General features: G+C 37.1%; 52 protein-coding genes and 1 riboswitch (1 of these 53 running past the window's edge). Of the genes, 29 read left to right on the top strand and 23 right to left on the bottom strand.

Annotation, left to right across the window (positions count from 1 at the left end; all coding sequences use genetic code 11):
• Window positions 1-84: 84 nt before the first annotated feature.
• Window positions 85-768 (bottom strand): ribosome biogenesis GTP-binding protein YihA/YsxC, encoded by a 684-nt coding sequence (yihA, locus tag KO502_RS02155; RefSeq protein ID WP_216020920.1) that lies wholly within the window; start codon window positions 766-768, stop codon window positions 85-87.
• Window positions 769-1012: 244 nt separating this feature from the next.
• On the opposite strand from yihA, the gene KO502_RS02160 reads away from it, so the two are divergent.
• The 6 genes from KO502_RS02160 (at window position 1013) to KO502_RS02185 (ending at window position 9320) form a co-directional block, all read left to right on the top strand.
• Window positions 1013-1966: a c-type cytochrome gene (locus KO502_RS02160; protein ID WP_216020921.1), complete on the top strand. Its 954-nt coding sequence runs from the start codon at window positions 1013-1015 to the stop codon at window positions 1964-1966.
• A 138-nt stretch (window positions 1967-2104) separates the two neighbouring features.
• Complete coding sequence (locus tag KO502_RS02165; RefSeq protein WP_216020922.1) at window positions 2105-2755, top strand: paraquat-inducible protein A; 651 nt, start codon at window positions 2105-2107, stop codon at window positions 2753-2755.
• Window positions 2739-3368 (top strand): paraquat-inducible protein A, encoded by a 630-nt coding sequence (locus KO502_RS02170; RefSeq protein WP_216020923.1) that lies wholly within the window; start codon window positions 2739-2741, stop codon window positions 3366-3368. The genes KO502_RS02165 and KO502_RS02170 overlap by 17 nt, the downstream gene beginning before the upstream one ends.
• A gap of 70 nt (window positions 3369-3438) precedes the next feature.
• On the top strand, window positions 3439-6591 hold the full coding sequence (locus tag KO502_RS02175; protein ID WP_216020924.1) for an MlaD family protein: 3153 nt from the start codon (window positions 3439-3441) through the stop codon (window positions 6589-6591).
• A gap of 186 nt (window positions 6592-6777) precedes the next feature.
• The gene (locus KO502_RS02180) at window positions 6778-7755 is read left to right on the top strand and encodes a hypothetical protein (protein ID WP_216020925.1); all 978 of its coding nucleotides are present in this window, start codon (window positions 6778-6780) and stop codon (window positions 7753-7755) included.
• A 479-nt stretch (window positions 7756-8234) separates the two neighbouring features.
• Window positions 8235-9320, top strand: a complete 1086-nt coding sequence (locus tag KO502_RS02185) for a GGDEF domain-containing protein (RefSeq protein ID WP_216020926.1) — start codon at window positions 8235-8237, stop codon at window positions 9318-9320.
• Window positions 9321-9383: 63 nt separating this feature from the next.
• Here KO502_RS02185 and KO502_RS02190 read toward each other — a convergent pair whose 3' ends face one another.
• Window positions 9384-10310, bottom strand: a complete 927-nt coding sequence (locus KO502_RS02190; RefSeq protein ID WP_216020927.1) for a LysR family transcriptional regulator — start codon at window positions 10308-10310, stop codon at window positions 9384-9386.
• A 155-nt stretch (window positions 10311-10465) separates the two neighbouring features.
• Here KO502_RS02190 and ppc point away from each other — a divergent pair, with 155 nt between their 5' ends.
• Both ppc and KO502_RS02200 read left to right on the top strand, forming a co-directional pair.
• The gene (gene ppc, locus KO502_RS02195) at window positions 10466-13027 is read left to right on the top strand and encodes a phosphoenolpyruvate carboxylase (protein WP_252730452.1); all 2562 of its coding nucleotides are present in this window, start codon (window positions 10466-10468) and stop codon (window positions 13025-13027) included.
• Window positions 13028-13236: 209 nt separating this feature from the next.
• On the top strand, window positions 13237-13917 hold the full coding sequence (locus KO502_RS02200; RefSeq protein WP_216020929.1) for a phosphoglycolate phosphatase: 681 nt from the start codon (window positions 13237-13239) through the stop codon (window positions 13915-13917).
• 28 nt (window positions 13918-13945) lie between these two features.
• Here KO502_RS02200 and KO502_RS02205 read toward each other — a convergent pair whose 3' ends face one another.
• The 3 genes from KO502_RS02205 to KO502_RS02215 all read right to left on the bottom strand — a co-directional run bounded on the left by KO502_RS02205 (window position 13946) and on the right by KO502_RS02215 (window position 16911).
• On the bottom strand, window positions 13946-15445 hold the full coding sequence (locus KO502_RS02205) for an FAD-dependent oxidoreductase (RefSeq protein WP_216020930.1): 1500 nt from the start codon (window positions 15443-15445) through the stop codon (window positions 13946-13948).
• A 147-nt stretch (window positions 15446-15592) separates the two neighbouring features.
• The gene (locus KO502_RS02210; protein WP_216020931.1) at window positions 15593-15799 is read right to left on the bottom strand and encodes a cysteine-rich CWC family protein; all 207 of its coding nucleotides are present in this window, start codon (window positions 15797-15799) and stop codon (window positions 15593-15595) included.
• A gap of 392 nt (window positions 15800-16191) precedes the next feature.
• Window positions 16192-16911: a PEP-CTERM sorting domain-containing protein gene (locus KO502_RS02215; RefSeq protein WP_216020932.1), complete on the bottom strand. Its 720-nt coding sequence runs from the start codon at window positions 16909-16911 to the stop codon at window positions 16192-16194.
• A gap of 400 nt (window positions 16912-17311) precedes the next feature.
• On the opposite strand from KO502_RS02215, the gene prsT reads away from it, so the two are divergent.
• The 4 genes from prsT to KO502_RS02235 all read left to right on the top strand — a co-directional run bounded on the left by prsT (window position 17312) and on the right by KO502_RS02235 (window position 24567).
• Window positions 17312-20125 (top strand): XrtA/PEP-CTERM system TPR-repeat protein PrsT, encoded by a 2814-nt coding sequence (gene prsT / locus KO502_RS02220; RefSeq protein WP_216020933.1) that lies wholly within the window; start codon window positions 17312-17314, stop codon window positions 20123-20125.
• Window positions 20126-20247: 122 nt separating this feature from the next.
• On the top strand, window positions 20248-20868 hold the full coding sequence (locus KO502_RS02225) for a peroxiredoxin family protein (protein ID WP_252730453.1): 621 nt from the start codon (window positions 20248-20250) through the stop codon (window positions 20866-20868).
• Window positions 20869-21313: 445 nt separating this feature from the next.
• Window positions 21314-23896 (top strand): ExeM/NucH family extracellular endonuclease, encoded by a 2583-nt coding sequence (locus KO502_RS02230; RefSeq protein WP_216020934.1) that lies wholly within the window; start codon window positions 21314-21316, stop codon window positions 23894-23896.
• 95 nt (window positions 23897-23991) lie between these two features.
• Window positions 23992-24567, top strand: a complete 576-nt coding sequence (locus tag KO502_RS02235; RefSeq protein ID WP_216020935.1) for a cohesin domain-containing protein — start codon at window positions 23992-23994, stop codon at window positions 24565-24567.
• Between the two features lie 92 nt (window positions 24568-24659).
• Here the strand turns inward: KO502_RS02235 and KO502_RS02240 are convergent, their stop codons facing one another.
• The 11 genes from KO502_RS02240 to KO502_RS02290 all read right to left on the bottom strand — a co-directional run bounded on the left by KO502_RS02240 (window position 24660) and on the right by KO502_RS02290 (window position 36180).
• On the bottom strand, window positions 24660-25121 hold the full coding sequence (locus KO502_RS02240) for an isoprenylcysteine carboxylmethyltransferase family protein (RefSeq protein WP_216020936.1): 462 nt from the start codon (window positions 25119-25121) through the stop codon (window positions 24660-24662).
• Between the two features lie 335 nt (window positions 25122-25456).
• Window positions 25457-26116 (bottom strand): PEP-CTERM sorting domain-containing protein, encoded by a 660-nt coding sequence (locus KO502_RS02245; protein ID WP_216020937.1) that lies wholly within the window; start codon window positions 26114-26116, stop codon window positions 25457-25459.
• A 360-nt stretch (window positions 26117-26476) separates the two neighbouring features.
• Window positions 26477-28096, bottom strand: coding sequence for a thiamine phosphate synthase (thiE, locus tag KO502_RS02250; protein ID WP_216020938.1), 1620 nt, complete (start codon window positions 28094-28096; stop codon window positions 26477-26479).
• A gap of 172 nt (window positions 28097-28268) precedes the next feature.
• Complete coding sequence (locus KO502_RS02255; RefSeq protein ID WP_216020939.1) at window positions 28269-29063, bottom strand: thiazole synthase; 795 nt, start codon at window positions 29061-29063, stop codon at window positions 28269-28271.
• A gap of 5 nt (window positions 29064-29068) precedes the next feature.
• Window positions 29069-29281, bottom strand: coding sequence for a sulfur carrier protein ThiS (gene thiS, locus KO502_RS02260; RefSeq protein ID WP_216020940.1), 213 nt, complete (start codon window positions 29279-29281; stop codon window positions 29069-29071).
• The gene (locus tag KO502_RS02265; protein WP_216020941.1) at window positions 29265-30575 is read right to left on the bottom strand and encodes an FAD-dependent oxidoreductase; all 1311 of its coding nucleotides are present in this window, start codon (window positions 30573-30575) and stop codon (window positions 29265-29267) included. The genes thiS and KO502_RS02265 overlap by 17 nt, the downstream gene beginning before the upstream one ends.
• Window positions 30576-30936: 361 nt before the next feature.
• Window positions 30937-32946, bottom strand: coding sequence for a phosphomethylpyrimidine synthase ThiC (gene thiC, locus KO502_RS02270; protein ID WP_252730454.1), 2010 nt, complete (start codon window positions 32944-32946; stop codon window positions 30937-30939).
• 155 nt (window positions 32947-33101) lie between these two features.
• Window positions 33102-33199, bottom strand: a riboswitch (TPP riboswitch).
• 207 nt (window positions 33200-33406) lie between these two features.
• Window positions 33407-34015, bottom strand: coding sequence for a DUF2780 domain-containing protein (locus tag KO502_RS02275; protein WP_216020942.1), 609 nt, complete (start codon window positions 34013-34015; stop codon window positions 33407-33409).
• 108 nt (window positions 34016-34123) lie between these two features.
• A complete protein-coding gene (locus KO502_RS02280; protein ID WP_252730455.1) occupies window positions 34124-34636 on the bottom strand; it encodes a histidine phosphatase family protein in 513 nt (170 codons plus the stop codon).
• Between the two features lie 39 nt (window positions 34637-34675).
• Window positions 34676-35065, bottom strand: a complete 390-nt coding sequence (locus KO502_RS02285) for an MAPEG family protein (RefSeq protein WP_216020944.1) — start codon at window positions 35063-35065, stop codon at window positions 34676-34678.
• 221 nt (window positions 35066-35286) lie between these two features.
• Window positions 35287-36180, bottom strand: a complete 894-nt coding sequence (locus KO502_RS02290) for an AraC family transcriptional regulator (protein WP_216020945.1) — start codon at window positions 36178-36180, stop codon at window positions 35287-35289.
• 184 nt (window positions 36181-36364) lie between these two features.
• On the opposite strand from KO502_RS02290, the gene KO502_RS02295 reads away from it, so the two are divergent.
• From KO502_RS02295 to KO502_RS02355, 13 genes are all read left to right on the top strand, one after another.
• The gene (locus tag KO502_RS02295; RefSeq protein ID WP_216020946.1) at window positions 36365-37315 is read left to right on the top strand and encodes an SDR family oxidoreductase; all 951 of its coding nucleotides are present in this window, start codon (window positions 36365-36367) and stop codon (window positions 37313-37315) included.
• 32 nt (window positions 37316-37347) lie between these two features.
• The gene (locus KO502_RS02300; RefSeq protein ID WP_289846765.1) at window positions 37348-38055 is read left to right on the top strand and encodes a fibrobacter succinogenes major paralogous domain-containing protein; all 708 of its coding nucleotides are present in this window, start codon (window positions 37348-37350) and stop codon (window positions 38053-38055) included.
• 92 nt (window positions 38056-38147) lie between these two features.
• Window positions 38148-38837: an alpha/beta fold hydrolase gene (locus KO502_RS02305; protein WP_252730462.1), complete on the top strand. Its 690-nt coding sequence runs from the start codon at window positions 38148-38150 to the stop codon at window positions 38835-38837.
• A gap of 399 nt (window positions 38838-39236) precedes the next feature.
• Window positions 39237-39875: a transcriptional repressor LexA gene (lexA, locus tag KO502_RS02310; protein WP_216020949.1), complete on the top strand. Its 639-nt coding sequence runs from the start codon at window positions 39237-39239 to the stop codon at window positions 39873-39875.
• A gap of 475 nt (window positions 39876-40350) precedes the next feature.
• Window positions 40351-41922, top strand: coding sequence for a cytochrome c oxidase subunit II (coxB, locus tag KO502_RS02315; protein ID WP_354668293.1), 1572 nt, complete (start codon window positions 40351-40353; stop codon window positions 41920-41922).
• A gap of 11 nt (window positions 41923-41933) precedes the next feature.
• Window positions 41934-43568 carry a cytochrome c oxidase subunit I gene (ctaD, locus tag KO502_RS02320; RefSeq protein WP_216020951.1) on the top strand — a complete coding sequence of 545 codons (1635 nt, stop codon included), beginning with the start codon at window positions 41934-41936 and terminating at the stop codon, window positions 43566-43568.
• Between the two features lie 37 nt (window positions 43569-43605).
• Window positions 43606-44178 carry a cytochrome c oxidase assembly protein gene (locus tag KO502_RS02325; RefSeq protein ID WP_216020952.1) on the top strand — a complete coding sequence of 191 codons (573 nt, stop codon included), beginning with the start codon at window positions 43606-43608 and terminating at the stop codon, window positions 44176-44178.
• Window positions 44179-44213: 35 nt separating this feature from the next.
• The gene (locus KO502_RS02330) at window positions 44214-45098 is read left to right on the top strand and encodes a cytochrome c oxidase subunit 3 (RefSeq protein ID WP_216020953.1); all 885 of its coding nucleotides are present in this window, start codon (window positions 44214-44216) and stop codon (window positions 45096-45098) included.
• Between the two features lie 14 nt (window positions 45099-45112).
• Window positions 45113-45889, top strand: coding sequence for an SURF1 family protein (locus KO502_RS02335; protein ID WP_216020954.1), 777 nt, complete (start codon window positions 45113-45115; stop codon window positions 45887-45889).
• A 50-nt stretch (window positions 45890-45939) separates the two neighbouring features.
• Window positions 45940-46521, top strand: coding sequence for a hypothetical protein (locus KO502_RS02340; RefSeq protein ID WP_216020955.1), 582 nt, complete (start codon window positions 45940-45942; stop codon window positions 46519-46521).
• A gap of 3 nt (window positions 46522-46524) precedes the next feature.
• Window positions 46525-47685, top strand: coding sequence for a COX15/CtaA family protein (locus tag KO502_RS02345; protein ID WP_216020956.1), 1161 nt, complete (start codon window positions 46525-46527; stop codon window positions 47683-47685).
• Window positions 47686-47713: 28 nt separating this feature from the next.
• Entirely contained in the window at window positions 47714-48655 is a 942-nt protein-coding gene (gene cyoE / locus KO502_RS02350) for a heme o synthase (RefSeq protein ID WP_216021011.1), read from the top strand.
• Between the two features lie 33 nt (window positions 48656-48688).
• Window positions 48689-49375, top strand: coding sequence for an SCO family protein (locus KO502_RS02355; protein WP_216020957.1), 687 nt, complete (start codon window positions 48689-48691; stop codon window positions 49373-49375).
• Between the two features lie 29 nt (window positions 49376-49404).
• On the opposite strand, the gene KO502_RS02360 is transcribed toward KO502_RS02355, so the two are convergent.
• The 5 genes from KO502_RS02360 to KO502_RS02380 form a co-directional block, all read right to left on the bottom strand.
• Window positions 49405-50478 (bottom strand): polysaccharide deacetylase family protein, encoded by a 1074-nt coding sequence (locus tag KO502_RS02360; protein ID WP_216020958.1) that lies wholly within the window; start codon window positions 50476-50478, stop codon window positions 49405-49407.
• 156 nt (window positions 50479-50634) lie between these two features.
• Window positions 50635-50994, bottom strand: a complete 360-nt coding sequence (locus KO502_RS02365) for a VanZ family protein (RefSeq protein ID WP_216020959.1) — start codon at window positions 50992-50994, stop codon at window positions 50635-50637.
• Between the two features lie 6 nt (window positions 50995-51000).
• Window positions 51001-51273, bottom strand: coding sequence for a hypothetical protein (locus tag KO502_RS02370; protein WP_216020960.1), 273 nt, complete (start codon window positions 51271-51273; stop codon window positions 51001-51003).
• Window positions 51274-51298: 25 nt separating this feature from the next.
• A complete protein-coding gene (nfuA, locus tag KO502_RS02375) occupies window positions 51299-51877 on the bottom strand; it encodes a Fe-S biogenesis protein NfuA (protein WP_216020961.1) in 579 nt (192 codons plus the stop codon).
• A 151-nt stretch (window positions 51878-52028) separates the two neighbouring features.
• Window positions 52029-52886, bottom strand: coding sequence for a ComF family protein (locus KO502_RS02380; RefSeq protein ID WP_216020962.1), 858 nt, complete (start codon window positions 52884-52886; stop codon window positions 52029-52031).
• A gap of 75 nt (window positions 52887-52961) precedes the next feature.
• On the opposite strand from KO502_RS02380, the gene bioH reads away from it, so the two are divergent.
• From bioH to KO502_RS02395, 3 genes are all read left to right on the top strand, one after another.
• Window positions 52962-53780, top strand: coding sequence for a pimeloyl-ACP methyl ester esterase BioH (gene bioH / locus KO502_RS02385; RefSeq protein ID WP_216020963.1), 819 nt, complete (start codon window positions 52962-52964; stop codon window positions 53778-53780).
• A gap of 134 nt (window positions 53781-53914) precedes the next feature.
• On the top strand, window positions 53915-54235 hold the full coding sequence (locus KO502_RS02390; protein WP_216020964.1) for a hypothetical protein: 321 nt from the start codon (window positions 53915-53917) through the stop codon (window positions 54233-54235).
• A gap of 126 nt (window positions 54236-54361) precedes the next feature.
• The gene (locus tag KO502_RS02395; protein ID WP_216020965.1) at window positions 54362-55396 is read left to right on the top strand and encodes a putative metalloprotease CJM1_0395 family protein; all 1035 of its coding nucleotides are present in this window, start codon (window positions 54362-54364) and stop codon (window positions 55394-55396) included.
• 58 nt (window positions 55397-55454) lie between these two features.
• Here KO502_RS02395 and KO502_RS02400 read toward each other — a convergent pair whose 3' ends face one another.
• Window positions 55455-56108, bottom strand: coding sequence for a TetR/AcrR family transcriptional regulator (locus KO502_RS02400; protein WP_216020966.1), 654 nt, complete (start codon window positions 56106-56108; stop codon window positions 55455-55457).
• A 292-nt stretch (window positions 56109-56400) separates the two neighbouring features.
• On the opposite strand from KO502_RS02400, the gene coaD reads away from it, so the two are divergent.
• Complete coding sequence (gene coaD / locus KO502_RS02405) at window positions 56401-56871, top strand: pantetheine-phosphate adenylyltransferase (protein WP_216020967.1); 471 nt, start codon at window positions 56401-56403, stop codon at window positions 56869-56871.
• 59 nt (window positions 56872-56930) lie between these two features.
• Here coaD and mutM read toward each other — a convergent pair whose 3' ends face one another.
• Window positions 56931-57671, bottom strand: partial view of a bifunctional DNA-formamidopyrimidine glycosylase/DNA-(apurinic or apyrimidinic site) lyase gene (mutM, locus tag KO502_RS02410; protein ID WP_216020968.1) — the 3' portion only. The gene runs 75 nt beyond the window's last position; only the last 741 of its 816 coding nucleotides appear in the window; its start codon lies off the right edge, out of view; the stop codon is at window positions 56931-56933.

Consider the following 57671-nt stretch of genomic DNA (forward strand, 5'->3'; position numbering starts at 1 on the left):
TTATTGCACATCGAGCATAGCTCTGAGTTGGGAAGAAATTTAATCAAATTGGTATAATAGGAATTCTACTGGGAGTCTTGAATATTACTCTTCAATAAAACCTTCTGATTCGTCAAAGTCTTCAAATTCAGATTCTTCTGGTAAATCGTATTCTTCTTGTGCTTCTTGCTCTAACCATTCGCAAATAATCGCGTCGGCTTGCTCTGAGCCAGTATATTTAAGTGAAGAAAAAGCTTGAACTCGAATATCTGCATTTAATGCAGATAACTTCTTTTTAACTGCTAATACTTCAGCACTACGTTTACCTTGTGAAAGCTTGTCACACTTAGTTAATAACGCCAATACTGGTAAGTCGCTATCTGCCGCCCATTGAATTAAGTCCATGTCTAAATCTTTTAATGGATGACGTATATCCATTAATACCACTAAACCTTTCAAACTTTGGCGTTTTTCTAAATATTCACCTAACGCTTTTTGCCACTTTTTCTTCATTTCAAGTGGTACTTTTGCAAAACCATAGCCAGGTAAATCAACAAGACGACGATTCTCTGCAACTTCAAAAACGTTAATTAATTGAGTACGACCAGGAGTTTTACTAATACGTGCTAAACCACGTTGGTTAGTTAGGGTATTTAAAGCACTTGATTTACCGGCATTAGAACGACCCGCAAACGCAACTTCAATACCAGCATCAGCAGGTAAACGACGAATATCAGGGGCGCTAATTGTAAAGGCGGCTTTACTTAAATGTATCTTTGTAGCAGACAAGGGCTTCACTCGTTAAAAATTTTCGACATTATAACGTTTTTTTAATCGATTTATTATCAAAAAAACATATAAAACAGTGAAATCACCTGTTTTTTTGATCTATTTTTTCTTCTCAACTCTTACAAGGTGCCCATATTCGTGTAAAATGCCGACATATCAATAATACTTTTTATCATTTTTTAATTAGATAGCGACTATAATATCCTAAAAGCTAGCCAATTAATGACAAGCAGAGAGCAACTCAATGAAAAAAATTATCTTTTCGCTATTTGTAGCTTTAAGTTCAGTAACCACTGTACAAGCCGCAGATGCTAATGCAGGTAAAGAAAAATCGGCCGTGTGTAGTGCCTGTCACGGCCCAACTGGTGTTAGTGCAAGTCCTATGTACCCTAACCTTGCCGGTCAAAATGATGCTTATATTATTAAGCAATTAAAAGACTTTAAGTCAGGTGCACGTACCGACGCTATGATGGCTCCTATGGCCGCTAATTTATCTGATGCAGATATGGCCGATTTAGCCGCGCACTTCTCTGGCTTACCTAGCGCAAACGAACAAGCTGCAGCATCTGCAGGTAACGGTGAAAGTACTGATTCAGCAGTAGCAACAGCTCCTGCAGGAAATGTTGAAATTGTTTCTTCAACACCAGCAGCAGCTATTTACAAAGGTGATGTAGCCGCAGGTAAAGATAAGTCAGCAGCCTGTGTTGCTTGTCATGGTGCTGACGGAAATAGCTTAGCACCTATATACCCAGTTTTAGCTGGTCAAAGTGCTAATTATCTTGCTAAGCAACTTGCAGATTTCAAATCTGGTGAGCGTGCCGATCCTGTTATGGCGGGTATGGTTGCAAACTTAAGTCCTGAAGATATGGATGACTTAGCAGCTTATTTTGCCGTACAAACGGCTAAAACAGGTACTGGCGAAATAAATGAAGCTGGACATAAATTATATATTGGCGGTGATGCTTCTAGCAATGTAGCAGCATGTATTGCTTGTCATGGTGTTTCTGGTAAAGGTGTTAAACAAGCAGGTTTCCCTGGCCTTACTGGACAAAGTCAAGAGTACTTAACCAAACAATTAGTGAGCTTCCGTGATGGTACTCGTGGTAATGATAATAATGGCATCATGCGTAACATTGCGATTAAATTATCAGATGCTCAGATTAAAGATATAACGCAATATATTACTTCATTAAAATAACAATGATCTTATTGTTGGATTAATACGTATTAAAAAGCAGCGATAATCGCTGCTTTTTTTTTATCTTTTTTAGCTGTTTGAATTTTGATACTTTAAACCTACTACATACATTAGTGATAGGGAAAAAATACCCTCTAAATGAATAATAACCTAAATACGAAATCGCTTGTTGCTTGCAAACAATGTGATGCGCTTTATGACAAACCACACTTAAAGCAAGGACAGATAGCCAAATGTAACCGTTGTGGCAGCATATTAATTGAGCGTAAAATCGATTCAATTAACCGCAGCTTTTATTGGTCTCTTGCTGGGTTAATCTTTATGTTGCCAGCTATTTTACTGCCTATAATGGGAGTCACCTTAGCGGGTCAGTTTCATCAAGCATCGTTATTTGATTGTATTATCGTATTAATTGAACGAGGCTTTTTTATGATTGCTTCTTTAATGTTTCTTTTCGCTATAGCTGTCCCTATTGTTAGGCTTTCTGGGGCTTTATACTTAGCTTATTCGTTTAAATTTAATCGCTTAAAACCTTCATTATTAAATTTTTTTCGTGCTTATCATCACCTTGATCATTGGGCAATGCTTAATGTTTTTATGCTTGGTATAGTTGTCTCTATGTATAAATTAACCGATGATACTGAACTATCTGTCAACCTTGGTTTATTAGCTTTTATTTTTTGGTTAATTTGCTCCACTATGTCGGCAGTAGCTTTAGATCAAGATTATATTTGGGACAAACTAGAAGAAGCCTTTGCAAACGAAGAGAAAAATGATGCGAACCGCTAAAGATAACAAGCTTGTTTTATGCCCTAAATGCCATAAGCTCAATGAGTTTAAGTCTGAGCCACAACAATGTACTCGTTGTCATGGACATTTTTATTCACGTCAACATAACAGTTTACAATACACACTAGCATGGAATATTGCCGCATTAATTGCCTTTATTCCTGCAAACCTTTACCCCATAATGATTGTGTACCGCTTAGGGATTGGTACAGAGGCAACTATTTTGTCGGGTATCGGTGAGTTTATTGACCACAGCTTATACCCCATTGCGGTTATTATTTTTACCGCTAGTATCATAGTGCCTTTATTTAAAATTATAGGCTTATTTATATTGGTGTATAAAGCCCACACAGGTATCCGTTTAAAACCTAGCAAAAATAGTAAATTTTACCGTGTTCTTGAGTTTCTAGGGCCTTGGTCAATGCTTGATGTATTTGTGGTTGCTTTAATGGTCGCTGTTGTTGAGCTTGGTTTTATAACCTCTGTGGCGGCAGGGCCAGCTATAAACTACTTTACGCTAACGGTTATTTTTACCATGTTAGCTGCAAATAGTTTTGATCCTAGGTTACTCTGGGATAAACATATAGAAGATAAACAAGTACATATAAAATAGTTATACGGCATAATATATTAAGAAATTATCAACTTATTTAGTTAAAAGTAACTTAACAAAAGAGATATGAATGAACACTAAAAAGGATAGCACCACAGGTGAACACAATAACAAAGCGAACAACGCCGCTGATATTGTGCCTCGTCAAGGGATTTCGATCATTTGGTTTGTACCTTTTATTGCCCTAATTTTTGGTTTATGGCTCACCGTAAAAGCAGTTTCAGAACAAGGTACTATTATCACCATAGAGTTTGATAACGGCTCTGGCATAGTACCGAATAAAACCGAGGTACGTTATAAAGGTTTAGTGACAGGTTTAGTTAAAAAAGTTGTTCCTTCTGATGATTTACAGCACGTTATTGCTGAAGTTGAAATATCTAAAGATTTTACTGATTACCTTACCACTAACACGCGGTTTTGGTTAGTAAGTGCTGACATATCACTACAGGGAATTTCAGGTTTAGATACTCTTATCTCTGGTAGTTACATTACCATTTTACCTGACACCGACAAATCTGCAGACAGTAAATTTCACTTTGTAGCATTAACAGAAGCACCAACATTAGATATGTCTACTCCGGGTTTACATTTAACCTTACAGACTGATGTTTTGGGCTCAATCAGTGAAAATTCACCTATAAATTTCAAACAAATTCCAATTGGCTACGTTACCGGTTATCACTACATTGAAAGTAGTAAAAAAATTGGGGTTAATATTTTTATCGAGCCTGAATTTGCGCATTTAGTCAAAGAAAATTCATTGTTTTATAACACCAGTGGTATGCAAGTTACTGCATCGCTTTCTTCAGGCTTGAAAGTAAATACCGAATCATTCTCATCTATCCTAGCGGGGGGGATATCGGTTGATACGTTAAGCTACCAAGCTGATTTACCGCCAGCTAAAAATGGCCGAATATTCCAATTACATCCTGACTTTCAATCCGCCGAAATGGGACATACTATAGAGTTAACCTTAGATTGGAATGCAGACATAGATCACAATGCCGCCATTTCATATCAAGGTTTAACTATTGGTGCTATTGAATCCTTCAGTAAAATCGACCCTGTTACTCGAAAGATTACGGCTATTGCTAAAGTTAACCCACGCGTTGTGCCTTATTTAACAGATCAATCACAATTTTATATTGTCTCGCCACAAATTAATTTAGCTGGCTTAGCAAATGCTAAAACCATATTAACTGGAAATTATATCAGTATTCGCCCTTCACTAGCCGGTAGTGCTAGTAGCAAATTTAAAGTTTTTAATACTATACCACCTTATAGATACAGCGAGCCGGGGTTACATTTAATGTTAACCAGTAATGATCGTAGTTCATTACAAGTAGGTAGTAATATTTATTACAAACAACAAGTGGTAGGTAATATACAGGCCATTGAAACCAGTGCTCCTGAACGCCATTTAATTCATATCCATATACAGCCGGAGTTCAGCCATTATGTAAATAGCGACAGCCGTTTTTACAATAATTCTGGTGTTAAAGTGTCTGCCAGTTTAATGGGTGTTGATATTCAAGCTCAATCATTGCAAAGCATATTAACTGGCGGTATCTCATTTATTAATCAAGATGATTTACAAGAGTCAAAAGAAAAATCTGTTGCTAATGGCGATAGTTTTTCATTGTATGCCAATCAAAATCTTGCTCAGCAAAAGGTTAGTTTTACATTAAACGTTACCGCCAATGAGTCGGTAGGTGATAACACCAGAGTTTTATATCGTGGTGTTGAAATAGGCGCTATTCATAACATTAAACTGCAAGGTGATAGCCAACAATTACTGGTTGGCTTGCTGCCAGAATACCAACATATTTTAAAAGAGAATACTCAGTTTTATCTAGTTAAACCAAGTATCAGCTTGTCTGGTGCAAGCGATACCGAAGCCTTGCTAGGTGGTGCGTATATTACTTTTAACTTAGGCGAAGGTGAAGCTAAATCGCAATTTCCACTACATACTAAAGCCCCTATTAAACATGCTAGCTCACCAGGTTTACAATTAACCTTGATTGCCGACCACGCTAGTGTAGCGACACCGGGGAGTCCGGTAAGTTATCGCGGGATCACCATTGGTCAGGTTGATAATGTAAGCTTAAATAGAGACGATGATAATATTCATATCAACATAACTATTGATGATAAGCACAGAAGCTTAGTACAGAATACAACACGCTTTTACAATGCTAGTGGCGTCAAAATATCAGGTGGGTTAAGTGACTTTGTCGTAAAAACAGAATCACTCGATGCGATTTTACGTGGTGGTATTAGCTTTTATAATCCAGAAAAATCACCATCAACAAAAACACCTGAAGAAATTAAAGAGCTCGCGCAATTCACCTTATTTCAACATGAAGAGCGCGCTAAAAATGCAGGCCAAAACATTAGCATTCATTTTAATGATGTAAGCGGCTTAAAAGTTAATACCAAAGTAATTTATCAAGAACAAACTTTAGGTACAGTTCAGCGCTTGATCTTTAACAACGGTAAAGTGGGTGTAACTGCTTTAGTGTTATTAAACGATCTAGGTAGTCAGTATGCACGCCAAGGTACTAAGTTTTGGAAGGTGGAGCCTGAAATTGGTTTAGTTGGCTCTAAAAATGTAGCCTCAATACTTGATGGTGCTTTTATTGGACTTGTACCATCATTCGATGCTTTATCGGGTCAAGAGGTAATTGCAGTTAACGAATTTACCGCCCTTGAAATAGCACCCACGGTTGAACAACTCGCTTACGGTTTAAATATTAAATTAACAACCTCTCGTTTAGGCTCAGTACGCGTAGGTAACCCTGTGCTATACCGACAAATTAAAGTAGGTAAAGTTATCGGTATCGATTTAGCACCAAGTGCAGATCAAGTGAATGTTTTTATTAATATTGCTAAACGTTACGCACCACTTGTTAATGGTCAAAGTAAATTTTGGAATACCAGTGGTATCAAAATTGATGCAAGTCTTTTTTCAGGTGTTCAAATTGATTCTGAATCAATAGAAACACTTATCGCTGGCGGTATCGCTTTTGCCACACCAATAATTGATGAAGACGACAAGCTTGAATTAGCGCCATTACCAGCAAGTTTTACGTTACATCAAGAAGTTGATGAAGACTGGTTAGACTGGCAACCTAAAATAGACATAGCTGAACAACCTACAATGGATACCAGTGATGAGGTCGATGATGAAATGAATGAAGTAAATAACAGTGCTGCAGAATAAATAGCATTAAATAACAATACAGGCATGAGTTAACAGTAGGTTCACGAAAGCGCTAATAACATAATAACGGACGTTTTTAAGCAAGATAACTAAAAATTACCGTTATGCCACAGACAACAGTTGACAAATTAAGCTATTTGCATGAACATATAGCCATCTAAACGTCCACGAAAAAGAAGAAATATTTTGACGATAACATCAGAGCTACAAGCCCGATACAACGATATTAATCGAGGTGTTTACTTTATTGGTACTACACCACCAAAAAGCGATACACCATTAGATACCGTATCTGACATTGCCGAAAAATTACTTGATCGTGTTAGCGACATCGATTTTGATGGATTGATTGTTTATGACATTCAAGACGAAGATTCACGTATTAGTAAACCGCGACCTTTCCCGTTTAAATCAACACTCGATGCCAGACTTTACTCTTCTTTATTGAATAAAAAATCTAATCGTCCAGTGATCACATACAAAAGTGTAGTGCAATCTAACGGTGACGACTTTAATCAATGGGCGAATGAAGCGTGGGAAAAATACGGCGTTAAAGACGTAGTGCTCGTAGGCAGTCCATCAAAGAAAAACGAAATATCATTACCTCTAGCTGATGCCTACAAAGCCTTAGTCAAAAACCAACATGAATTCTTTATTGGTGGTGTTACCATTGCAGAGCGCCATGCCAGTAAAGGTGATGAACACGAGCGTTTAATTAGCAAACACAAGCAAGGTTGTAGTTTCTTTATCTCACAAGCAATTTATGATCCGCAAGCGACTATCGATTTACTGACCCGTTATGCCCTTGAATGTAAAAAACAAGGCTTAAAACCACAACGCTTGATCTTAACGTTCTCACCGTGTGGTAGTAAGAAAACCTTAGAGTTTATTGATTGGCTAGGTGTCAATGTTCCTGAAGCAACAAGCTTACGCATTCTAAATGCAGATAACCCATTATATGAGTCAATTCGCATTTGTGTTAACAGCTTACAACAAATTTTAGATGCAATATCGCCATACGATTTACCGTTAGGTTTAAACATTGAAAGTTTAACTAATCGTAAAGAAGAAATTGACGGTTCTATTTTGTTATATAAATTATTACGCTCGAAAATGGATAATTTTTTAGCTAAAAAAGAATTAGCCGCGTTAGGTAAAAAGTAAGCTCTTTAAAAAATAATAGATGAACGTTTATTAGTCGAAATATAAGTTAACTTATATACCCGTTCCAGTTGAATCCTGCACCTTCAAGTGGAACGGGTATATAACAAAAAAGCAGTGTTTTTAACACTGCTTTTTTGTTAGTAAAAACTCAATTCCCTAAGCAACCATAGCAACCAGTATTGTTATAATAGAAGCACATGAAGTTCTTTATAATTATACCAATCTCACAACATTTATACGGGCTAAAACCACTAACTACAGCGTTATTTATTTAATAATTAACGCTGCATGAATGTAGCTTATTAGACAATACAGGAGCAATTTTCCTGAACAACTAGTTAGGTAAATAAATTCCTTGTTTTTAATGATTTTATCTCCGTCTAAAGTAGAGCACTTAATTAATGAAACTGGTATTAGTAAAGAAATAAATAATCTACTACACTATTCTTATGTCGTATTAACAATAAATAAGACACCCTTTGAAATACTTACCTTCTACATTTTATTTATCAGGTTTCACGGAAAAAGAGTTTCAACTTCAGTTAAATAAAAACTCGCATCGCCTAGCCAATACAGTTCTTTATTTGTGCATATTCTTTTTATTTTCTTTTACTGTGACCTCTTTGCTCAGTGAAGGCTTCATTGATAATTTTGTTATAAATACGCTCAGAATCATAATGATTCTCCTATCTGCCATATTTATTTTTTTGAATAATAAAAATAATACTGAAAAATTACATAAACACTTTTTTTGTTATGCCGTTTTATTTTGTTTTTTGATCAGCTATTTATTTTGGTCGTTCTCTTTAACTTATAATGAATTAAAGGAAGGCGGTCCAATGTTGGTTATCGCAGTGATCACATCAATTCCTATGTTGCATTTAGGGCATAAAGCTGTGCTTTGGTTTATTATTTGTATTAATTTAATTGGTATTCAGATATTTACGCCTATTTCAATTTCGTGGACTCTTTATTTCTTATTTACCATGATTATTGTTATGGGCAACATTCAATACCAACTTGATATACTTCTGCGGACACAATACAGAGCAGAACTAATGGAAACAGAGAAAGCGAACACTGATAAACTAACAGGTGTATATAATAGGCGCAGTTTTGAGACTAAATGTAATGACTTAATGACACACCTCAAACCCTTACAGTTTATTGCTCTTGCGATGATCGATATCGACTACTTTAAAAAATACAACGATAGCTATGGTCACTTAGAAGGAGATCGAGTGCTTGTTAAAGTGGCTGAGATATTAAGTGATTGTGGGGCAGATATAGTTGTTAGATTTGGCGGAGAAGAATTCATATTAGTAAAGATATTAGATACGGATCAGCTAAACTGGCTTCACGACTTGCCGAATAGATTTTCTAATAATGCCATCCCACATCAAAGTTCGTCATTTGGGAGAATCACTGTTTCCACAGGTATAGCATTAGCTAATGAATACAACAAACAAAATATATCCATAAAAAGTTTATTAACAAGTGCCGACGAAGCAATGTACAAAGCAAAAAAAACCGGAAGAAATAAGGTTGTCAGCCAAAAAATATAAATCGAATTTAATTAGTAATTTACGCTAAATAAACACCTCCTTTTCACAATCTTCAAATCGCTTTTATTCACGATTTTCAATAAATTTACGTAATACTAACTTACCTTCATTTTGCATAAAATCATAAAATAACTTGGCTAAAATAGACTGCTTACGAACTTTATTCTGTGCCAAATACCAAGTACTTTGAATCGGAAAATCTTCTACGTTAAGGGTAACTAACCCTGACTTTAAAATATAATCAAGGGTATGTTGGCTGAGTATAGCCAGACCTAAATCTGCAACAACAGCGTGTTTAATTGCTTCGTTACTTTCTATAATCATTCTTTCTTTTAAGCTTACTTTGTGGCTTTGACAAAACTTATCAACAGACATTCGTGTGCCTGAGCCTATTTCTCGCATAATAAAAGGGTAATGGCTTAAACGTGTTAAACTGATTGATGGTTGCCGAGTAAGTTCGTGATTCTCCGGCGCAACAACAACTAAAGGGTTATCTAGAAAAGGGTCGGCACTTATATTTTTATCTTCAGGACAATCATTTAACACATAAAAATCATCTTTATCTTCTTTAAGGTTAGCAAGTACTTGCGCTCTATTACCTATATTCAACTCGATATCAATCAAGGGGTATTTTTTACAAAAAGAGCCTAACAACAAAGGTAGAAAATACTTAGCGGTAGACACCACATTAATTTTTAACTTACCTGACTTAACCCCTTTAATATCGTCTAACTTCGTTGATAAATGATTTAGCGTAGTAAATATTTCATCCGATGCATTTAATACTGCAAAGCCTGCTTCAGTTAATTTAACGGTTTTACCAATAACATGATAAAGGGCGATATCAAATAGCTCGCTTAGCTTTTTAAGTTGGATGGAAACTGAGGGTTGCGAAATAAAAAGTTTTTCTGCTACCAGTGAAATATTTTTATATTCAGCAAGTGCCTGTAGTATTTGTAATTGTCGTAATGTCGGCGTTCTATTATTCACGATATAGCCTTTTATCTATACTTGTAATTAAAATTATATATTTTTAATTATTAAATGTCTTGTCTATGATGTTTAAAGACTAAATTCAAGTAAGCTAGTTTCTCGAGGCTTATACATTCTTAGCAACAACTAAAACAATGAAGGACTCTATATCTATGTTAGAACCTATTCAACAAAATGTGCGCGACTTAGGCACGCTATTAGGTAAAACGATTGCCGCAGATCAAGGCGGAAAATGGTTAGAAGAAATTGAAAATGTTCGTTTAGAAGGTAGAGAAATAGCCGCCGGTGATGTTAAAGCAATTGCCGCACTTCAAGAAAAATTTGCTAATTGCGATGAAAAAGAGTTACTGATTTATTCACGCGCATTTAGCCAGTTCTTAAACCTAGTGAACGTTGCCGAGCAACAATATACAACCAGTGAAGAAGGTTTAGATGAATTAGATCTTGCTCATCCACTCGAAGATCTTGAAGGTCATATTACCGATATCGACCCTGAAGTTATTACCGCTGCACTGAAGAAATTAAAAATTGAATTAGTATTAACGGCACATCCTACCGAAGTAAACCGTCGTGCTTTTATTCATAAATACAGCAGCATAGGACAAGCTTTAGACACGCCAAACAATGCTTTATCACCACGCGTTGAAGAACTTGTAGAGCAAGCTTGGCATACCGACGAAATTCGTCATAAACGTCCTACCCCACTAGATGAATCTCGCTGGGGTTTAAACAGCATCTCAGATAACTTCTGGTTTGCTATTCCTAAATTTATGCGAGAGCTTGACGATTTCTCAGTGAAAGTAACTGGTAAAAATTTACCCGAAGATTACACGCCAATTACTATGGCGAGCTGGATGGCTGGTGATCGCGATGGTAACCCATTTGTTACTGCTAAACTAAGCCGCGAAGCATTAATTAAAGCGCGCTTAATGGCCGCTCATTTATATTTAAAAGACTTTGAACTGCTTTATTTAGAGCTTTCAATGTCTAAAGCCACACCAGAGTTAACGCAAGCAGACAAAAATTTACGTGGCCCTTATCGTCAACATTTAGCGCCGGTAGTGCTGTTATTAAAAGCAACTATTGAGCAATTAAAAGAAGGTAACACTGACGGCGTTCTTGCTAGCTCAGAGCAGTTACTACAACCATTAAAAACTTGTCGTGATAGCTTATTAGCCGTTGGGTTAACTAACGTTGCTAATTCACTAATTCTTGATTTAATGCGTAAAGTTAACAGCTTTGGTATCTCGTTAGCTAAATTAGATATTCGTCAACATAGCGAACGTCACGATAGCGCAATAGCCGAAGTGACTGAACTTTTAAATTTAGGTACATATACCGATTGGAGCGAAGAGCAAAGACAAGAGTTTTTGTTAGCCGAGCTGAAAAACCCTCGTCCATTATTACCAAAAAATAACTGGTCAGCAGATACTCAAGAAGTACTTGATACTTATGCGTTAATTGCTGAACAACCTGCTGAACTTTTTGGCCTTTATATTATTTCAATGGCGAGTAAAGTCAGCGATGTATTAGCAGTTAAATTATTGCTTAAAGCGTCTGGCGTGCAATGGAATATGCCTATCGCACCATTATTTGAAACACTTGACGATTTAAATAATGCACCTAAAGTCATGGCTGAGCTATTAAGCATTGAAAGTTATCGCAACACTTGTGATGCACAACACAATGTTATGATTGGTTATAGTGATTCATCGAAAGATGCGGGTGTACTTGCCGCGACTTGGGGCCAATATAAGAGTCAGGAAGAGTTAGTTAAAGTATTTGTTGAGCAAAATATTGAACTGAAATTGTTCCATGGCCGAGGCGGTACAATTGGTCGAGGCGGCGGCCCTGCACATGCGGCAATTGCTTCACAACCTCCTGGCACATTAGACGGCGGTTTACGAGTAACAGAGCAAGGCGAAACTATTCGTCATAAATTTGGTACGCCAAACTTAGCTAATCGCAGTTTACATTTGTATGCTTCTGCTATTTTAGAGTGTTTGATTAATCCACCACCAGTACCAACACAAGCATGGCGTGACATTATGGAAACTATGTCTGCTGAAAGCTGTAATACTTATCGTCAGTATGTTGAAGGCAATGATGATTTTGTTAAATATTTCCGCCAAGCGACGCCTGAGCCAGAGCTTTCGTCACTGCCTTTGGGTTCACGCCCAAGTAAACGTAAAGTAGATGGTGGTATTGAGTCATTACGTGCAATACCATGGATCTTTGCATGGGCGCAAAATCGCTTAGTTGTACCTGCTTGGCTTGGTTTAGGCAGTGCAATAAACACCGCTTACCAAGATAACGAAGCGCTGATACAGGAAATGGTAAAACAATGGCCATATTTCCGCTCACGTATATCATTAACTGAAATGGTATACTTAAAAGCCGATAAAGATATGTCAGCACTTTATGACGAATCTTTAGTTGAAGATTCACTAAAAGTAATGGGTGAAGAACTACGTGCTCAATTAGTACAAGACAAAGCAACTATCTTAGGTATTTTGGGACAAAAAGAAGCGTTAGAGAATGATCCATGGAACTTTAACTCTTTTGAACTACGTCGTCCTTACTTAGCGCCGTTGCACTTATTGCAAATTGAAGCGCTTAAGCGTTTAAGAGCTCAACCTGAGCATCCTGAAAACGAGCAAGTACTTATGGTAACTATGTCTGGTATTGCAACCGGTATGCGTAATACTGGTTAATGGTGCGGATTAGTATTTACCTATAGAAAATAACAAGTTTCAACTATATCTAAACTTGTTAATAAATGCCTCTTTATGCTTAGTACGTTATTGTTCTTAAGCAAAAGAGGTATTTTTTTGTCTTATTATTTTGTAGCAAGATCAACAAAATGACATACCTTCAATGTATAATGACAGACAATGAACATAACTTTTCCAAAGAGCTCTTTATGACCATACCAAACAAACAAGTATTACTTTTTGATTTAGACGGAACCTTAGTAGACAGTGCTCCAGACCTTGCTGCCGCCTTAAATAAAACCTTATCTGACCTAGGTAAGCCTGAGTTTGCACAGGACACTATTCGTAGCTGGGTAGGTAATGGCGCACAAACATTGGTAGCGCGTGGTTTATCTGGCTCAGCAACTATTGATAGCCAATTAGATAGTGAGTTAGCGCAACGAGCAGTAACGCTTTTTTTAGATCATTACCGTGAACAAATGTGTGTAGAAACTGTGTTATATCCTGATGTAAAAGAAGGCTTAGTTGCTTTAAAATCTGCAGGTTTTCGCCTTGGCATTATTACCAATAAACCGGTAGAGTTTATTCAACCAATATTATCAGGTTTAGGTATTGATAGACTGTTTGAAATAATTATTGGCGCCGACACACTTGCCGAGAAAAAGCCACATCCTGCGCAATTATTTTACGCCGTAGAACAACTTAATGTAGTAACAGAAAATTGTTTAATGATAGGTGATTCTAAAAATGACATATTAGCCGCACAAGCTGCGAGTATGGACAGTGTGGGATTAACTTATGGGTATAATTATGGTGAGGACATCGCTAATTATAATCCACAATGGTGTTTTGATACGTTTGCTGAGTTTACCGCTGCGCTTCAAAACTAGTTAATAGACAAAATAGAAATAGGTAAAGCTATAAGTTTTTAGCTAACGCCACAGGGTAATCACGCTGCTTAGCTAACAATACTGCCCGCTCGGTTATTTCACTATCTGAACATTGCTGACTTACCGGAAAGTAATGTTCAGTTAGGTAATCTTTTAAGACTATCTCTGCCCCTTCACTAGTTAAAACATCATCAATAAGTCCACACTCAACTAAGTTCGCTAAAATTGCATCGGATGCGGCAAGTGCCGATGAAGCTTTGACAATTTCTGCACGTGCATAATGTTTACCATGAAAAGAAACATCTGCAGCGCGTAAATCAGGATCTTCTCCAGGTATTTGCTGTGCGCCAAACAAAGGTTTTGCCGCAACAGTGGCGGAACTAAACTCAGGAACAAACTGCGCCATATGCTCAATTGAACCCAATGTTCTGTTTTGAATTAATTGCTCCGGCCACTTTTTATCAATTTTTTCAATAAATTGCGGCGCTAATTTCGGTTGCGCACTTTGCAGTGAACTAGCTACTAAGCCTTGATCAAAAAGAGTAATATCTTGGGTCATGCCATGTAGCTGAAAATAACCATCAGGATAAGGCGTTAATTGCGCCATGCCTTGCGGTGTGCCACGTTCTCCGTAAAAAACAATCTCTGGCCATAAACCTTTACATTGCGACCAATGTGCTACGTAAGCGGCTTTAAATTCCACCATACGTTGGCGCTTGGCGCTAACCATGTCATCAATTTCACCACTTTTAAAACCACAAGCATTGATCACATAATCAAACTGTTGCTGCTGAATAACTTCACTACCGCTTTGTTTAATAGATACCTGCCACCCCAAGTTATCTTCATTAGCTTTAACCGCGATAACTTGGCTGTTGGTTTGTAAGTGACAACTCGGTAAACGTTCTATCGCTAAGCTAGCAATAGCCGCAAAACGAAAGGCTGATAAACCATACTCTTGTACTAATAAAACAGGAAATTTAAGTTTGTCTAAATCGGTGCAATTAGCAAATGAAATTAACCAGTCACTAGCTCGCGTGGCCTTACTAGGAATAGGTTTACCTACTAACGCATCAATTTCTGTGCGCGAATAAAACCTAAAATAACCTGCCGGCTCACCTAATACTTTATTACGATGATCTTGCTCAACTAACTCACTATATCGATCCCGTAATTTTTCTAAACGCGGTAATAAGTCCATCGGTTGGCCGTGATCTGTTTTCGGTAAAGCAATAACGGTTGGTCTGATATTAACACTTTGTGGATACACTTTTACGGTATCAATAGATTGCTTGAGTAACGTTAAACATTGTTCATCTGATATTTCACGATATAAATTACCGCCCGCATGTAAATGACAAATAGGTGGACCATTAACCAAGCTCGGTCCTTTTTCAATCAAGGTTGTATCTAAGCCTAACTCAGCAAAACGTAATGCAATAGTTGACCCTGCAACACCACCACCAAGGATAGCAATTTTAGTGCGAGTATTTAATAAGGCTTGCTCTGTGATTGAACTTTTATTCATAGAATGCGAGAGTTTTTCGAAAGTAAATACTTTAATAAAGCTATTTTACGTTGATACGTATGATTTGCGTAGAGGGATCATTAAAAAAAATGATTTAAGTTGTTAATAAACATGTTTGTTTCCTTTTTTAAAGAAAGCTACATAGCTTTAGGTTTCACGCTTATTTTTTTGATAATACGCTTCTATACAATTATTACAAATACAACTAACACCTTGTAACGCAGATGGAATTTTATCTAATAACGTTTGCGGTACATTACTATTCATACACCAACAACCTTTACTAGCATTGACATCGCAACGATTACTTTTGTTACATAAAGGACAGATACTGTCATCAACCTTATCAATCATCGTTTTGACGCTACCTTAATTTATTGTGCTTATACCCAAAGAATGAATGTTAACGTAAATAGAGAAAAAAAGAATAGTTATACCCGTTTCATTAATTAAGTGATCTATTTTAGACGGAGATAAAATCATTAAATACAAGGCATTTATTTAATCACTAGTTGTTCAGGACAATTGCTCCTGCAATGTCTAATAAGCTGCATCCATGCAGCGTTAATTATTAAATAACGCTGTAGTTAATGGTTTTAGCCCATATAAATGATCATTTAGTTTGTGAGATTGGTATTATTACTGGTTAGCTTTTTCATCAGCTATAAAAAAACGACCTTACGGTCGTTTTTAGGTAATAACTAGCCAGCTAAGATGACTGAATGTTCAAGAAATAGTCACTGGCACTATGCCGAAAAATAGCTACTTTTCTTGTTACGACGACTCACCATAAAACCTAACGCCAATAACATAAGTAATGCAGTCGCTGGCTCTGGTACTTTAATAGGATTAGTAACATTGGCTATGCCACTTACTATGTCGTTTGCACAAGACATACCCCAACTAAATGCTAATTGAGATGCATTTTGAAAAGCATCAATGCCGTTAACATTAAAGCTAAAGCTAATTTTATCTGTCAGTCCAGTATATCGTCCATAATTAGTAGTAGACCAATCACCTTCTGTACCATTTCCTACAGCAGTTCCAGCCATCACCTCGCCTGATGATGTATAACTATCTGCACCATGATAATCTTTTGATGTAATGGTAGAGCTAATCTCAGTTAATGTACCTTGTTTATTTTTCTCTTTAGTATTCCATTTACTGTTATTACTATAATTACTTTCTCTACCGTCAGATAAAACAAAAGCATAATCAAATGGACTATTTGCCCCTTGAGTACTGATCAACAAATCACCAAAAACAATTCTTCCGTCGTTAGCATCATATCTATTATTAGAATTTACAAAGTTAGTATAAATATCAACTGTAATTAAATCTCCAACTGAACTTATATTCATACTATCAATACCATATATTGACTCAGAACCATTAACTTTATCACCAGAATCATCTATTGTAGTATTGACTAGAAAATCTGCGGCTACTGCATTAGCAGACGACAAAAAAGCCGTCACAACTAAAATTTTAAATACACTTTTAATTAAAGTCATAAAGAATCACTTTTAATAGGGAAATATAGAATAAATACTTGTTAATACTTATTGCCAATTAATATAGTTAAAACAAAGCAATTTTCATTCCAACAAATTAATGTCGCCATTTAACAACACTTTAGTAATTATACGCCAATACAATAGCAGGATAAAGTTGCTTTGTGTAAAAAATACTGACATATAATCTCATAGATAACTAACTAGCGATTACACTATAAGCTTTTATAATCAATGATGTTTTTTAGATAACCTGTGTTTTGGTTGCTATCAATATCCTTTAGTTTTAGCTATTATCTCACTATAAATACAACTGTCGCCATATTAAAACAGTTTTTAAAAACGGTGTAACATGAACACAACAAAAAAATCACAAAATTTTATACTCTCGTTATTTTTTATTAGTGCGTCTGTTTTTGCGAATGACAATATTAATGCTAGTTACGAAAAAGCCTTAATTGCCTTTCAAAATGAAGCTTACCCAAGTGCCATTATCCATCTAAAAAATATTATTCAAGAAGATCCCACACACATGCCATCTCGTGTGCTAATGGCACAAGTGCTGATTAATCAAGGTAACGGAGCAGCAGCAGAAGTTGAGCTTGATCGTGCAAGAGAAGGTAAAGTAGATAATGATCGCTTAATTACTCTTTACGGTAAAGCATATATTCTTCAAAAAAAGTATGATGAAGCTATTCAAATAGCCACTCTGGGGCAACGTAACTCTCAAATAGAAAGTGAGTTATTACTTATACGTGGGCAAGCCTATATTGGCAAAAAACAATATCAATTAGCAGATAAAGCTTTTATTAATTTATTAGCTATACAGCCTAATAATCAATTTGCTTTACTTGGAAGAGCGCAAATAGCATTACAACAAGCACAAGTTGATATTGCACTTAACTATATAGATAAATCACTCGACAATGCCAAGCCTTTTATAAATGGTTGGATAGTAAAATCTAAAATATTACACCGCCTAGGAGATCGCAAAGGTGCTTTAACCGCTATAGATCAAGCACTACTGATCAATGAAAAACATTTATCAGCACGATTAACTAAAGCAATGCTGCTTTTAGAATTAAAACAATATGAACAAGCGCAACCCCATGTAGATTATATCTTAGAGGAAATCCCTAACGAGCCAAGGGCAGGTTATTTAAAGGCGATTATTAATGCCAGTTTACCTAGCGATACTGAAACAACTTCCGGTACTGATGATAAAAACAAATTAACTGAAGTTATTGCCACTTTAGCTGCAGTTCCCCCTGAGGTCATGCGAACGACTCCTGATTACTATTTTTTAGCTGGCTTAACAAACTTTCAATTCGGCAACTTAAATGATGCCCATAGATACTTAACAAGCTACTTGAGTTATGTAGAGTTTGATATTGATACTGTTCGTATGATCGCCAGTATTGAAATTGAGCAAGGCCAGCTAAACTCTGCTCGCCATCTACTACAAAAAACGAACATTGCTCGCCCTAATAATCCTGATATTTTAACTTTACTAGGTATTACATATTTACAATTAGGACAGAGTGACAAAGCGCAATTTTATTTTGAAAAAGTTGTTAATACCTATCCTGACTCAACCCTTGGTATAAGTTATTTAGCGCGCAGTAAAATGCAATCTGGAGATTATACTGCTGCCATTGACGCTTTATTGGCAGTTAAAGACAATGACGTAAATGGTACACAAATAAAACTACTTCTCATGGACGCATATCAAGATACTAAAAATTATTCGTCTGCGATTAAAATTGCCAAGGACTTGATATCCGACTTTCCTAATGACAGTTTTTTACAACAACGTATTGGCTCTTTATATGGATTAAATAATCAACTAGTCGAAGCCAAATCGGCTTTTGATAAGTCACTAACATTAGACCCAAATAATATTACTTCTATGGTACATATAGCGCGCATGGATAATATTGCAGGTAATAGTGATAAAGCGTTAACTTTTTTACAAAGTAAACTCGCTACATTTGATAAAAACACGCTATTAATGACCGAAATATCTGACACTTATTTATTTAAAAATGATATTGAAAACGCACTGCTTTGGACTCAAAAAGCTTACTCACAAGATCCTAATAACTTTTCTGTAGTCAGTAAATTAAGCCGTATTTTAGTTAACCAAGGTAAGCTTGCTGAAGCCGTTGATTTACTTGATGTTTACATCGGCTTAAACCCTAAAGACCCTGAAGGTTTGTTAACCCTTGCAAAACTATATCAACAACAAAATAAACACCAACAAGCAATATTAGTATTTCGAGATTACGTAGAAAAGTCTCTTAATAAAGCCCAGGCGCTAATTGTATTAGCTAAAGCGCAGTTAGCCGCTCAAGATATCACTGGTGCTGAAAAATCTTATAAACAAGCTATTATCGCAGATGATACCTACTTACCTGCTTACATAGGGCTAGTCAATTTAACCATTAAAAATAAAAATGAAAGTTTTTCGCTGAGCCTTATATCATCAATTGCCGATCTAACTAAAAGCGACAGTTTATCTTATGTTTTCAAAGGTGACTTATACTTATCGTTAGATGATACTAAAAAATCGATTACTTTTTACAAAAAAGCCTTACAAGCATCCGATCAAAAACAAGCGATTTTGGGTTTATATCGTAGCTATAAACAAAGTAATTCAGTACGAAAAGCTATCGCGCCATTAAAAAAGTGGTTAGCAAAATATCCTGATGACATGTTAGCGGGCATAGCCTTAGCAGATAGTTATAAAGGCAGTAATTTATTAAAAAAATCAAGCGATTTATATGGTCAGCTTATAGAGAATTATGGCCCTTTACCTATTTTATTAAATAATGCTGCCAGTGTAGAATTTGCCGTTGGTAATACCGAAAAAGCAAAAGCTTATGCCGAACAAGCCTATAGTTATCTACCTGAAAATGTTGCGATTATCGACACTCTTGCTTGGCTTAAAAGTCGCATGGGTGAACACAATCAAGCAGTAGCGTTATTTAGAATAGCACTCACTAAAGACTATGATAATGCTGAAATAAAATATCATATTGCAGCAACTCTTTTCGCTTTAGACCGCAAGGTTGAAGCCAAAAAATACCTAATTGAATCCGTTAATAGCCCGCAAGACTACCCTGAAAAGCACGAAGCAATAACATTATTAGCGAGTTGGCAATAAGCTTGCTTTAAAGCTGAGTAAACAAAAATTAAGTTCAACTATAGGTAATTTATATCGTTTGCTGAAATTTTTCTTTCAATAAGCGGTCTAATAACAAAGATACTTCAAGAGGCTAAATCAATATGAAATCACGTTCATTTTTCAACAAACCAACAGGCAATAAATTATTTACTGTTACACTCACGAAAAGCTTAGCTAAAAAAATGGCAATGCTTGCTATATTGTGCTTATTTTCGCATAACGCTTTTGCTAAAGCAGATATGAATATAGGTCCTAAAGTTGGTGTAATGGCACCTGAAATTTCGGTGCTTAACTTAGAAAATCAAAGCACTGATATTAAAAAACTAAGTGCGGACAAAGGGTTAATCATTTTATTTTTTCGTTCTGCTGATTGGTGTCCGTATTGTAAAAAACATTTAATAGAATTAAATCAACAAGCAAAACAGTTTACTGATTTAGGTTATGGATTAGCGGCAATTTCTTATGATAATGCCGATATTTTACAAACATTTACTAAAGAACAAACTATAAGCTACCCACTTTTATCAGATCAAAAAGCACAAACAATGCAAGCTTATAATATTCTTAATAAAGATTATGCGATGGGCGATGACAACTATGGTATTCCATACCCTGGTGTAGTCGTTATTAATAACGAAGGTAAAATTGTACACAAGTACTTCTTTGAAGGTTATAAAGATCGCGTTAAATTTTCTGACTTGTATATGCAACTCAATAAATAAAATTAGTGTTTATCGGATAATGAGCTTTCGCAATGAAAGCTCATTTACTATTACCAACCCTCACCTTGTTCTTCCTAAAAGTAATTTTCTTATTTTTTCAAATTATTCCACAACGATACTTTAAAAACGCACTGTAAAATTCTTTGCCTAGTATTTTTTCTGTCTAAATTCGTTAACAAAAATTACACATTATCGTCACTAATAATTAATGATGTTTTTTTATTCTTCTACGGCTGGTTAATCTTTTATCTATTAATGAATGATACCAATTCCGATAAGTTTCTGGTCTAGCTGTGCGCAAGAAAAATATTTAAATACAAGGCGCTTGATTGAGCAATAACTGGTTATTGCGATTGAGAGCAACGCAGGATTTACTTATTTTAACCAGTACAGGTGATCAGCAATTTGACGGACTTGGTATTAATTAAATCCATGGAGCAAGGTAATGAAAAAACTATCACTTATCGCGTTAAGCGTGTGTATGTCGTTTTCTGCAAGTGCAGAGCTGTTTATTTCAGAATATGTTGAAGGTGGCAGTTACAATAAAGCCATTGAACTTTATAACCCAAGCAACAGCAATGTTGACTTATCAAATTACCAATTAAAGCTTTATCAAAATGGTAATAGCACAGCAAATTATGTTATCAATCTTTCAGGTAATATTAGCCAATACAGCACCTTTGTTATTGCTCATAACGATATTGATAGCAGCGCAACCGTTGACCTAACAACAGGTAGTTTATTACATAATGGTGATGATGCTATTGAGCTTGTTCATAACGATGTTGTTATTGACAGTTTTGGCCGTGTCGGTGAAGACCCTGGTAGTCAATGGGGAGCAGGTGACATTACCACTAAAGATCATAGCTTAGTACGCCTTGCCGCTATCAATAACGGTGACGTTAACAGTAACGATGAATTTGAGCCAAGTGATGAGTGGCAAGCTTTCTCTAAAGACACGTTAAGCAATTTAGGAAGCCATATTTTTACTGGTGATGATGGCTCTGGTGACAATGGCGAAGATGGTGACAATGGCGAGGATAATTCAGGTAACGAGCAAACCGCTGCTTGTGGTACAGATTTCACCCCAATCCACAGTATTCAAGGTACAACCGATACTAGTCCATTAGTTGGTGAAACCCTTTGGAGTGAAGGTATAGTTACGGCTAACTTCCAACAAAGCGGTTACAACGGTTTCTTCATACAAAGCGCTGACAACGAAAAAGATTTATTAGCTGAAAGTGCTGAAGGTGTTTTTGTTTACCATAACAATACCATGGTGAGTGTTGGTGATAGAGTGCGTATTAACGCAACAGTATCTGAGCACTACGAACAAACTCAACTGTCTTCCGTTGAACAGCTTATTATTTGTGAGTCAGACGTAAGTTTACCAACAGCTGTTGAAGTAACTTTACCAGCGCCAGCGCTTAATTTAGCTGATGGTGTTGATGTATTAGAGCCTTATGAAGGCATGCTAGTTAACTTCAAACAACCTTTATATGTTACCGACACCTATAATTACGGTCGCTACGGTCAACTAGGTTTAGCAAGTGAACGTTTATTTAACCCAACACAAATAGCAACACCTGGTGTTGAAGCGCAAGCACTTGCGGCAAGTAATAAACAAAAAGTGATTATTTTAGATGATGGCGAAACAAGCCAAAATCCTGAGGTATTACCTTTCCCTGCACCTGAATTAACGGCGTTAAATACAGTTCGCTCTGGTGATACTGTTGAAAACCTAACTGCAGTATTAACTTACAGCTTTGGTGCTTATCAATTATTACCGACAGCAGCCGTACAATTTACCGCAGCTAACCCACGTACAGAAGCGCCAGCTAATGATCAACAAGGTAACTTACGCGTTGCTAGCTTCAACGTATTAAATTATTTTAACGGTGATGGCACTGGCGCAGGCTTTCCTACTGCTCGAGGGGCATACACGGCTGAAGAATTTACTCGCCAACGTGACAAAATCGTCCAAGCCATTAGTCAAATTGACGCTGATGTTATTGGCTTAATGGAAATAGAAAATGATGGTTTTGATGCTCAATCAGCTATTGCTGATTTAGTCATGGGCTTAAACGATATTCATGGCCAAAATGTTTATCAATTTATCACGCCAACTACACCAACCATAGGCAGTGATGCAATCACTGTTGGTATTATTTATCGTACTGATAAAGTTGTACCACAAGGTATGGCAAAAGTACTTGATAGCAGTAATTCAACTCTTGATGAACAAGGGCAGGTATTGTTTTTAGACAGTAAAAACCGTCCAATGTTAACGCAACAGTTTGCATTACTTAGCAACGAGCAATCAGTAGTAATTGCTGTTAACCACTTAAAATCAAAAGGTAGTGACTGTAATTCATTAAATGACCCTGATCTTAATGATGGTCAAGGTAATTGTAACCTTACACGTACTCGCGCAGCTATCGCAATGGGCAATTTCTTAAATACTAATTACCCAGAGCAAGCTAGTTTAATTATTGGTGACTTAAACGCTTACGCTAAAGAAGATCCAATCACTACACTAGCAACGCAAGGCTACCACAATATTTTTGCAGCGCTGAATAAAACAGGTGCTTATGGCTATATATTCAATGGCGAATTAGGACAACTTGATCATGCCCTTGCCAATGATGAATTACTGAATCAAATAGTTGATATCCATTCTTGGTCAATCAATGCTGACGAACCTCGCACCCTTGATTACAGCACGCAATTTCAATCTGCAGGTCAACAAGCTAAGTTTTATGCGCCTGACGCTTACCGCTCTTCAGATCACGATCCTGTGATTATTGATATTAAACTTGAAGGCACCGCGGTAGTAGAACCTGTATTTGGCGATTTTGATAACGATCAAGATGTTGATAATAACGACATCGCCATTTTTTATCGCCAAGTAGCAACGCAAGCGTTAACAGACATGAACTTCGACTTTAATCATGATGGTCAAATATCAAGATTAGATGTGCGCGGTTTCATGCAGCTTTGTACAAGAAATCGCTGTATCGCTGAATAAATAATAAAACTATTACAAACACAAACTACGTCTTTATTCCTCAACTCGATAATGAGGAATAAAGGCAATAAATACCAAATTAAAGGATCTAACATATGAAAAACTTAATGGCTATATTCACAACTAAGCCTGTCAAATCAATTAAATCAGTAGCTACAGGCGCGTTATTATTTTTGTCTTTCGCGTTAAGTACAACAGCTAACGCCAATTTAATCACTTTTACGCCTGACCAAGCAAGCTACGGCACTGGAGACAGCGTGTTAGTTGACGTGATGATTAATAATATTAACCCTGAAGCGGCAGAGTTTGGTTTCGACATCAGCTTTGATGATGCAGCATTATCATTTGATGAATTTACTTTCGACAACTCGGTATTAAGCTCAGCAATCTTTGCCGATGCAAGTCAGTTTATGTCGGGTTCAATCACAGTGTTTAGCACTTGGTTAGACGCTATTGACGTACCAGGCTCTAACTTCAGCTTAGGTCAAATGCGTTTTTCAGCATTAACTGAACAAGCCGTCTCTTTTGGTGTTGATGATTTATACCTAGCTGATAATAACTACAACTCGGTATCTGCGCATGGACCTGTAGCAGTATCAGCACCGAATAGCGCACTATTAATATTACTTGCTTGTGGCTTTTTTTCACTACGCAAAAAACGTAATAGTTAACACTTAGCTTTTGCTAACAGTTCAAGGAAAGTTAATGATATTAAGCTAACTAAGTGAGCTCTTAGTTAGCTTTTTTATTAATTGACGTTTAATTAAAGCCAAACTCGCACCTTATTTTTATAGGCGATAAACTCCTCTTTAAATAAAACGGTTAATGCTCTTTCTTCAGGCATTATCTGAAAACGTTGAATATAAGCAATATAAAACCCGATTAGCGCCACACTCCATACTGAGCCTAAAAAACTCGCCCAAGCTAACAAAAACGCAACAAAACCAACGTACATAGGATTGCGAGTATATTGATAAATACCTGAGGTGACTAAGGAACTCGCCTTGTCAGGTTTTAAAGGATTAACGGTAGTTTTAGCTAATCGAAAGGAAATTACCCCAGCAAGATCAAAGAAAGCACCTATACAGATAAAAATGCCAATTAACGAAAATTTTATGAGTTGCGATATGGTAATAACCGGAGTTACCGTACTTAACCACCACATAATCGCGGCAATGATTATTCCGACTAAAGGCGGCGGTATTTTATTTTCTAAAAAAGCCATCAACATCCCTTCTGAAACTGATTTTCACATTCACTTTAAGCATTCACTATCAACATTATTAATAAGCGTTGACTATAGAAAACTTCATTCATCAGTGCTACCGAACGAAAATTTAGATACCAAAGTAGACGTTAAAAATATTTAAAAACATGAGCCTATTAAGTATAGTTTTTTGACAATAACCTGTTAAACCTGATGAAAACTAAGACCACATTTCTATCATTAGATAGAAAAAATTATAGTTAAATCAGAATTCACCAATCACTAGAAACACAAAAACACCAACCATTAAAATTGATGTTTTTGGAGTTGAAATATTTAAGAAATTATTAATATTATTTCTTAAATCGACGTGATGCTAAACCAAAAATTCCTAATGCAAAAATTGCAAGTGTCGAAGGCTCAGGAACAGATACTATTAAATCTGGATCAGCTTCAGCTGAAGTAATAGCTCCAATGGCATCGATATCAGCACCAGCATATGGAAAGCCGCTTAAGCCACCATTTAAATCTGTAAGCCTTACAAAGCTATATAATTCATCTAAGATAACCCCACTGCCAATAAAAGCATCGATATCAATGCCATCTGTAGCTCCACCAACAGTACCTACAGAAAACCATGAAAAACCATCCGTACTAATATCTACATTTGCTGGCTCAATAGCATTACCAATTTCAAAAACCCATAAATCTAAAGAAGCATCACCAGAAGTTGTAAGAGAATTATCAGTGAATTGTACCGTTAAACTACCAGCACCACCAAGAGCAACCCATGTATCATTACTCCCTAAATCAGGAGCCCCAATAGCACCTAATGGATTGTTATGTGCATCACTTACACCAGTACCTTCTGTATAATCCACTATCACATCTGCAAATGAAACCGCGCCTTCAGAAAACTCAATACCATCATACGTTATTGGTGTAGCTTGGACTTTCATTATAAATAAAGAGGTAATAAGAGTGAGTGTTTTTATAAAAAGTTTAATATTCATATTTATCTCCATATAATATTTATGTAGTTAATACTTGTGCCGAATATAGTCTTCTGTACAGAAAATTCTCAAAAATATAATATCAGGCGCATGTCGTACCAAGCATTTTTTAGACCAATGACATGTAATGTATATTATTCAGAGGGATAGGTTTTTATATTTTTTGTGAAGTTAATATATGTAAAATAAACCGACACGATTAAATAAATTAAGTCAGATTGAAACTTACAGCACCCAATTTAAACAAAAACACCAATTATTCAAACGGTTAACTAATGGGGCAGTGAGCCTGTTAGTCGCTTCAGTGAATTTATTAGCGCTTATAGGCAAAGGAACCGAAGGGTTTGAACTTAAACGCGCCTAACAGACGATGATACCTTGCAGTTGTTTAACTGCTTGCTCGGGTGAAATACCGTGCGACTTCTCTGCTTCAGTTATCGCGGTAACCACAGCAATACTTTCAACACCTGTTGCATTCACCTCGGGCGCACGTTCTAACGTAATTCCACCAATAGCTACCACAGGTATTTGTTGCTCAAGGCTTTTAGGTCTTAACGCCAAGACTTGCGTTAAGTTATCAATACCTTGAATTTGCCCGGTCATGTCTTTGGTTTTAGTCGGAAATATTGCACCAATCGCAAGGTAAGATGGTTGTAATTGTTGCGCTAATAAAAATTCGTAACAACCGTGGGTACTTATCCCTAAACGAATGCCTGATTGTTGTATTGCGAATAAGTCCGCATCTTGTAAATCTTCTTGACCAATATGCACACCATATGCGCCATGCTTAATAGCTAACTGCCAATAATCATTAATAAACAATCGAGTTTTATAATCTCTTGCTAATTGAACCGCCTCAATAATTATCTGTTCCAACTCATCACTTGAGACGTTTTTTACTCGCAGCTGAATAATCTCTAGCCCTAAAGGTAATAAACGTTTTAACCAATAAAGTGAGTCGATTACAGGATAAAGGCCGAGTTTTTCATCTTGTAAATCAAGTGAACTAAAGGCAGGTAGATTTACATATTGCTTACTTAACTCATCAACAACTTTTGGAAAATAACAGGCTGTACATGGCCAACCTTGTTGCTCAAACGCACCATAATATTGGCGACCTATTAAACTATTAACCTGTTCACTTACAGGAGCGCTAGCCACTAAACCTTGGGTAATAAAAGCTTTTGTTAAGGTAAACGCATCTCGTAATAAATAACCTTGCGCGAGAAAACTTGCTAAGGCTGTAGCAAAACTGCAACCGCCACCATGACTAAACGATGTATTAATACGTGGCGAACTTAGCTGATAGCTAATCGGCGCTTTAGTTTTGTCTTGGTTGTCTTGTTTTTCAAGGCTCAATTGATTTAATTGGTGCAAGCAATAATCACTACTGCTTAGCTCATCATTACTGTGCCCGCCTTTAATAATAACCGACGTAATAGAATATTCGTGATGAATAGTTTCAGCAAGTTGCTTAATAGTAACAATACCATTTTTAGTAATATCCGTAATACTCTTCGCTAAGCTTCTCGCCTCTATCAGGTTCGGCGTAATTACATCAACTTGTTGTAATAAAGGCGTTAATTGCCACATAGTCATCGCATTAAAGCTACCGCCAACACTGGCTTGACCAACGGGATCATAAACGCTGAGTAAGTTAGGAAAGCGTTGTTTGTAGTCAATCAATAATTGCGTTAACCATTGCACTTGCTCAGCATTTGCTAGTAAACCAATTTTGATGACCGATGGCGGTTTATCATCTAATAAGATATCTGCCTGCTGCGCTAATATATCCACTGAAACCGCATTAACAGCAATGAGTTGAAAAGAATTCTGCACCGTATTCGCGGTAATAAGTTGGCAAACCTCAACACCTAAACCATGTCCTGTTTTAATATCAGCGGCAATACCTGCACCGCCCGAGCAATCGCTACCTGAAATGGTCCAGATGATTGGTTTTTTCTTGTTTAAATGGTTCATGTTTTATTGTTCTAAAGTTTAGGTTTAAATTCTGGTTTAAATTATTTAAGCGCAAATATTAAGAATTACATTTATTGAAGTTGTAATACCGAAGAGCAAGGAAATAGCACGGAGTTGACGCTAGTCAATGAGTACTTTTGACGAAGTTATTCGGTATTACAGCAAAAATAAATTAATTCTGGTGCCAGAAAGGTGTGTCTAGGGTCGGCGTCGATGGGTGTGCGGTTTGACGTTGTTGCATTATACCTGCTACGTAACCCTGCTCCCCTGCTTGTAACGCTTGCGCAAATGCTTTCGCCATCAAAGTCGGATTATCAGCCAGCGCTACTGCGCTATTAAGCAAAACACCGTCATAACCCATTTCCATGGCTAAACACGCATCCGATGGTTTACCAATGCCAGCATCTAAAATCAGTGTCGCATCAGGCAAACGTAAACGAATAGTTTCAAGGTTATACGGGTTCATCAAACCTTTACCTGTACCAATGGGCGATGCCCACGGCATGATCACTTCACAACCTAAATCATATAAACGTTGGCATAATACTAAATCGTCGGTGCAATAAGGCAGCACTTTAAAACCATCAGTAATAAGCTGTTCAGTAGCTTGTAATAACTCAATAGGATCAGGTTGTAAGTTATAATCATCACCAATCACTTCAAGTTTTATCCAATCGGTTTGAAATATTTCTCGACTCATTTTCGCGAGCGTTACCGCTTCTTTTGCGGTTTTACAGCCTGCAGTATTTGGCAATAAATAACCGTTAGTTTCGCTAATAATATCTTGAATATAGGTCCAGATTTGTTGACCTGATTGCTCATTCGGGTTTTGTCTTTTTAATGACAAGGTAACCACTTTTGAACCACTAGCTAAAATCGCTTGTTTCATTACTTGTGGTGACGGATAAAGCGCGCTACCAATAAGTAAGCGGCTGTCTAATTGGGTTCCGTAAATATTTAACGACATAACTTTTATCCACCTTGAATCGGTTGTAACACATCTAGGCTATCGCCACTTTTCACTAGCGTTGTGTCGTAATCGGCTTTCCCGACAAAATCACCATTTAGCGCTACTGCAAAGGTACTTTGCTGAGGCGTTTCAAAATGAAAGGTTAGCGCGGCACTAACATTAATGCCTTCTGCTTGACTAATGGGATAAGCTTGTCCGTTAATATGAATGTTCATGTTCTGGCTCTTCTTTCGATACTTTAGCTAATTGCGCCTGCTCTTCACGCCCTGTAACAGTTACAGGTAGTAAATCGTTATGTGGCAATGCGTTATTAGTATTATTTAAAAAATTAGTAATGACGGCGAGTGATTGCTCAAGTACTACAGGTGCAATTAAATAGCCATGGCGGTATAAACCATTCACTTGAATTAGTGAATCTTGCACTATTATTTTGGGTTGATTATCACTAAAGGCAGGTCGGCATTGGCTAACATGTTGACGAATATTCGCTTCGGCAAAACCTGGATGCACACTATAGGCGGCACTAAGTAACTCCATTGCCGAACGTACTGTCATCGGTGACATATCATCGCTCTCAATTTCAGTTGCGCCAACCACATAATAACCATTACCTTTGGGTGCAATGTATAGCTGATACCTTGGGTGCATTAAGCGGATTGGTCTTGAAATATTAACGTCTGGTGCGAACAACTGAAACAACTCACCACGCACTGAACGTAAATCAGTTAGCGGCGCACAGTCTTTGTTTGAGCTGTCTGTAGAACTGCTGTTTGAGGTACTTGCTACTCGACTATTTTTAAGACTTGCGCCCGTGCCTCGACAGTCAATAACCAAGTCAAATTGTCTACTTTGCTCTTCATTATTATGTAAGTATTTTACTGTACTAAGCTTTATAGAAACTTCAATATCAACAACCGTACATGCGCTTAACCATTGCAATTTATTGCTAGTAATCTTACCTGTTTTATTTAACTCGCTATCCGTGTCGTTTTCATTTTCATTTTCAAGTTCAAGCTGTTTACGCAAAGCGATTAATAAACGGCGATTACCCACCTGCCCTTCTTCAGGCAGGTATAATCCTTGATTAAAGCTGCGACCAATTTCTGGCTCAAGTGCCGTTAACCCTGCACGATCTAAAGTCTGCACAGGGTCATCAGGATAGTTATTTTTTAAGTGCCGAACAAAACGCTGATAATCACCTTTGTCTTGCTCGTGACTAACCATAATCGCACCAGTTTGCTGAAATATGGTGTGCTCTTGCAAGCTATCAAGAATAGTTGGCCATAGCGCTAATGACTTAAAGCCCATTTCAACAATATTCGGCTCACAATGTAAAGATTCGCCTAACGGCGTTAACAAACCCGCAGCCGCATAAGCAGCACTGTTGTGTGCTTGTTTAGTATCTTTATCAAAAAGCGTGATAGTAACGGGGTCACTTTGCTGCTTTCTTAGTAAAGAAAGTGCAAGTAAACGCCCCATTAACCCTGCGCCAACAATGGCAATATTCATAAGATATCCATCAAAGATAATTCAACCAATGGATTCCCGACAAGACAACTCGGGAATGACGATAAAATACCAAACAGTGTTCGAATGACAGAAAGATCATAAAGCTCACCTGCTTAATTCGTCATCCCCGAAGTCTCCTGTCGGGGATCCAGTTTTATATCACTTCAAAAACACGTGACTTCTTCCTGTCACGTCGACAAGATAACTCGGGAATGACGTAAAGAGTGCAAGTGCAACTTGTTATAGTTAACAAATCACGGTCTAATTCGTCATCTTCGAAGTTTCTGATCGAAGATCCATTGTTTACCTAAAGTGTAAGTTAAACCAATCTGATTTAACTTACACTACATCAACTAGTTAACTAATCAGCTAACTGGTAAATTTCACTACCGGTTGCTTTAAACTCAGCCGATTTTTCTTGCATTGCTTTTTCTATGGCTTCGTCAGAAGTTAACGTAATAGTTTCATCCAGTAATTGGATCTTAATGGCATTTTTACCTTCAAGATCAGCCGCATAATCACGTACTTCTTGTGAAATCTTCATTGAACAGAACTTAGGGCCACACATTGAACAAAAATGCGCTACTTTACCTGACTCTTGTGGAAGTGTTTCATCGTGGTAAGCTTTAGCGGTTTCTGGATCTAAACCAATGTTGAATTGATCGTACCAGCGGAATTCAAAGCGCGCTTTACTCATCGCATTATCGCGAATTTGCGCACCTGGATGACCTTTGGCTAAATCACCAGCATGGGCAGCGATTTTATAGGTAATTAAACCTTCTTTAACGTCTTCTTTGTTTGGTAAACCTAAATGCTCTTTCGGTGTTACATAACAAAGCATGGCACAGCCGTACCAGCCAATATTAGCAGCACCTATACCTGAAGTAATGTGGTCGTAACCTGGAGCGATATCAGTAGTTAATGGGCCTAATGTGTAGAAAGGCGCTTCACCACAATGCTCTAATTGCTCGTCCATGTTTTCTTTGATCATGTGTAGTGGTACATGACCTGGACCTTCAATAATAGTTTGTACGTCATGTTTCCAAGCTATTTGGGTTAATTCACCTAAAGTACGTAACTCTGAGAATTGTGCTTCATCGTTGGCATCAGCCACTGAACCAGGACGTAAACCATCACCTAATGAGAATGACACATCGTATTGCTTTAAGATTTCACAAATGTCTTCAAAGTGCGTGTAAAGGAAGTTTTCTTTATGATGCGCTAAACACCATTTCGCCATGATTGAGCCACCGCGAGAAACAATACCTGTAACACGTTTTGCTGTCATTGGTACGTAACGTAATAATACGCCAGCATGAATCGTAAAGTAATCAACACCTTGCTCTGCTTGCTCAATCAGCGTGTCACGGAAAATTTCCCACGTTAAGTCTTCAGCAACACCATTTACTTTTTCAAGTGCTTGATAAATAGGCACGGTACCAATAGGTACTGGCGAGTTACGCATGATCCACTCACGGGTTTCGTGAATGTTACGACCCGTCGATAAATCCATTACCGTATCTGCGCCCCATTTAGTTGACCATACTAGTTTTTCAACTTCTTCTTCAATACTTGAAGTAACGGCTGAGTTACCAATGTTGGCGTTAACTTTAATTAAGAAGTTACGACCAATGATCATTGGCTCACATTCAGGGTGATTAATGTTTACTGGGATAATTGCACGACCGCGAGCGACTTCATCACGAACAAACTCAGGGGTGATTTGCTCAGGAATGCTAGCACCAAAAGATTGACCTTTATGCTGCTGTAGTAAAATTTCATCTTTTACTTCTTGACGCTTTAGGTTTTCACGAATAGCAATGTATTCCATTTCTGGGGTGATAATACCTTGGCGTGCGTAATGCATTTGCGTTACGTTTTTACCTTTTTTGGCAATACGTTTGGTTGGTAAGTGCTCAAAGCGAATTTCGTCAACGTTTTCATCATCAAGACGTTCTTGCGCAAATTTTGAGTGGGTTGTCGTGAATTTTTCTACATCGTCGCGAGCATCAATCCATGTTTCACGTAAACGTGGAATACCTTTGTGTACGTCAATATCTACGTTTTCATCCGTATAAAAACCTGAAGTATCGTAAACACAAAGTGGCTCATTTTTTTCGTAAACAGGATTTTCTTTACTGCCACTAACTAAAGTATCCGTTAAGGTAATTTCACGCATACCGACTTTGATATCGTGAATTTCACCTTGCACGTATATTTTTTTAGAATTAGGGAACGATTGGTCTGAAACATTTTTTAAAAATGCTGCTGCCGCTTCACGTTTTTCGCGGCGAGTTTGTGGTTTTTTCACAGGTTTTTCAGCAGAACTTTCTGCAGCATTAACAATATTATCGTCTATTGGGTTAGTCATGGATCGCACCTTGTTTTTGTTTTTCTGAGCCCTTTTAAGTAAAGGTCAGAATAAAATAAAAATAGGCGGAGTTTTCTGTCATTAATTCCTACTTATTGCTAAGTAAGTAAACAGAAGAGGCAAAAAGAGTTTGTTAGAAATTAAGCGCACAGGCTTAGTCATTCTCTCTTGTTTCCTACGCAGATACTAATCTGATCAGGTTTTACGGATCCCGCTTTCGCGATCTCAGCCTTTGGCACTCCGACAAGTGTGTGATGATTACGTTATACAAAACCGTAGTTTTACAAATAGGTAACAAATCACGCTGAGATTCTAACGTGAGAATTAGATATATAGCAAGTAATAATATCTAAAGCTAATAGAAAGGATATATCAGAAACAAATAACGCCTCACGAAGAGGCGTTATTTTAATCACTATAAAGAACTATATAGCTTGAATAGCGTAACGATTAAATAAAATTAACCTAGTAGTTTACCTAAACCTTCAGTTAATATATTTTTAGCGTCAGCACCATCATTGCTATCAAAATAAGAGCTTGCTACAGATACAAATTGACTGATCATTTCAGAATCTAAACCTAAAGCTTCAAATTGACTTTTCACTGTATTAATCATTTTTAATGTGTCGCTATACTCAGATGCTTGATTAAGTAAACCACCTAAGCCTTCGCTAGAGTCACCACTTAAACTACTGATTGCAGGCATACTGTCAAGAAGGCCATCCATATTAGGTACAGCTTCAGCTAATTGACCAAATTGATCTGCTGAAACATTGCCTTTTACATAATTAAAAATTGCTCCCATACCGCCAGATGCTTGTTCACTGTCAACATTTAACGAACTTGTTAACATATCAACTAAGCCTTTGCTCGCTGTAGCTGTTGTATCTTCAACTTTAGCTGCAGCTACTGTGGATTTTTCTGCCATGGCATTTTTTTCAGCTGACACTTCATCTTTAGTTTCTTCTAAACCGACAAAGCTTTTAACACTATCAAACCAGCTTTTTTCTTCTGCTAGCGCTGAAGTACTTAGTACAGTAAGAGTTAGTAATAAAAATATTCTTTTCATAAATTTTATCCTTTGTTTCATGAATTAAGATTGTTAATAGTGAGATTATACAGCAGTTATTACAAAATAATGAGTAAATATCTAGCAAGTAATCAATAATTTAACGGCTTATCGTTTTAGATGGTTAACGCCCCAGAATTTGTCATCTTTTGAGAGTAAAGACCAGCCTTGTTTAATGAGTGACTGTCTAATAAAACGATTAAGCACGCCATGAGCAAACAACACCACATTGTCATGCTTTTCAGCTAATAAAATTAATTGTTCCGCGGCTTTATTTGCGCGAACTTTAGCTTGTGAAAAAGACTCAAACGGTCCTTTAACACCAAGTAGCCAAAGTATTCTTGAAAGATAAACCCAATGCCAAGCTTTTAATTTAAACGGTAACTTATAACGCGGTATTTCCATTTCCCGATACAACTTATCGGTAACTTGAGGTGATCTACCAAGATAAATTTGAGCAGAATGTACGGCGCGCTTTAAGTCGCTAGCAACACAATAAAATGAGTTAAATTGCTGATCAATTACTTTAGGTCGACTATTATCAGCCACCATAGAAGCATTATAGCGTTTAACCCATTGAGTATAATCAGCAGCATTAAGTACAGGATTAATAGCAGACATGGGCTTGCCATGTCTAATTAAAGTGATTTGCATAACGACTTAAAGAAAAAACATACCTATGTACAAGAGATATACTGACGTGAACACCATAACGCTAATGGTCGTCATCATGCCAAAAATTCTGAATTTCAGGTTTTCATTTTCTTGGCTCACACCGTAAGCATGAACAACCCGCGCGATTAATAAAGATGCGCCAAGAATATGCATAAGCACTGAGTTAGTCTGTTGTGTTTCAAGAAAATATAAAAGCACAATCGCAAACGGCACATATTCAGCAAAGTTAGCATGCACTCTTATCGCTCTACTTAATTTATTGTTGTCACCATCACCAATTGAAACACGAGCAACCCTACGTGCACCAATCGTTTTAAATGTTAAATATATATAAACTAATGCGAGAATCGCAGCATAATAAATGGTAATAAACATAAAGCTTCCTTGTCTGTTCTTTTAACTGTCTAAACTTGATACCTAATTAGTATTTATAAGTAATCTTTGAAAAACAGTTGTATTTAAGTAACGCCAATATCCCATAGTTTATGTAAGAAGTATACGCACAAATAAATGTCTATTCTTCAGTATTAATTTACAAAATAATACTTACAATATGTTTGCTAAAAACACTAATAATGAATCACTATCTTCGCTCGTTATGGGGTGTTTTCAACTCGCTCATTTGATTTGCTCCATTGCTTTGGCGACTGTCCATACATCCGTTTAAACTCTCTACTAAATTGAGATGAGCTTACATAACCAACTTCCATTGCTGCAACATTTACGTTCGTCCCTCCTGCTATTTTCGTTGCCGCATTATTTAGCCGCATTGATTTTACAAACTGCATTGGCGACATATTGGTCGCTTGTTTGAATTTACGATGAAATACCGCTCGGCTCATGCCAATTTGATCTGCCATATCTTCAATAGTCATTACATCACTTAAATTAGATGATAAGAATTCAATCGAGCGAGCAATTTCATTGCCAACGCCAAATGCACGCTTAAAAGCGTTTCCTGATCCACCTTTTAATATCGTGTAATAAAGCTCACGCAACCTACTATCACCAAGTATTGCTAGGTCAGCGGGGTTATCTGTAACAAGCAAAAGCCGATAAAGCGCGTCAGTAAAAGCTTGGTCCCATTGTGATGTTGATAACCCCTGCGGATGTAAGCTGTTTTTAGGCGTACGAGATATGCCTATTGTACTTTCCATCTCAAGCACTAGCTCAGTCATCACTCTTGTATCTAGTGAAATGTAGACACCCAGCAGAGGATTATCTATTGATGCTTCAGGTGTACCAGTTTCAATTGGCATCGACATAGTGCAACAGATGTATTTTTTGTTATCGTAAAAGTGCTTCTTCCCATCCAATATCGCTTCTTTATTGCCACTGACAATTGCCGTTACTGAAGGTTCATAAACTGCAGGTGCACAGTTAATGGGTTCTGTAATCCTAAATAACTGCACCCCATTAACGCCAGTTTCCATTAAACCGCTTGCGCTAACTCTTATGTTAATAAAGTGTTCAATTAATGCTTTGCTCATAAAAATTACATCGTAAAATAAAGTTAACTCAAAGTATCACCAAACACTTACTCACTCAACACAGTGATACAAATAGGCATTTTTTAGCGATTATTCAGCCTATTTATTATATTAAATTGATTTTATAGTGCACTTATATTGAAGCTTTAGCTTTTTATCATTAACGATAAGTTGGAAGGTAATCATGACTATCAAAAATCAATTTGGCCCTAAAGGTTGGGCGCCAGAAAATATTGACTCACTTGTTGGGAAGAACTATCTAATTACAGGCGCGAATACTGGCGCAGGATTTCAAGCAACACGCATACTGTTATCGAAAGGTGCCAAGGTGGTAATGCTAAATCGTAATCCAGTAAAATCAGAAGCTGCAATTACTGAGCTAAAAAATGAATTTGGCGAAACCGTAGAAGTGAGCTTCATAGAGATGGATTTAGCGAACCTTAGTTCAGTGCGTAAAGCAGCGAAAGAAGTTTTGGAGAAAGAATTTCAAATTGATGCCTTTATTTGTAATGGCGCAATCGCACAAATTGCTAAGCAAGAAATTACCGTAGACGGTTTTGAAAGCCAGCTAGGTGTCAACCACTATGGACATTTCTTACTGTGCGGGTTGTTATTTTCTCGCATTGAAGAATCAAAGGGGCGTATTGTCGTGGTCTCGAGTGAAGGTCACAAAATGGGACTAAGAACAATCCAGTTTGAAGATATGAATTGGAACAGAAACTATCACCCAAATAAAGTTTACAGCCAAAGTAAATTAGCACAAATGATGTTTGCTTATGAACTACAAGAAAAAGTCAAAACAGCAGGTAAAAATGTCAAGGTTTATGTCTGTCATCCGGGCGCATCAAATACGTCATTAATTAGAGAAAGTGCTAGTTTAGCAACACGATTATCTTGGGCATTTATGGTGAAAATAGGACTTGCGCAGACCGCTGAAAAAGGTGCTTACCCAGAGGTGATGTGCGCCACTGAAGATAACTTAAAAGAACGAGCATATTACGGCCCAACAGGAGTAATGAATTTTGGCGGCCCCGTAGGTGAATGTAAGCTTGAACCATTTGTTTTAAACAAAGATGTGCTAGCTAAGTTATGGACACTTTCTGAAAAAGAAACTTCGTTTAATTGGCTGCTTTAACTCTGCCAACTCTTTAAATTTAGGAAGATGTCATGAAAATATTCATGTTATTTTTAGGATTCTTTATGTTTACTCCCATTATTTCATCAGCTATTGACAGTCACAATGTGTTAAATGCTTCGCAAACTAACAGCCAAGAAACAGTGCAAGACAGTGACGGCAATATTTATCGTACGGTGAAAATAGGCGAGCAAACCTGGCTTGCAGAAAATTTAAGAACGACTACGTATCAGGATGGAAGTAAGGTAAATACAGGCTTTATTCCAGATGATGACGCGAATAACTTGTTAACCTACGGTCGACTTTACGATTGGCATGACGCTACTGATGAGCGCAACATATGTCCAAAAGGCTTTCGAATAGCATCAGATAACGACTGGAAGCAGCTTGAAAAAGCTATAGGTATTTCAGCGCAAGCAGTCGAACAAGAAGGCTGGCGAGGCGAAAATGATATTGCAATCACCCTTATGGCAGAGCGACCAGATACGTTTTTTAAAAGCTTTGATCAATCACAGGTAAACAAACACCAATTCTCTGCAACGCCTGCTGGCGTAAAGCTTGGTAATTGGTATATCACCCAGGGTATGTATACTGAATTTTGGACAAGTAGTAGTGCGAGCGAAAAACATGCTTATGCTAGAACACTTGCTTATTCTTGGTGGAATATTCATAAAGGGGAAATTCGTCGTGAAAAGTTAACTAAGCGCTATATGTTTTCATTACGCTGCGTAAAAATTTAGTTAAAGTTAACTCTAAAGCTATGCCTAAAGTAATACCTAAAGTTATGAGTAAAACAATACCTATAGCATTCATATTGCTTGTGTTTTTGAATATGCTCGGTTGTGCAAATTCAGACGTTCATACTGCTACATATCAGCCAGATGATGAGCTTGTGGTGCTTGCTCACGGCTTAGGAAGAAGTGATTGGGCGATGTGGCGATTTGCTCAACGTTTAGAAAATGCAAACTATAAAGTTTGTCGTTTAGATTATGCCACTATAGGTGAAAGTGTCGATACTGTTTTGACACAAACCACTGCACAAATTGACAGCTGTATATTACATGCTCCCAAAGTTCATTTCGTCGGGCACTCCCTAGGCGGACTAGTTATTAGGGCATACCTACAACAAAACATTCACAAATTTTCAAATGCTAGCCTTGGAGAAGTCGTCCTTATAGGTACACCAAATCATGGCAGTGAATTGACTGATCACCTAAACGACTCATGGCTAATGGCAATAGGAGGAGGCATTAGTCGCGCCCTCGTTACAGGGAGTAATGGCTTAGGCAACCAACTCGAAGAGTTAGATATAAATTTAGGCATCATCGCAGGTACAAAACCTTCTAATCTGACCAGCGAGTATTTTATAGGACCAAATGATGGCTTAGTTTCAGTTGAATCAACAAAGCTAAAAAGCATGAGTGACTTTATTGCTATTGAAGTGGGTCACTCTCAAATGCGATATAACCTAGAAGTTGCTGAGCAAACTATTTATTTTTTACAAAGAGGGGCTTTTAAGTAATGAGGTTAACTATTAACCTCATAGCTGACTTCACACTTGAACGTTTTGAATGTCTGCAATATCAAATGATCGATGTTAGAAATATCTATGGCTTACTTCAATGATAGATGATTATTTAACCCCAAGTGTGTACTTACTTATAAACATACCATTAATAAGATGAATATAGATAGATACATTATCTGCATATCATGTAGGACTTCAAAACTTAACCTTGCTGGATTTTTTTATATTTAAACTGGATCCCACACAATTTAAATAATCGACCAAAGTTAAAGCTTGCCTTTAATTACAGCCTGTATATACTACCAGTAACACTGTCTAAATTTACAGGCTACGTTTAAATAGTAGCCAACTAAATACCTCACTCAGTAATCTAATTAAAGCAAGGCTCATATTATGATAGATCCAACTGCAGAATTACGTCCACTTACCAATCGACAACAGCAAATTTATGATCTCATTAAAGAGAAAATTCAAGAAACAGGTATGCCGCCAACACGAGCAGAAATTGCCAAGTTTTTTGGTTTTAAATCAGCTAATGCCGCTGAAGAACATTTAAAAGCGCTAGCTAAAAAAGGATACATTGAAATGCTTGCGGGTACGTCTCGCGGTATTCGTTTAACGGAAGAGTTGGACGAAGAAGAGCTTGGCTTGCCACTTATTGGTCGAGTGGCTGCGGGTGAGCCTATTTTGGCAGAAGAGCATGTTGAAGATCATTACAAAATGGATGGTAGTTTATTCCATCCTGTTGCTAATTATTTATTACGAGTGCATGGCGAAAGCATGAAAGACATTGGTATTATGGATGGTGATTTACTTGCCGTACACCAAACAACTGATGTACGTAATGGTCAAGTTGTGGTTGCCCGTGTTGAAGAAGACGTGACTGTTAAGCGCTATAAACGTGAAGGTAATATTGTTTATTTACACGCTGAAAATGAAGACTTCTCTCCGATCAAAGTCGATTTAACAAGTCAGGCATTTAATATTGAAGGTATTGCAGTAGGTATTGTTCGCAGCGGTCAATGGATGTAATTTGATCAAATCATTATTACTAATTTACCTATATTCATGTAAATAACATTAAGGTCATAAACGATTTCGTCGTTTATGACCTTTTATATTTTATGCACTGAAAAAAACTTTCCCCCTACAAATTTATCTTGCAAACATACAAAACCTTAACACACCAACACCTCCCGTCATTTAGAGTTATTACTCCATTGAATTAATTAGCTTTTTTAATAATAGTTAGCTATAAAAACATTTGACCGCAAACAACTTTTAGCGTAATTCTAGCTATTAAGGCGAATAAAAAACGAACACAAAAAGAATGAAAATACGTCAATTTGTTAATCAGGTATAGCACTAATTATTTAGTGCTATACCTGATTATAAATTCTCGTCTATGTTTAAAATATAATAATAAAACGACAGATATTCAGTTCAGTGAGTTATGAAGTACATTGCTGCAAATCTGTTCTCTATCATTAAGAAGAGGAGATGTCGTGTGGGGAAACATAAGCTAATTTGGCTAATATTGGTAAGTTTATATACCAATATTGCTTTTGCAGAATCGCAGTTAAACCTTACCAAAGGGGTCACAGCTGTTAGTAGAGATGTTTATGATCTACATATGCTGGTACTCTATATTTGCACTGGTATTGGCGTTTTAGTGTTTGGTGCTATGTTCTGGTCTATTATCTTCCATCGAAAGTCTAAGGGTGCAAAACCTGCTGATTTTCATGAAAGTACTAAGGTAGAGGTATTATGGACAGCCATCCCCGTTGTTATTTTAATTGCTATGGCTATTCCCGCCACAAAAACCTTAATAGCGATGGAAGACAACAATAACTCTGACGTTACTATTCAAATTACAGGCTCGCAATGGAAATGGCATTACAAGTATTTTGACCAAGACATTGAGTATTACTCTGTTCTTTCTACCCCTCGCGATCAATACCAAAATCACTTAGATAATACCCCCTTAAAAGGCGAAAATTATTTACTCGAAGTTGATAAACCTTTAGTTATTCCTGCCAATAAAAAAGTACGCTTTTTAATTACTTCTGACGATGTTATTCATGCCTGGTGGGTTCCCGCTTTTGCCGTTAAACAAGATGCTAATCCAGGTTTTATTAATGAAGCTTGGACTAACGTCGATGAGCCTGGTATTTATCGCGGCCAATGTGCTGAATTATGCGGTAAAGATCATGGTTTTATGCCTATTGTTGTTGAAGTAAAAAGCCCTGAAGATTATGAGCTTTGGCTTAAAGAGCAACATCAGCGCATTGCGCAAGCAGCTGATGCTGAAAAAGCTTCATTGAATGCTTCTTTATCAAAAGACGAATTAATGCAATTAGGTGAAACAACTTATACCGCTTATTGCTCAGCCTGCCACCAACCAACCGGTCAAGGGTTACCTCCTGCTTTTCCTGCTTTAAAAGGTAGCCCTATTACCACAACGGGAGCGATAGCTGATCACATCAATATTGTCTTTAACGGTAAAGCCGGCACGGGTATGCAAGGTTACGGTAAGCAATTAAGTTTAAAAGAAATTGCCGCGGTAGTTACCTTTGAACGTAATGCTTGGGGCAATGACACAGGTGACTTAGTACAAGCGGCAGATGTTAAATCAGCCGTTAACAATGAGTCCGAAGCTAACGATGCTGTAGAAGCTGTTGAAAATAAAACGGCTAAAGAGACAGATAGCGTCACTGAAGTAGCAGCTGAATCAACATCTATTGAAGATTTAACAAAGGAATATAGCCTAGATGAGTTAATGACCATGGGTGAGCAAGTTTATATGAAAACCTGTGTTGCTTGTCATCAACCATCTGGGGGAGGTATTCCGCCAGCATTCCCAGCTTTAAAAGGTGGTGTAATTACCACAGGTGATGTTAACGCACATATCGATATTGTCCTTCACGGTAGTAAGAAAAATCCGGCAATGGCCGCGTTTTCTGGCCAATTAACTAAAACAGAAATAGCTGCCGTGATCACCTTTGAGCGTAATGCTTGGGGAAATGATACCGGTGATTTAGTGCAACCTGCAGCGGTTGATGCCGCAAGTGCGAAATAGGAGGATATAAAATGACTACAGACGTTATAAAAGAAACATCGCACGACGATCATCAAAATGACCACCATGGCGATCACAAAATGACAGGTATTAAGCGTTGGTTGTACACTACCAACCATAAAGACATTGGTACTTTATATTTATGGTTCTCATTTATCATGTTACTCACTGGTGGCGCGTTAGCCATGGTGATCCGAGCTGAATTATTTCAGCCAGGTTTACAAATAGTTGAGCCTGACTTTTTTAACCAGTTAACCACAGTACACGGTTTAATCATGGTATTTGGCGCCATAATGCCTGCGTTCACAGGCTTTGCAAACTGGATGCTGCCAATGATGGTTGGCGCGCCAGATATGGCATTACCAAGAATGAATAACTGGAGTTTTTGGATATTACCTTTTGCTTTTGGCATTTTGCTAAGCTCTTTTTTCATGGAAAGTGGTGCACCAAATTTTGGTTGGACTTTCTATGCTCCTTTATCCACAACATATTCAAACGGTAGTACCGCTTTCTTTGTATTTGCCGTCCATATCATGGGGATATCTTCGATAATGGGGGCAATTAATATTGTTGTTACCATTATGAATATGCGCGCACCGGGTATGACCTACATGAAAATGCCATTATTCGTATGGACATTTTTCATCACTGCGTATTTATTAATTGCGGTAATGCCGGTGCTTGCTGGTGTCGTTACCATGGTATTGACCGATACTTATTTCGGTACCAGTTTCTTTAATGCTGCAGGTGGTGGTGACCCGGTAATGTTCCAGCATATTTTCTGGTTTTTTGGTCACCCTGAAGTTTACATCATGATTTTGCCTGCCTTTGGTATTGTTTCAACCATCATCCCTGCTTTTTCGCGTAAAAAATTATTTGGCTATAGCTCGATGGTTTATGCAACATCTTCCATTGCTCTACTCTCTTTTATTGTCTGGGCACATCATATGTTTACTACAGGTATGCCGCTATTTGGTGAGCTGTTTTTTATGTATTGCACCATGCTTATTGCGGTACCAACAGGGGTAAAAGTATTTAACTGGGTAGCTACCATGTGGCGTGGCTCGTTAAGCTTTGAAACACCTATGTTGTTTTCAATCGCCTTTGTTATTTTATTCACCATTGGCGGCTTTTCAGGCTTGATGCTGGCTATGACGCCGGTTGATTTTCAATATCACGATACTTACTTTGTTGTTGCCCATTTTCATTATGTATTAGTGACAGGCTCGCTATTTTCACTCTACGCTGGCGCATATTATTGGCTGCCAAAATGGACGGGGAATATGTACAACGACGCGCTCAGTAAATGGCATTTTTGGTGCTCACTAATTTCAGTTAACTTGTTGTTTTTCCCTATGCACTTTTTAGGCTTAGCGGGTATGCCACGTAGAATTCCTGATTACGCATTACAGTTTGCTGACTTTAATAAGTGGGTAAGTATTGGCGGCTTTGCCTTTGGTTTATCACAATTGATTTTCTTAGCTGTGGTCATTAAATGTATTCGTGGTGGCGAAAAAGCGCCTGCTAAACCTTGGGATGGTGCAGCAGGGCTAGAATGGACGGTTGCAAGCCCTGCTCCGTATCATACGTTTAGTACTCCACCGCCACAAAGTGATATTGATAATGCCGATCAACATAGTCATTAATGCATAAAAATATTTATATATAACGGGTAATAACTATATGAAGAGTGATGCCAACTCCAAAAATGCTAATAATACCAATAGTGTTAGCACGACCAATAATAAGTCCGTTAAAAAATTATTACTGGTTGTGCTTGCTATGTTTGGCTTTGGTTTTGCTCTTGTCCCTTTATATGACGTGTTTTGTGATATTACTGGCCTTAATGGAAAAACCAATACCAGTGCAGCAACTTATGACGCCAGTAGTATTGATGAGTCTCGTACGGTACGAGTGCAATTTATTACCCGCAATGCACAGGGCGTTCCTTGGAAATTTGAACCAGTACAGAATGAAATTGAAGTACACCCCGGTGAAATGAAGTTTGTATCTTTTTATGCAAAAAACAATGCCAATAATGACATTGTTGGCCAAGCTGTTCCCTCGGTTTCTCCTGGGCGTGCAGCAAATTATTTTCATAAAATAGAGTGTTTTTGCTTTACCCATCAACCACTAGGTGCAGGTATGGATGTTGAGATGAGTTTACAATTTTACGTTGATTTAGAATTACCTGACGATATAAAAACATTAACGTTATCGTACACCCTGTATGACATTACCAACAAGTCATCATAGAGAACGACAACATACAGATAAATAAGGGATAGAAAATGACTAACAAAGAATATGAAAGTTATTACGTACCCAGCCAAAGTCATTGGCCAATTGTTGGTGCAATTGCACTTTTCATGATTGCACTCGGTGCTGCTCACTACGTAACTGATTTGTCTAAAGAACAAAATGGTTACGGGGGTTATCTGCTTTTAGCCGGCATAGCCCTAGTTATTTATATGTTAGCTGGTTGGTTTAGCGATGTTATAAATGAGTCTTTGGCTGGTAAATATTCACATCAAATGGATAATTCATTTCATCAAGGTATGAGTTGGTTCATTTTTTCTGAAGTAATGTTTTTCGCCGCCTTTTTTGGTGCCTTGTTGTATTTACGTGTATTTTCAGTACCTTGGTTGGGTGGTGCAGGTAATAATGCAGAAACTGGCGCCGTGCTGTGGCCTGATTTTGTTGCTCATTGGCCACTTTTAACGACTCCTGACGGCACCACAACCTCGGCAATGGGTTGGTATGGGCTCCCACTTATTAATACTGTTATTTTAATCACCTCTTCAGTGACCGCTCATTTTGCTCACGATGCACTTATTAAAAATAACCGTAAACCACTTAAAGTGTGGCTTGGTTTAACTATAGTGTTAGGCATCATTTTTATGTCTTTACAAATATTAGAATATTCACATGGTTACTCTGAAGAAATGCGTTTGTTTCTCACCAGTGGTGTTTATGGCAACAGTTTTTATCTATTAACTGGCTTTCACGGTATGCACGTAACCTTAGGTTGCATCATGCTAATAGTTATGTGGTTTAGAATATTAAAAGGTCACTTCACACCTAATAATCATTTCGCTTTTAAAGCAGCAAGTTGGTATTGGCACTTTGTTGACGTGGTGTGGGTAATGCTATTTGTGTTTGTTTATATTTTATAGAAGCTGATTATTACTTGAACCTTACATTACATAAGAAAATAAAAAGCAACTTATTAGGCAATATACTCTGGCTTGGGCTAACACTTATTGTATTAACAATACTGATAAAATTGTCGTTATGGCAATACGATAGAGGAACAGCGAAAGAACAGCGTTCTATACGTATAGTGCAATTAAATCAACGCACGCCATTAACACTTAATGAAGTTGTGCAACTTTCGCACACTAAACAATTTACCAATAAGGAAAGTGTGAATGACTTTCCTGTCACTATTGATGGTGAATTTATAGCTGATTACGTATTTTTACTCGATAATCAAGTTGAAGAACGCTCGTTAGGTTATCGGGTATTGCAAGTAGTACAAACGCCAAGCCATGCGGTTTTAGTTAACTTAGGTTGGATACAAGGCTCAATTAACAGAAATACATTACCCGAAGTAAAGCCATTGCAGGGGCAGTATCAATTTACGGGGCATGTACGTGTCGTTGAACAAGGAATAATGCTTATGGAACAAAATTTTTCGAAGCCTAGTTGGCCGTTACGCGTGCAGCAAATAGAATTAGAAAAGTTTTCAACATTAGTATCACCCTTAATAAATAAGCCTTTATTACCTTTTGTTATCTACGTAGATAAAAAAGAAAGTCTTGGTTATAAAAAAAATTGGCAACCAATAGTAATGCCTGCAGAAAAACATTTTGCCTATAGTTTTCAATGGGCTGCATTAGCCTGTGCTTGGTTGATATTAATGATTTCTTTACGCGTTAAAACACTGAGATCCTCAGCTCAATAAATATATAAATGAAGAGATAAGTAAAATATAAAAATAATAAGGCGTGTACTATGATCCAAACAGAACAAGCATTACCGCAAGCTTCCACGCACAAAAATCGCCGTAGTTTATTACTGCTACTCGCTGTATTTATATTGCCCGTAGTACTAGCAAAACTAGCGCTTGATAATCAATGGCTAAGCTTAGGAGTTACCAATCAAGGCAAGTTGATAACAGAGCCATTAACCTTAGCTGAACTTGGCTTAGATGGGAAAATAACTGATAAAAAATGGCAGATTATTTATCGACTACCTAATGAATGCTCCGAGCTTTGTTTGCACAGTATTGAAACCGTCCATAACAGTTATGTTGCCTTAGGAAAGTATATGCCAAGGGTCTCTGCAGTATTACTTAAAGAAGATATTTTTTCAGTTCAACAAAATGAACAGCTTGCTAAAAGCCAATGGCAAATTCTGTCTTTATCAGCACAAATGCATCGCTCAATCCCTAACCCACAAGTACTTATTGCTGATCCGTTAGGTAATGTGATTTTGCAACACTCCATACCTGAAACTGAAGCGCAGCAAAATAGTTTTGGTAAAGCCATTATTGCAGATATGAAAAAACTACTGAAATACTCCAAGGTAGGTTAAGTCATGACAAGTTGTGCTAAAACAGAAAAAGCTCCGACAAAAACACTAACACGCTTGGTATTCTGCAGTTTGTTATTAACCATTGTTGTTATTGGTTTAGGCGCGTACACACGTTTAACTCATGCAGGATTAGGGTGTCCTGATTGGCCAACCTGTTATGGTTTACTTGATGTACCTAGAACCGCAGAAGAGATTATTACCGCTGAGCAAGCCTACCCTGAACGTCCTGTTGAACCCCATAAAGCATGGAATGAAATGGTTCATCGATACTTTGCTGGCAGCCTTGGCATACTTATCGCGATCATTGCTTTTTATTCAATTAGATTACGTGTTAATGATAGAAAATCAGTAAAAAACACAACTATTCAACCATCTTATAACAGTAAAAAACCGCTTGTTTTACCCTTGTGTATTTTATTGGTTGTTATCTTTCAGGCAGCATTAGGAATGTGGACGGTAACCTTAAAATTAATGCCTGTTATTGTTATGGGGCACTTGCTTGGCGGCTTTACTACACTGTGCTTATTATTTTTATTATATTTGCGCCTTAATTCTGTAACGAGCAACACCATCACCACAATAGGCGAGCAGAATGTAAAAGCAAGTGCGTCAAAAGCCACTAGCGCGAGTCAAAATGTAAACACACCATCAATTAAAAAATATAGTCGCTACGCTTTACTCGGCATTGTTATTTTAACGGCACAAATAGCTTTAGGCGGTTGGACATCGGCAAATTATGCAGCCATGAGTTGTGTAGAATTACCTATTTGCCAAGGTGATTGGTTAGCTGAGTTAGATTATCAGCATTCATTTACTTTGATTCCACCAGTAAAAAGTAGCTATGAATTTGGTCACTTTAAACATAATGAACGAGTAACTATTCATGTAACACATAGATTAGGCGCTATAGTTACTAGTATATTTATAACTTGGCTCGCTATCTTGGTGTTTATTAAAACCAATAAACCCAATCTTAAACGTTTGGCGATAGTTTTACTGAGTATGCTTACTATTCAAGTAAGTTTAGGTATAAGTAATATTTGGTTTTCATTACCCCTTAGCGTAGCGGTTGCACATAACTTAGTCGCGGCTTTGTTAATGTTAAGTTTAATAGCGTTAACCTATCAATTAAAGCAACATGATGAGGAAGTTCGGTATGAGTAAAGTCATCAATAAACCAATAGTCGATTCGTTGAGTAAAAGCCTACCGGTAACACGGCCATCAGCTAACTCAACAGCAAATGAGTTCTTTCTTCGTCATTTTGTTGATCATTGGCGCGCTTATTATGATATTACCAAACCCAAAGTTGTGGCTTTACTGGTACTAACGGCCTTAGTAGGTATGAGCTTGTCTGTACCTGGCGGTTTACCGTGGCAATTATTAATACCCGCCATGCTAGGTATCGCTTTATTATCCTCAGCCGCAGCCGCAATTAATCATATTGTTGACGAAAAAATAGATACCATTATGGGACGCACTCACAACAGGCCTTTGCCTGAAGGTAGAATTACTGTCGAAAATGCCATTATTTTTGCGGTGAGTATCGCAGTGATTGGTTTTGTTATTCTCTTTACCTTAGTGAATCCGTTAACCGCTATGTTAACTTTGGCTGGTTTAGTAGGTTATAGCTTTGTTTACACTATGTATTTAAAGCGCGCTACACCACAAAACATTACCATTGGTGGTTTAGCGGGTGCCATTCCACCGTTACTAGGTTGGACAGCAATGACCAACGAAATAGCACCAAATGCTTTATTATTAGTGCTAATTATTTTCACTTGGACACCGCCACATTTTTGGGCTTTAGCTATTCATCGTAAAGATGATTATGCTAAAGTTAACATTCCTATGTTGCCGGTAACCCATGGTATTAGTTTTACTAAAACTCAAATATTACTTTATACCTTATTACTTTTTGTGGTTTGTTTATTACCTTATTTAGTGGGAATGAGTAATTGGCTTTACTTGGCAGGTGCTTGTGTCTTGAATTTAATTTTTATTGGCTATGCTTGGCAGTTAAAGTTCCATGCAAAAAAAGATACTGCGATGGCCACATTTAAATTTTCGATTGTACATTTAATGCTACTTTTTATTCTTTTATTGCTTGACCACTATTGGTTACCAATAAACTAATAGCAACCCTCTTATTGAGAGAAAAATAATTTAATGAATAAATATCTTTTGGGTTTGATTGCCGTTATATCGTTAAGTGTCGGTATTATTGGTTTTTACTTAATAAAAAATAGTAACGAATTACCAGCGCCTGAATTCGCCTTACATTACCAACAACCTCGAACAATAACTAACTTCTCTTTTACGGATGAGTTAGGTCAAACTTTTCAAAATGAACAGCTTAACGGTAAATGGTCATTTATATTTCTTGGCTATACTTCTTGTCCTGATGTTTGTCCAATGACCTTACAAAAGCTACATGTTATCTATGATGATTTACTCAAAGTTACAGACAAGACTCAGGTTATTTTAGTATCGGTAGACCCTCAACGAGATACGCAAGAGAAACTCTCTCAATATATTGCTTATTTTAATCCTGACTTTAAAGCAGTGCGCGCCGATCATGATGTGCTTTTTCCTTTTGCTCGCAGTATCGGCTTAATGTACGCCATAACAGATTACAATAGTGATTCGGCTGATTTAACCAATAGCAGCACTACAGATAAAAATTATTGGGTTGATCACAGCGCATCTATGGTATTAATAAACCCTGAAGGGAAAGTGGCCGCTATTTTTAAACCTGAGCAGAAAGCTGGCGAGGTACCACATATAGACAAGAATAAATTGGTAAGCGACTACCCTAAAATAGTCGCACTGTATCAAAAAAAATCACTTTTATAGCAAGCAGTATTAACTCATTTGAAGTTAATTTATAAATGATACCAGCTACCATCAGCATTCAAAACAAACCAAGGTTTAGAGTACCAATAATAACGTCCTGGTTTACTAATACTAGCAGCTGTACAGTTGGCTCTAACACGACCTACAGGCAAGCTTGTAGAAAAAGTAATACTAAAAGCTTCATCATCGTGCCAGTTGATTTTTTGTTTGCCTAAGCCAGAGATATAACAATTTAAACCTGATTTATAAAAGTCATCACTAGCCACTTCAAAGGTTATATTTTTCGCTTCTTCGTATACAAACACGGTTTTTGCTTGCTCACCTGTTAAACTGATATCTAGCGGTAGAGAATTTAATTTATCACGTAATCCTGAAATTTTGTCGTAAGGTTGTGATGCCGGAAAACGAGGCACGCTAGTTAGGTCTGTATTTAAGCCAATAGCGCCTGACTGTTGTGAAAATGCCACAAAATTATTGGCCTCAATCCAAGCTTGAACCGCTAAATCATATTCACCGTAAGGGTATGCAAAATAACGCCAGCTTTGCCCTGTCTGCTCTTTTATAAGCTGCTCAGCTTTGAGTAGTGATGTCGTTTGTTTATCTAACCATTCTTGTTGCGTTAATCCTTTAGGGGTGCGAGCCATAGAATGGTGTTCATAACCATGGTTGGCGATAATCACACCTTCATCAGCTAATGCTTTTAATTGATCCCATGACAAATACTGTGAACTAGATTTTTTGTCATTACGGTTGATAATCCCAGGGTTGACATAAATGGTGTACGGAAAGTTGAATTTATCTAAAATCGGTTTAGCTTGCGTTAAAATATCGATGTAGGCATCGTCAAACGTAATGGCAACACTCTTATCAGCTAATGGTGTTTGCTTTTTAATTCCATCAATTAAGTTAGATAATGGAACAACTTTAAAACCATTGTCTTTAAGATACTGTAGGTGTACTTCAAACTGCTTTGGTGAGATACTCGTGCTACTAGGACTGCTATCACTAACATGGTGGTACTGTAAAATAACAGCGGCATAACTGTTGAGTGAAATACTCATTAATAATGAAGCAAAAATGAATGTCTGCAGTAAATATCGCATGAACTTTCCTTTATAAAATAGAGTAACTAATTTGAGTTCAGATTAACTAAAGTAACGCTTTTTACTATTAACCTCTAGTACTTTACAGTATTTCCATATTCCGTAAAAAAAGCTATTTGAGATAAAAATTATCAGGCTATCTAAACCATTATTTCATTAACTTTTGTTTTCTTTATACAATGAAAAATAATCAACTATTTTAGCAAGGATAATTCCGCAAACAAGCCCAGTAACGTTAGCAGCCATATCTAGCCATTCTCCCCAACGATTAACATAAGGCTGAATCAACTCTATTGCACCACTAAAACAAGCAAATACTATTACAATCCATAACCAATGTTTTGGTCTAGCTAGTGCAACAGGAAACATTAACGCACCATAAGCAATAAAATGATGAGTTTTGTCGCTACCAGGAACTTGTGGTAATGAGGCGACGGGCCATAGCGATAAAGTCGCAATGATTGCCATTAGAGCAATAGTAATAAATAACCAATAAGATTTAATTAAATTAATCATAATTTTCTAACGAGAGTTTGTATCAGTCGTGCTGTTTTGGGAAGATTGAGTTCGGTATAAAATATTTAGCCAACGATTTGCAAATATACCTAAGTAGCCCCATGCCGACAACAAACAAGCTATCGCTAGGGTAATAATACCGATAACTTGCCACAGATAGTGGTAAAAGTAACCTAAAGCAACAAACAATAAGCCAATAACAAAAAGGCCAAGACCACGTAAAAAAAGCATTAAGCTATGTTGTGGATCTTGACCTAGTTTTTCTAATAACTTAATCATACGTTACGATGAGATAGTTAAATTTTTAGTAATATGAATGATCGCCGCGCTCATGCTCAGTTGCATCTTTAACGCCTTTAATTTCGCCAGCCATTAAATCAATTAATTGCTTTTCAATACCGTCTTTTACCGTCACATCAATTTGTGCACAACCATTACAGCCACCGCCAAATTGTAATACAGCGTAGCCGTCATCGGTAATTTCAACTAATGTACATTCGCCACCATGTCCTGCTAATTGAGGATTAACTTCGGCTTGTAGAAAGTAATGTACACGTTCAAATAAAGGCGCATCATCAGCTACTTTACGTAATTTTGCATTAGGGGCTTTTAACGTTAATTGTGAACCCATTTGATCGGTAGTAAAGTCAATTTCTGCGTCTTCTAAAAAGCCTTTACTGTCAGCATCTATCATGGCTGAAAAACCTTCAAAAGGAAGTTCTATGTCGTCTTTTTCAACGGCATCAGGTGGACAATATGAAACGCCACACTCTGCTTTTGCGGTACCTGGATTTACAACAAAAACACGAATATGGGTACCTTCTGCTTGTTGCGAAAGTAGGTTAATAAAATGCTTTTGAGCACTCTCTGAAATACTGATCATTGTTTAGCTCTCTTTACTCTTTTGGTACTCAATCAAAATACTAGTATATGATCTATTTGATTGATCAATAATATACTGTAATGATGAGTACCTGACTATTTTACTCAAGTATGTGTATTTTACGCGGCTATTTAGTTATGTCTAATGATTTCTACGCTTTTGTCGAAGACTTACTTTTGGGTAAGGTTAAACAAAGGGCGACGACACTTACAATTTCAACACCAGCGCTTTTTAACAGTTTACTGATCTCGCTCGCTGTAGTACCCGTAGTCACCACATCGTCGATAATTATGACATGTTTAATATGACTCGCTAACCCCTGTTTTAATTTAAACGCATTCGCTAAGTTTTTACGACGTTGACTACCTGTCTTGCCGATCTGACTTTGATTGTGTTTACAGCGTATTATGACATCTTTCTCATACGGTAACGCCAGTTGTTGTGCAAAATCTTGAGCGATAAGGTGTGCTTGGTTATAACCACGAACTTGCCACTTTTTAACATGCAAAGGTACAGATATGACTAAATCTGCAGGCGGTATTAATGTACTCTCCATGGTTTTTTGCCATTGAGCGTAGAGTAATGAGGCAAACAAATTAGCCAGTTCAAATCTTCCCAAATACTTCATTTGCGCTAACCAAATATTGAAAGGGTAAATGTAGGGAGATAACGCAAAAAGGTATTCAAAATGAATATTAGGTAACGCTTGCTTGATTGTAGGCCAATTCAGCAGATTTCCATTTATAATATCTTGTTTAAAAAACGGCAAATCATTAATGCAATGCTGACAAAGCAGAGCTTGCCTTAAACGCTTTTCTTGAAAGTAACTTGCACCCACATTAGCGGCGCACAAATCACAGCAACTTAAATGTTGCTGTATGTTATTGAGTCGAAACTTCCCTGTATTAAAAATTAAAGCAAGCTTACTTCTATAAACAGCTTTAAGCGCGACACAACACCTTACAAGAGTTTTGTTATTTAACTTTATTAACCGTGACGTCCCTGCCATCTTACTTTCCTTTTATTAATCGCAAGTATAAAATAACGCTTCATTACTTTCGATTTATATAGTGCAGTAGTAAGCATGGCAAAAAGCTTAGAATTTTCCATATTTCCAACAAATGATTCAATAAAAAAAGAAGCAATACCAATTGTTTTCTTGCATGGTTGGGGGCTTAATTCCGCCATTTGGCAACCATTACTAACGTTATTTAACAACAGTAGCTATCAATTAATTACTATTGATTTGCCTGGGTTTGGTATCAATAATCATGTTGAGATATCTCCTTACTCGCTAACAACTATCTGCGAACATATTAACCAAGTTATTGACCAACCTGCTGTATATGTTGGCTGGTCATTAGGTGGTTTAGTTGCAACAGAAATGGCGCTGCAATATCCAGAGCAAGTATTAGCTTTAGTAACCGTTGCCAGTAGTCCGTATTTTGTTGAGCAGTCTTGTAATGATTGGCCTGGAATCAAGGAGAATGTACTTAATAACTTCCATCAACAATTAGCTACAGACGCAGCAAAAACCATCAGTGGATTTTTAAAAATCCAAGCAATGGGTAGCCCTCATATTAGGCAGGATTTAAAGCTAATTACACAATTAGTAATGGCTCATCCATTACCTAGCCAACAAACCCTAGCTGACTCCTTAGCTTTACTAAGTCATTGTGATTTAAGGCCACATTTATCACAAATTAAACAACCATTTTTACGTTTATATGGTAATAACGACAGTCTAGTGCCTAAAGCCGTCATTGAGAAAATAGATAACTTAGCGGAAAAAAGCACAAAACATATTTTTTCTCATGCTTCTCATGCGCCATTTATTTCTCATCTTGATGACTTTTATCAGGTGTTATTTTCTTGGTTAAAAATAAATATTAAAATTAATTAATACGAATTAGTAACTTAGCTGTCCCCTTATAAAATAAGGTGTTACAACAAAATACTTAGCTAAATTAACCTTTACTTTTTAGCCTTAAAGGTTAATAATTAAACAATATATTTATTTTCCGTGGAGGACGTCTAATGGAAATATCATCAGCATTTAATTCCGGTGTACAAGGCTTACAAAACGCTAGAGCAACTGCAGATAAAGCTGCCAGTGATATTGTAGCTAGTACAACCCTAAATACTGAGCAACAAGCAAATACAGTCAATACTTCAAGCTCTAATATTAGTGAAGTAAATACTGAAGTAGTTAACCGAGTAGCAAAAAGCGAAGAGTTGCCAGATTTAAATCAATCGCTTGTTGATCTTAAAGTGGCAGAGTATCAAACCAAAGCGTCTACTGAGGTCATTAAAAGTGCCGATGATGCTTTAGGTACATTATTAGATGTAACCGCTTAAATTTTAAATATTTAATAGATTGACTTTAAACGTTATATTATACATTAAGCAGTTCATTGCTAATGTAGATGAGCTACAACTAGACAAGCTAGTATCATATAACTAATTGGTGAATAAAATTTACTTATGAATATCACGTCGCATACTGCCAGTATTCCTCTAGCAACCGTGGTTAATCAACCTACGGAAGTATTACGTCGTGATAATCATCAACGAGAAGTCAACCCTCAAGTCGCTGCAACTCATCCGTCTACCGCTGATAAAGGCGCAGCGTCTGAGAAAGAGCGCTCTCGTACTCCCGCACAAACCAATGAAAATATCGATTTTTCAGCCTTAAGAAAACAAGCGGAGCATGCCGCTACCTCAATTTCAGACAACAGCAGTCAACAAGGCGAAAGCCAGCAAGATAATCAACAAAACAGCCAACAAAATCCTGAAAGCTCAGGAAATGAGCAAAGCCACAATGCTGCTGAAAAAAATAGCGATGAAATAGAAAAAAAAGAAGCGACTGAAAATAAAGAAGCTGCTACAAATGAAAGAATAATCAATCAATTACAGCTAAGAGATCAGGAAGTAAAAACGCACGAATTAGCACACGCTACAACAGGAGGCGCTTTAACTGGAGCGCCCTCATATACTTATGAGGTAGGTCCTGACGGTAAAAAATATGCCGTAGCTGGTGAAGTTTCTATTGATTTAAGTGTTGTGCCTGGCGATCCAAAAGCAACTATCACTAAAATGCAAAAAGTGTATGCCGCGGCATTAGCACCTGTCGATCCCTCGGCACAAGATATTAAAGTTGCAGCAAGCGCTACTCAGAAAATACTGAGCGCACAGTCAGAGCTATTAGCGCTTAGTAATAATAAGGATGGCGAGCCAAGCCGCGCTAGTAACAACCGCGACTTTAATACCAGTGCGAGATTACAATCAGAATTATCAGCAGATAATAGCAGTAATGATTTTGATGCACTCATCAATAAAACCTTAGCTGCGCAAGAGGCTATATCGCCTAATAAAACTAGCGACTCAATGACAACTTCTATCAATAATCTACAATCTACAGAAGTTATTCAACGAGCTCATCGTATTGAAAATTTTTACCATACAGTAAAACAAGGTTATGAAAAGCCTAATAATTTTCAATTTGAATTAACCGCTTAAAGCTAAACATTTAAATATATACCCATCACACCTTTATCTTATCAGGCGTACCAAGAATTTAAACTATCGCTTCTTCTTGAAATCTTTGTTTATATACATCACGTGCATGATTAAGTTCATTAATAGCGTGCCCTTTTGTATACGGGCGTAAAATGACTAATATTTTCAAAACGCCTTGATAAAATACTGCATCATTGACTTCATTTGAAGTGGTTTGTGTTTGATGAAAGCTTACCCAAAAAGTGTTGATAAGACGTAAAACACTAACAATTTCAGGTAGTTCATCATCATCAAAATCTATAAAATCTGCTGCTCTTAATGAGATCAGTAGTTGACTAACACGCTCTGATATAGACTGTTGAACTTCTACATATTTTTCACGCAGGTTTGGACTTTTATCCAAAAGTACAGGTAGGTTACTATAGAAAAAACGGAATTTCATGGTTGTTTGAAAAACAGAATCCATATACAAAACCAGTGAATCAAGAGGCTTAACCTCTGCAGATACGGTAGGTAAAGTGTCTAAAAGTAGACTTCGAGCATATTCTTCGTAAATAGATAAAATAATGTCTTCTTTATTGCGGAAATGGTAATACAAGTTTCCTGGGCTAATAGCTAAATGTGCGGCAATATGGTTTGTGGTGACATTACGCTCACCTTGCTCGTTAAAAAGTTCAATACTAGCTTGGATTATTTTATCTCTGGTTTTCATATAACTACTTCTTATTATTATATTGATTAAATCTAAAACAATAATACTATCAACATTTACTATATATAAAGTCTTTTGAGTAAATACTTTAAGATTTATACTATTTTTATGATTAATTCGGGGTTTTCTTTTTGTTTAACCTTCTGGAGCTTAACTCTGTTAAATACAAAGATTAAAGCCTGACTTTGTTTTCGTTCCCGATTCAAGTAACGATTCATCGGATAATACTTGTTACCTACTGAGGTATCAAACTACAATACCAAATAACAATTGCTTAAATATATAAAAAACAATGACTATAACAGCTATTTATCCAGGTACTTTTGATCCTGTAACTAACGGTCATACTGATCTAATAACACGTGCCAGTAAATTATTTAATAATGTTATTATTGGTGTCGCTGCAAGCCCTAGTAAAAAACCTCGCTTTGATTTAACACAACGGGTAGCAATGCTTGCACAAGTGACTGAACACTTACCTAATGTGACGGTTGTCGGTTTTAGTGGTTTATTAGTCGACTTTGCTAAACAACAGCAAGCAACGGTACTCATTCGAGGCCTACGTTCAGTTGCTGATTTCGATTATGAACTACAGCTCGCTAACGTTAATAGGCGTTTATATCCTGATCTGGAAAGTGTGTTTTTAACACCTGCAGAAGAAAACTCATGTATTTCTTCCACCGTAGTTAAAGAAGTTGCATTACACCAAGGTGATGTAAGTCCATTTGTACACCCTATTGTTAAAGCCGCATTAGAAGAATAGCGCTCAGCTTTAAACTAGCTTAATAGCCATTTAGCACGATACCTACCTCAAAAAAACGCTTACTTTTTTTGACAGTTAGGGCAATAAACCGTTGCCCTCCCAGCTTGTTTAATTTCCTTCAATATTCCTTTGCAAACAAAGCAAGGTTCACCAGAACGACCATAAACTTGTAGTTCTTGTGCAAAATAGCCTGGTTTACCATCTGATTGGGTAAAGTCTTTTAGGGTTGTACCACCTTGCTCAATTGCATGAGCTAGAGTTTGCTTAATATGTCGAGTTAATTCTATGTACCGTTTTTTAGAGACTTTACCTGCTTGTTTACGAGGGTCTATGCCTGCTTTAAATAAGCTTTCATTGGCATAAATATTACCAACTCCAACGACAATATTATTATTCATCAGAAAGGTTTTAATCGGTACTATTTTATTACGTGATCTTTCATACAGACACTCGTCGGTAAAATCGGAGGATAAAGGCTCCGGACCAAGACTTTTCAATAACTTGTGTTCATTAATATCTTCGGTTACCCAAAGTACAGAGCCAAAACGACGAGGATCATTAAGCCTAAGCGCTAAACCATTAGTAAGCACCAAGTCAAAGTGGTCATGTTTAGTTACTGCTGTAGCTTTATCAATTACTCGAATAGTGCCAGACATACCCAAATGAATCATTAATATACCTTTACTGGTTTCCAACAGAAGATATTTAGCACGCCGAGTAACAGAACGTATTGTTTCACCACAAATATCTGAGATAGTTGGTGTAATTGGCCAGCGCATATTGGCATTTCGGACAATAAC

This window comes from Colwellia sp. E2M01, from assembly GCF_018860585.1.
Classification (GTDB): Bacteria; Pseudomonadota; Gammaproteobacteria; order Enterobacterales; family Alteromonadaceae; genus Colwellia.

What these genes read in the sequence shown, in the direction of transcription:
- KO502_RS02325 (WP_216020952.1), top strand. Translation starts at nt 43,606, where the DNA reads ATGAAGAGTGATGCCAACTCCAAAAATGCTAATAATACCAATAGTGTT.
- KO502_RS02290 (WP_216020945.1), bottom strand. Translation starts at nt 36,180, where the DNA reads ATGAGCAAAGCATTAATTGAACACTTTATTAACATAAGAGTTAGCGCA.
- prsT (WP_216020933.1), top strand. Translation starts at nt 17,312, where the DNA reads ATGAACACAACAAAAAAATCACAAAATTTTATACTCTCGTTATTTTTT.
- lexA (WP_216020949.1), top strand. Translation starts at nt 39,237, where the DNA reads ATGATAGATCCAACTGCAGAATTACGTCCACTTACCAATCGACAACAG.
- KO502_RS02160 (WP_216020921.1), top strand. Translation starts at nt 1,013, where the DNA reads ATGAAAAAAATTATCTTTTCGCTATTTGTAGCTTTAAGTTCAGTAACC.
- KO502_RS02170 (WP_216020923.1), top strand. Translation starts at nt 2,739, where the DNA reads ATGATGCGAACCGCTAAAGATAACAAGCTTGTTTTATGCCCTAAATGC.
- KO502_RS02365 (WP_216020959.1), bottom strand. Translation starts at nt 50,994, where the DNA reads ATGATTAATTTAATTAAATCTTATTGGTTATTTATTACTATTGCTCTA.
- KO502_RS02225 (WP_252730453.1), top strand. Translation starts at nt 20,248, where the DNA reads ATGAAATCACGTTCATTTTTCAACAAACCAACAGGCAATAAATTATTT.
- KO502_RS02240 (WP_216020936.1), bottom strand. Translation starts at nt 25,121, where the DNA reads ATGGCTTTTTTAGAAAATAAAATACCGCCGCCTTTAGTCGGAATAATC.
- KO502_RS02295 (WP_216020946.1), top strand. Translation starts at nt 36,365, where the DNA reads ATGACTATCAAAAATCAATTTGGCCCTAAAGGTTGGGCGCCAGAAAAT.
- KO502_RS02255 (WP_216020939.1), bottom strand. Translation starts at nt 29,063, where the DNA reads ATGTCGTTAAATATTTACGGAACCCAATTAGACAGCCGCTTACTTATT.
- KO502_RS02210 (WP_216020931.1), bottom strand. Translation starts at nt 15,799, where the DNA reads ATGATTGATAAGGTTGATGACAGTATCTGTCCTTTATGTAACAAAAGT.
- KO502_RS02355 (WP_216020957.1), top strand. Translation starts at nt 48,689, where the DNA reads ATGAATAAATATCTTTTGGGTTTGATTGCCGTTATATCGTTAAGTGTC.
- nfuA (WP_216020961.1), bottom strand. Translation starts at nt 51,877, where the DNA reads ATGATCAGTATTTCAGAGAGTGCTCAAAAGCATTTTATTAACCTACTT.
- coaD (WP_216020967.1), top strand. Translation starts at nt 56,401, where the DNA reads ATGACTATAACAGCTATTTATCCAGGTACTTTTGATCCTGTAACTAAC.
- ppc (WP_252730452.1), top strand. Translation starts at nt 10,466, where the DNA reads ATGTTAGAACCTATTCAACAAAATGTGCGCGACTTAGGCACGCTATTA.
- KO502_RS02205 (WP_216020930.1), bottom strand. Translation starts at nt 15,445, where the DNA reads ATGAATAAAAGTTCAATCACAGAGCAAGCCTTATTAAATACTCGCACT.
- KO502_RS02330 (WP_216020953.1), top strand. Translation starts at nt 44,214, where the DNA reads ATGACTAACAAAGAATATGAAAGTTATTACGTACCCAGCCAAAGTCAT.
- KO502_RS02165 (WP_216020922.1), top strand. Translation starts at nt 2,105, where the DNA reads ATGAATAATAACCTAAATACGAAATCGCTTGTTGCTTGCAAACAATGT.
- KO502_RS02400 (WP_216020966.1), bottom strand. Translation starts at nt 56,108, where the DNA reads ATGAAAACCAGAGATAAAATAATCCAAGCTAGTATTGAACTTTTTAAC.
- KO502_RS02345 (WP_216020956.1), top strand. Translation starts at nt 46,525, where the DNA reads ATGACAAGTTGTGCTAAAACAGAAAAAGCTCCGACAAAAACACTAACA.
- KO502_RS02245 (WP_216020937.1), bottom strand. Translation starts at nt 26,116, where the DNA reads ATGAATATTAAACTTTTTATAAAAACACTCACTCTTATTACCTCTTTA.
- KO502_RS02370 (WP_216020960.1), bottom strand. Translation starts at nt 51,273, where the DNA reads ATGATTAAGTTATTAGAAAAACTAGGTCAAGATCCACAACATAGCTTA.
- KO502_RS02235 (WP_216020935.1), top strand. Translation starts at nt 23,992, where the DNA reads ATGAAAAACTTAATGGCTATATTCACAACTAAGCCTGTCAAATCAATT.
- KO502_RS02265 (WP_216020941.1), bottom strand. Translation starts at nt 30,575, where the DNA reads ATGAATATTGCCATTGTTGGCGCAGGGTTAATGGGGCGTTTACTTGCA.
- KO502_RS02395 (WP_216020965.1), top strand. Translation starts at nt 54,362, where the DNA reads ATGAATATCACGTCGCATACTGCCAGTATTCCTCTAGCAACCGTGGTT.
- KO502_RS02275 (WP_216020942.1), bottom strand. Translation starts at nt 34,015, where the DNA reads ATGAAAAGAATATTTTTATTACTAACTCTTACTGTACTAAGTACTTCA.
- KO502_RS02300 (WP_289846765.1), top strand. Translation starts at nt 37,348, where the DNA reads ATGAAAATATTCATGTTATTTTTAGGATTCTTTATGTTTACTCCCATT.
- KO502_RS02175 (WP_216020924.1), top strand. Translation starts at nt 3,439, where the DNA reads ATGAACACTAAAAAGGATAGCACCACAGGTGAACACAATAACAAAGCG.
- KO502_RS02285 (WP_216020944.1), bottom strand. Translation starts at nt 35,065, where the DNA reads ATGTTTATTACCATTTATTATGCTGCGATTCTCGCATTAGTTTATATA.
- bioH (WP_216020963.1), top strand. Translation starts at nt 52,962, where the DNA reads ATGGCAAAAAGCTTAGAATTTTCCATATTTCCAACAAATGATTCAATA.
- KO502_RS02200 (WP_216020929.1), top strand. Translation starts at nt 13,237, where the DNA reads ATGACCATACCAAACAAACAAGTATTACTTTTTGATTTAGACGGAACC.
- KO502_RS02280 (WP_252730455.1), bottom strand. Translation starts at nt 34,636, where the DNA reads ATGTCTGCTATTAATCCTGTACTTAATGCTGCTGATTATACTCAATGG.
- KO502_RS02390 (WP_216020964.1), top strand. Translation starts at nt 53,915, where the DNA reads ATGGAAATATCATCAGCATTTAATTCCGGTGTACAAGGCTTACAAAAC.
- KO502_RS02230 (WP_216020934.1), top strand. Translation starts at nt 21,314, where the DNA reads ATGAAAAAACTATCACTTATCGCGTTAAGCGTGTGTATGTCGTTTTCT.
- KO502_RS02360 (WP_216020958.1), bottom strand. Translation starts at nt 50,478, where the DNA reads ATGCGATATTTACTGCAGACATTCATTTTTGCTTCATTATTAATGAGT.
- ctaD (WP_216020951.1), top strand. Translation starts at nt 41,934, where the DNA reads ATGACTACAGACGTTATAAAAGAAACATCGCACGACGATCATCAAAAT.
- thiC (WP_252730454.1), bottom strand. Translation starts at nt 32,946, where the DNA reads ATGACTAACCCAATAGACGATAATATTGTTAATGCTGCAGAAAGTTCT.
- KO502_RS02380 (WP_216020962.1), bottom strand. Translation starts at nt 52,886, where the DNA reads ATGGCAGGGACGTCACGGTTAATAAAGTTAAATAACAAAACTCTTGTA.
- KO502_RS02340 (WP_216020955.1), top strand. Translation starts at nt 45,940, where the DNA reads ATGATCCAAACAGAACAAGCATTACCGCAAGCTTCCACGCACAAAAAT.
- thiE (WP_216020938.1), bottom strand. Translation starts at nt 28,096, where the DNA reads ATGAACCATTTAAACAAGAAAAAACCAATCATCTGGACCATTTCAGGT.
- KO502_RS02305 (WP_252730462.1), top strand. Translation starts at nt 38,148, where the DNA reads ATGCTCGGTTGTGCAAATTCAGACGTTCATACTGCTACATATCAGCCA.
- thiS (WP_216020940.1), bottom strand. Translation starts at nt 29,281, where the DNA reads ATGAACATTCATATTAACGGACAAGCTTATCCCATTAGTCAAGCAGAA.